This window comes from Bacillus basilensis (genome assembly GCF_050630465.1).
In the GTDB taxonomy this organism is placed as follows: domain Bacteria; phylum Bacillota; class Bacilli; order Bacillales; family Bacillaceae_G; genus Bacillus_A; species Bacillus_A basilensis.
Genome location: NZ_JBNTQO010000014.1, coordinates 1 through 56,611, shown reverse-complemented (window position 1 = coordinate 56,611; position 56,611 = coordinate 1). Strand labels below are relative to the sequence as shown.

Below are 56,611 nucleotides of genomic sequence, written 5' to 3'. Positions count from 1 at the left end.
AAATTAATTTTAACAGGTGCACTTGTTGCAACTACAGCATTTACTTCAATTGGAACAGCGCAGGCAAGCGTAGGTTTTAAAGATGTTCCAAACAATCATTGGTCTTATAAAGCAATTATGGATTTAGCAAATAAAAACGTTGTTGCCGGATACGGAAATGGGATTTTTGGATTTGGTGATGATGTAACGCGTGAACAAGTTGCAGCTCTTATGTTCCGTCATTTAAAACCGGTAGTAAAAGAACAGTATAACAATCCGTATAAAGATGTTACGGATCGTTCAACTATGTTTAAAAAAGAGATTCTTGCTTTAACAGAGATGGGTGTGTTCGTTGGAGATAACACAGGGAAATTTAGACCGAAAGATTCGTTAACTCGCGAAGAAATGGCACAAATTTTGACAAGGGGATTCCAATTGCAAATAAGAGGGGATCATAATTTCCCGGATGTAGATAGAAATGGTTGGGCGAATCCTGCGATTACTGCAATTAAATCAAATTATATTACGGCTGGAACTGGTGATGGTAAATTCGCACCTAAAATGCATGTAAGTCGTGAGCAATACGTTCAGTTCTTATATAATGCAACGTTACCATTTGAAGAAAGACCAGGAGCAAAACAACCACAACCAGAAGTGAAGCCAGAAGTAAAACCAGATCCGAAACGTTTTGCTAATTGTAAAGAAGCAAACGATGCGGGATATTATGACATTACAAGAGATAGTCCATATTATGGTAAGCATTTAGACCGTGATGGCGATGGAATTGCTTGTGAGAAAAAGAAAAAAGGTAAATAAGAAAAAGCACTCAGTTTGAGTGCTTTTTCTTATGGAAACATGCTATTTTTTTAGGCGCTTTTCATAAAATGAAAGTAAGGAAATGAAAGTAGGTGACAAAATGCCGTCAATTGTGGAAGGGGTTATTATTGAAAACTGTAACGGAACGATTAATTTAGGAGATAAATATAACGTCCAGCCGATTGAAAAAACGAAAGCTTATAATGGATCGGGATCATCGAATACAGGGATTAAAGTACAAACATTTAGCGGGATTAGTACAGCAGATGTAGGGGATAGTGATGTGAATGATCAGGGAATACAATTTACTTTATAGAGAAATATGTAAAATTGCATAAAATGATGAACTTGCCCTGTGCTACAATCTAGCTGTGAGCTGTTAATGATTCTTCTGTATTATAGTTGTTAGATTTGAAATATAACATCCTATCGAAAATCATACGTATAAAAAAGACACTTCAAAAGAAGTGTCTTTTTTCATCTTAGTGATACCCTTTAGCGGAATCTTTATGAATTTTATTTTTAAAGATACTGTAGCTCCAAAGTTGATATCCAATAACAATTGGCACCATAACCATTGCAACGAAGAACATAATTTTTAAGTTTAATTGACTACCAGCTGCGTTGTATAACGTTGTACTATAAGCATCATTAATACGAGATGGTAACATTCTTGGGAACATGCCTGCAAAGCCAGTTGTCATAAACATTGCGATTGTTAAGCAAACGAATGTAAATGCAAGGCCGATTTTATGTTTATACACCATAATAAGTGCGAGTACACTCATTAACATGGCAAGTACCGGAAGAATGAATAGTACCGGATATTCTGTGAAATTGTGGAATAAGTTTGTACGATTAGCAGTAGCTACATAGAAAATAGCTAAAATGATAGCAGCTGCCATTGAAAATGGTCTTGCGATTTTATAAGCTCGATCAGATACTTCACCAGTCGTTTTAATCATAACCCAAAGGGCACCAGATACGACGAATATAGCAGTGAAGAACAGACCTCCTAAAATACCGTAATGATTTAGTAAGCTAAGTAAATTTCCTTCATAGCCATTTTTTCCGATTTGTAGTCCATAATAAAGGTTAGCGAAGGTAACTCCGAATAAGAAAGCAATTAGGAAACTACCAATTGTAAATGCCCATTTACAAGTTTTTTGCCAAATTGGTGAATCGTCTTTATGCATGAATTCCAGTCCAGCAGCACGAGCAAACAGTGCAAGTAATACTAAAAATAGTGGTGTATATAGGTAGCTAAACATATTTGCATATGTGACTGGGAAGGCAGCAAATGTTGCGCCACCAGCTGTAATTAACCACACTTCATTACCACCCCAGAACGGGCCGATTGCTTCTTGTAATTGATTTCGTTCCTGTCGGTCTTTCGCAACGAAAGGGAAAATCATTCCGTTACCAAGCGCATACCCATCAAGAATAAAGTAAACTGTCCAAATCACGCCCCATAAACCAAACCAGATGATTGCAAGCATATCATGAGACATGAGCTGCACCTCCTTCAGTAGCAGGTTCTTCTAATGCTGCTGGTCCTTTTTTTGCGAACTTCAGCATTAAATATACGTCTGCGATTAAAAGTAAAGTGTAGAACAAGATTAAACTAATTAATGAGAACCAAATTTGTGGAACAGATATAGGTGATACAGATTCTGCGGTACGCATTAGTTTATAAACTGTCCATGGTTGACGACCTACTTCGGCAACAATCCAACCAGCGTTAATTGCGATATATGGTAGTAAAACAGACCATATTGTAATTTTTAAGTAACGTTTTGAGTTTTCTAGTTTTCCTTTTCGGTTTAAATAGAAGCCATACCAAGTTAATGCCATAAAGAACATACCAAGTGCAACCATTAAGCGGAAGCTATAGTACACGAGGTTAACATTTGGACGATCTTCTTTCGGAATATCTTTTAAACCAACAATTTCGCCATCAAATGAATTTGTATAGAAGAAGCTTCCTAACTTTGGAATCGTTAGGAATTCAAAGTTCTTTTCGTTTTTTACATCAGGAATTTGAACAATCGAGAAACCTTGTCCTTTTCCAGTTTCCCAAACAGCTTCCATCGCAGCACCTTTAGCTGGTTGATATTTAGCTGCTGATACACCAGATTGATGTCCCATAAACGGTGTAATTGTTGCGGCGAATAAGCCTAACAGTAAGCCAAACTTAAATGATTTTTTGAAGAATTCAACTTCATTCTTACGTAATAAGTGATAGGCACTAATTGCCATAACGAAGAAAGCACCAACAATATAGCAACCAATTACAGTATGGAAGAACATATTCCAAGCGTATGGATTTGTAACGAGTGCCCAGAAGTCATTTAATTCAGCGCGGCCGTTACGTACGACGTAGCCAACAGGGTTTTGCATAAAGCCGTTTGCTGTAATAATCCAAAGGGCGGAAATATTTGTTCCAAGTGCAACCATCCACATACAGAAGGCACGGAACTTTGGTGAAATTTTGTCTTTACCGAATAACCATATTCCCATGAAAGTAGATTCTAAGAAGAAGGCAACGAGTGCTTCGATTGCGAGAGGTGATCCGAAAATATCTCCCATATATTTGGAGTACTCAGACCAGTTTGTTCCAAATTGGAATTCCATCGTAATCCCGGTTATAATCCCCATTACGAAATTAATTGTAAATAATTTACCCCAGAAATTTGCCATTTTGCGGTATGTTGGATTCAATGTGCGGGCGTATTGAGTTTCCATACATGCTACTAAAATAACAAGTCCGATTGTCAAAGGTACAAATAAAAAATGATAAAAAATAGTAATTGCAAATTGAAAACGACTCAGTAACAGAACGTCGGACATAATGAATATTCACTCCTTTTTTACATTATCTACAATCAGTTTATAGTGAAAATACGTTTTAAATAGGGGGGACTTGTTACAAAGGTGTGTGTATATTTTGAAAGAATTATGTCGGTTATCTGAAAATATCCTATTTTTACTATAAACCAATATCCTTTTTGAGTTTTTTAAATTTTGGTACACTATATAAGTAATGTAAATGAGAGAAAAGAGGGTTCTTTACTATGAAGTCATTAGAAGAGATTTTACAATACAATGAAAAATTCGTTGAAGAAAAAAAATACGAAGAATATGAAACGGGAAAATTTCCGAATAAAAAAATGGTAATTATCTCTTGTATGGATACACGTCTTGTTGAATTATTACCAAAAGCGATGAATATGCGTAACGGTGATGTGAAAATTATTAAAGTAGCAGGCGCTGTTATTTCACATCCGTTTGGCAGTATTATGCGTAGTATTTTAGTGGCTGTATATGAACTTGGTGCTGATGAAGTATGTGTGGTTGGTCACCACGATTGCGGTATGGCAAAAATTCAAGCAAGTAGTACGATTGAGAAGATGAAAGAGCGCGGTGTAACAGATGAGAAATTAGATACACTTCGTTATTCTGGAATCGATTTAGAAAGATTCCTACAAGGGTTCTCTAGTGTAGAAGAAAGTGTAGAACATAGCGTATCAATACTTCGCAACCATCCATTACTTCCAGAAGAAGTACCTGTTCACGGTCTTGTTATAGATCCTGATACAGGAAAATTAGATTTAGTTGTGAATGGTTACGATAATTAAGACTTTATATTGTCATCCTTTTTATCTGGGACAGGATCAAATCCTCCCGGATGGAAAGGGTGACATTTTAATATACGCTTACATGTAAGCAAAAACCCTTTAAGGGCACCATGTTTTTGAAACGCTTCTAATCCATAATGAGAGCAAGTTGGGTAAAAGCGGCACGTTGGTGGTGTCATTGGAGAAATGAACTTTTGATAAAAGTGTATAATCCCAATAAAAATCTGTTTCATAACGGTCTCCTTTTCAGCATATTCTTAAAGTATTATAGCACGACTGTACATAATACTTTACTAATGTGCATTTCCGTTATATCATATTGGATATAACGGAATTAAATTAAAAGCGGGAGAGATGTTGTATGCCATCAGTAGAAAGCTTTGAATTAGATCATACGATTGTAAAGGCACCTTATGTAAGACATTGCGGAGTTCACAATGTAGGTAGTGACGGTATTGTAAATAAATTTGATATTCGTTTTTGCCAACCGAATAAACAAGCAATGAAACCAGATGTTATTCATACGTTAGAGCATTTATTAGCATTTAATTTACGTAAATATATTGATCGTTATCCGCATTTTGATATTATCGATATTTCACCGATGGGCTGCCAAACAGGATACTATCTTGTAGTAAGCGGAACACCGACAGTTCGAGAAATCATTGATTTATTAGAACTAACATTAAAAGATGCGGTTCAAATTACAGAAATTCCAGCTGCAAATGAAACGCAATGTGGTCAAGCGAAGCTTCATGACTTAGAAGGAGCACAACGCTTAATGAACTTCTGGTTAAGCCAAGATAAAGATGAACTTGAGAAAGTATTTGGATAAAAAGGAAAACTGCCTGTGAAAGGGCAGTTTTTTTGTAGCACCATAATAAATGAAATGATATCGACGATTTTTCAAATATATCGAACGCAACTTGAAATATATCAACGATTTTTTTAATATATCGACGTTTCGACACTGGATATCGATTTACCGACAAAAATTGACAAGGGTATGAAGCGAATAAAAAGAAAAGGCCGTCTAAAATATGTATTGGACGGCCTCTTTTTTAGGAAAATATACTAGACACCCCAACATATAAAACAAAGGCAGAACCGAGAAAATAAACAAATGCTTTTGCTTTTTCCTGTTTCTTTATTTCATCAATTCCAAAAAGGATAAACATAATACTCAAAAGAATGAATACGAATGACAAAAGTATAGAGATATTTGCAAAGAGGCTAAATATAGCGAGGATGAGGGCAATCGTTGCTAGTATAATTCGAATGTTTTTAAACATATAACCTCCTTTAAATAGACTATTTATCGGAATAGTTCTGAGAAGCTAAGAAATAAAGCACCAGCACCAGCTATGAAAGCAAATATACCACTAGATTTTCTGTCTTGTTTTATTTCTCCTAGTCCTATAGTGAAAGCCATTAATCCTAAGAAAATGAACATATAAGGCGTCATTTCTCTATTACCAGTAAAATATCCGTAGATTACTATGCATAATGCAATGAGTGCAAAAGTAATCTGTAATCCTTTTAGCATATATATCCCCCCTGTTATTTTATATAGCTAATGATGAGGAAAATCTAAATAAATCCGATTCTTGAATCTTTTTTCTTTATTTGTTCAAGGGCAATGAGGAATAGTGAAGCTCCTAATAGAAATTGTGAAAGTGGTAGAAAGGTATTTTGAACTGTCGTTAAAGTAATACTAGATATGAGGATGGCATTGAGTACGATTAAAATAAGTAGTATACGAAGCGTATTATGAATTCTTCTTGCTGTTTTTTGTATACGGGTTATCTTCTGGTTTATCAATAGAATGTTTATAAGCATACCCCTTATTAATCGTCATGACGGAGAGTACTAATATGACTAGGACGATGATAATACCGATAATTAATATTTTGAACATGGAATCCCTCCTTTTCTTTATTTTACATAATTTTGTAATTGATGAAAACAATAGAAATAAAAAGGATGAAAGAAGGGCGTTACATGGAACAGAAAAAAACATATTATATATCAATAGGAAACGGTCAAATTTCACAAGTGAAGACGGCGGATACGTATAATTTTGAGATTTCCGCAAGTGATGAGGAAATTACGGAGTTAAGAGAGTATTTCGATCAAGCGTATGTAGAGGATTTAGGTTCATTTGTACGCTCCCACGTTCCATTTGTTGAGTATCATCACGATTCTAATAATGACCGATATGATGAACAACTACAAAAAGCATATAAAATGATTTACGATTTGGGAAATCATGAGACGAAAGAATTAGTCGCGCAAATGGGAATAATCAATGGATTATAATTGGATAATATTATGCAGAAAAGCGAGAATATGCTACAATTTGTGGTAGGAAAAACTTGTAACCATCAATAGGGGAGTAATGGCATGTACAAATTTAAAGATTATTACCACAACACTGTACAATTATCGTTTGAACGTTATCCATTTTCTCCTGAGCCAAAGCATGTTTGGGTTGTATGCCGGTACGGGGATCAATGGTTATTAACACATCATTTACGTCGCGGTCTTGAATTTCCAGGTGGTAAAGTAGAACTAGGGGAAACACCGGAAGAAGCGGCAGTTCGAGAAGTTCATGAAGAAACTGGCGGCATAGTTTCTGATTTAACTTACTTAGGACAATATAAAGTATCTGGAAAAGACAAAATAATCATTAAAAACATTTATTTTGCAACAATTAGTGCGGTAGAACAACATACGCATTACGAAGAAACGAAAGGATCTGTTTTATTAACAGACATTCCTGATAACATTAAAACAGATAGAAAATTTAGCTTTATAATGCGCGACGATGTATTGGCGCGTACGATGAAACATATAGAAGAAATCGGCTGTTTTACGAAGTAAAGTGGCCGATTTCTTTTTTTTTGTGTGAAATGTAAATATATCTTTACATTATTTTGGGTATATTATACAATTTTGTAAAGATATATTTACATTTTAGGAGGGGAAGATGGATAACAGAAAAGAAACAACTGTTACTGTTTCGATGGTTAAATTAAATATCTATGCATTTCTTATAATATTCGCTTTGGCGTTTGGAATTGGTTATTTGCATATATTTCTTTCAGGTGGGGTTCAATTTGAATTTACATTGCCCGTTATGTTTCTTTTGATTATTGGAATGATTGTTTTCGTTTGTATTCATGAGGCAATACATTTAATTGGATTTCGTTATATCGGAGGTGTTCCGTGGAGTGAACTAACATGGGGCGTCAATTGGAAATTAGGTGTAGCATACGCTCATTCTAAAAAAGAAATTACAGTAAAGCAAATGAAGAAAGTGTTAATGTTACCGTTTTTACCGACTGGAATTTTGCCAATTGTATTGGGATTAGTTATGAATCTGGAGCCACTCTCATTTTTAGGAATTTTACTAACAGCGAGTTGTATCGGTGACATTGCCTTATATCAAAAAGTTTCAAAGTTTCCAGATGATGCGCTAGTTAAGGATCATCCGAGTAAGCCGCAGTTTACAGTATATGAGTAAGTAAGGAAGAGGAGGCGTTTTTAAACGACGGCTTCTTTTTTGTTTGTCAGTTTTTGTAGGTAAGTCGATATATTGTGAAAATCGCCGATATAATTTGAGTTACAGTCGATATATTTCAAAAATCGCTGATATATTTCAAGTTGTGTTCGATATATTCGAAAAATCGCTGATATAATTTTTTAGAAGAAGACTGCTCGAATCATGGGAAACCTCCTTACAGTTTATATAATTAATTATCGCATATTCGTTAAAAAGAGATTATTATATTTTTGTAGAATGGAATAATGGAGGATTGTATGAAGAGACTGTATGGCAAGTTAGTGGGAGGGATTGTTGCAATCGGCTTACTAGCAGGATGCGATAGTTCTATGAAGAGTGTGAAAGAAAAAGAAGTGTGTAAAACAGAAGAAGAATGCGTGGAAATAGGAGATAATACACTTCAAAAAGTATATGAAAAAATAGATGGATTATCTGAGCTTGAGGCAGTAGAAGATTATGATATAGAAGAGCATGAAAGTGCAGATATGAAAGAGGCAGAGCAGAAAAAAGACGATGATGATGATGAAAGTTATTTCTTTTTAGCTTCTTATTATATCGATGGTGATGAAATTGTAGATCCTTATTTTGAAAAGATAGAACGGAAACGTTTAAATAAAGTATTCGCTGAAGATAAAGAAGCGAAAGAAGAGGTGCTGCAACAACGTCAAGATAGAGGTTATCATGAAGACTTATGGGATATGTATCGTACACTCATTCCAGCTAAATATCGCGGTAATATAACAGAATTTGATTTAATAACGGATGGTTATGACGGTGTTGTTGCCCATGTTATGCCGAGTATGGAGAATCCGAAAGACTGGACTCTTAGCCTAGATACGCTTGATTCTGCGGTAAATATCGATGAAGTGATGAAAACATTAATTCATGAGACGGCTCACGTGTTGACGCTCGGGTATAAGCAAATACCAGTAGATGAAAACTATGTAAAGGCTTTTGAAGAAGATAAAGATATTTCAACGTACCGAAATAAATGTGGAAATCTTTTCTTACAAGAGGGATGTGCGAAGGAAAAATCTTATATTAATCAATTTTATAACGCTTTCTGGAAGCCTATTGAGCAGGAGTGGACAGAAAAGAAAGTAGAAGAAAGTGAAGAAACTCAAATTGAATTTTTTAAAGAAAAGCAAGATGAGTTTGTCTCACAGTATGGAACGACAAATGTAGCAGAAGATATTGCTGATACGTTTACAGCGTTTATTTTGCAAGATTCCAAAAAGGTGAAAGAAGGATCGGAGTTAAAGTATAAAAAAATTGCGTTCTTTTATCAGTTCCCTGAGCTTGTAAGAATGAGAGCGGAAGTGTTGTCGGGATTATATGATGTTTCGAAAACGATAGAGCAATAAAGTGGACATTAATGCGAGTTGTATATTTTAGCCAAGAAAACGTAAAGAATTTTAGTTCTTTGCGTTTTTCATGTTGATAAAATTGAAAATTCTGTCTTTTTTATTAAAAAGAAGAAGGAACTATCACTATAAAATAGAATTAGTATAAAAATGTCACAATTTAGACACAATTATAATGCGCGTGTTGTAGGGGCTATAAGTTTACTCTCGAGGAGGTAATGAAACGTATGAAAACGATTCTTGCTGTTGCTGGTCTCATTTGGGTAATGTCTCACGGTTTTCCGATTTTTGAAGGGGAGCAAATTCGTAGTGCATTGGATAAAAAGTTTAATGATTATCATGTGATAGATCGAAAAGATAATGTCGTTACAGTACGTGTGAAAGACTGTTTCCATACAGTTACGGTTGCGGATGGAAACGTTAAAAATGAAACAAAGATGTGTGATAAAAAGTAAAAGAAAGAAGCTGACTATAGTTTATCGTCCTAAGTCAGCTTTTTTTTCGTTTCCCAATTAGAAGTTTTTCAAACGCCTCAACAAACACATACATAAGTGTGGCGAGGACGCAGGTGAGTAGTACGCTCAGTAAGACGAGCGTGAAATTAAATACTTGGAATCCGTAGCTAATTAAGTAGCCAAGACCTTGTTTAGAGACGAGTAGTTCGCCGAATATAACGCCGACCCATGATAAACCAACGTTTACTTTTAACGTTGAAATAATGGCTGGGAAGGATGCAGGGAGAACTACTTGCTTATAACATTGCCATTTATTTGCGCCGAATGTGTCCATCACTTTTATATAGTTAGAATCGACTTCTTGAAATGCACTGTAAATAACGAGAATGGTAATGATGATGGAAATGATTACTCCCATTGCAATCGACGAAGAAATATTTGGACCGAAGATTACAATGATAATAGGACCAAGTGCCACTTTTGGCATGGCGTTTAGGACGACGAGATATGGATCAAGTACGCGGGCGAGAAGTGGTATCCACCAAAGGAAAGTAGCGATAATGGCTCCGAGCACTGTTCCAAGAATGAAGCCTACTCCCGTTTCAAGTAATGTCGTCCATATGTGGACCCAAAGCGAACCGTCAAGCCATTTACTAAGGAAGAGATCCCAAATGCTTGAAGGAGAGCTAAAGAGTAAAGGGTCAATCCACTCTTTTTTGCTAGCTATTTCCCACAGTGCAAAGAAAAGAATGAGCAGTAAAAGTTGTAAAGACCTGGCTAGCCATGCGCGTCTGCGTTCTTTCTTCCGAAACTGTTCATGTAGTTGCTTTATATTATCCAAGGCGTTCCAGCTCCTTCCATATATCTTGGAAGAGGGATGGGAAGTCATGGTGATGGCGTGATTCTAACGGTGATAAGGAACGGATGCTTTCTGGGACGATAAATGTTTTTGCTATTTTTCCAGGATTCGCTTGTAGTAAATAAATACGATCACTCATCGCAATTGCTTCTTCAATATCATGTGTCACGAGTAGTGAAGTTTTCTTATATTTGCGTAGTAAGCTGAAAACGAGATCTTCTAGTTTCAATTTCGTTTGATAATCGAGCGCTGAGAATGGCTCATCTAGCAATAAAATTTTCGGATCGGTCGCTAACGTTCGAACGAGGGCGGCACGTTGACGCATACCGCCGGATAGTTCACGAGGGTATTGCTCTTCTACGTCATGTAGGCCGACTTGTTTTAAAAGTTGTAAAGTATGTTCTTTCGTCTGTTGATCGTAAATTTTTCGGATATGAAGTCCAAGCATAATATTTTCTTCAATTGTCTTCCAAGGAAACAAGTAGTCTTGCTGCAACATATACCCCATAGATGGAGTTTTCGTTGTAATGGGCTCACCATCTAAAAAGACGATACCTTCAATTGGATCAAGCAGCCCGGCAATAATGGAGAGGAGTGTCGTTTTGCCGCAACCACTTGGACCGAGTATAGAAATGAATTCGCCTTCCTCCACTTGTAAACTCATATCTTCGAGAATCAGTTTGGCATTCTCTTTTGCGAAAAAGCAGTGAGAAACGTTACGTATTTGTAAAAAACTCATACAATTCGCCTCTATTTCTTAATAACGCTTTCGGCAATTTTTGTATTGACGAGCGCTTCATGTGGGACTTCTTTTTGTAATTCGCCAGCTTCCTTCATAATCGTTTGGAGCTGTTTCCATTCTTCCGCATCTAATAGCGGATTTGTCGCATAAGAATGTTGCTTTTTATACCGCTCAATTACTTTTACTGTAATGTCTTTTGAAGTGTCTTTAAATAACGGAGAAATTGCATCAGCAATCTCTTCTGGACTATGAGTATCAACCCATTGTTGCGCTTTGTAGAGAGCACGTGTGAATTTTTCAGCAGCAACTTTATCCTTTTTTAAGAAACTTTCTTTTGCCATGAACGATGTATAAGGAACAGTACCAGATTCATTTCCGAACGAAGCGACGATATAACCTTTACCTTCTTTTTCGAAGATACTTGCAGTCGGTTCAAAGAGCTGTACAAATTCTCCCGTACCAGATGCGTAGGCATTTGCAATATTAGCAAACTCGATGTTTTGAATTAAGTTTGTATCTTTGTGAGGATCAATGCCATTTTTCTTTAAAACGTATTCTCCAACCATTTGCGGCATGCCGCCTTTACGCTGTCCTAAAAATGTAACACCTTTTACATCATTCCAATTAAAAGAGTCTAATTTTTTACGTGAAACTAAAAATGTTCCATCTGTTTGTGTAAGCTGTGCGAAGTTAATGACAGGGTCTTTTGCGCCTTGTTGATGAACGTAAATAGACGTTTCTGAACCAACGAGAGCAATATCAATGCCGCCAGATAACAGGGCGGTCATCGTTTTATCTCCGCCAGCTGTTGTTTGGAGGTCAATATTTAATCCCTCATCTTTAAAAAATCCTTTTTCAATCCCGACATATAACGGGGCGTAGAAGAGAGAATGGGTAACTTCGCCGACGCGAATGTTTTGAGTTTGTTCTTTCGTACCTTCTTTTTTACTACTGCAAGCAGCGAATGTGAAAACAGCTAGTAACATGATGCAAAAAACAGATATTAATTTTTTCACTATATAACACCTCCTAGAAGTCACTCTACAAGCATGATATGTAGGTAAGTGCCCATATGTGAGTGTAGATAGCAGGAATTTTTTTGGTGATAAAGAAGTACAAATATAAGGGGTGATAAAATGGAGTACGAATATGATGATAGCGTACATTTACATCTTGATTATTTCGGAACAGAATGTGATATGGAATCGATTGCTTATAAGCGGAGGAATGAAGACGTGTGGGATGTGTATTTTAATTTTGGAGCATATGGCCTTCAGAAAGATGAGATTGAGACGGGTAGATTTATGGATGAATATGCTGGTCATTACGTTTTTTCTGTACATGCTCGTGATCTTAGCTGGGAATTTGGAAGTGCTCAATTTGAAGAGTGGGTTTTGAGAAATCATATAGTAGAAAAATCGCTGCAAAAATAGGGAGGAATTTCGTGATTGATTTTCTCATTCTATTGTTCATGTTTGTAGTTGGATTTTTCATTATGCAATTTCTTACTTACCAATTTGCAAAGAAAAATATTCATAAATACAAGGGGATAAAATGGGTTCATATGTGGTTAGATATGACGATGAAAAAAGGTCCGAGATTAGATCTTTTTGATTTTGTAGTTATCGTACTTGTATGTATTATATGGAAAGTATGGATGTATCCTCTTGTATAATAAATATGCCTATTTCTGTTAAAATGAAGGAGAACCTGTCAGTGTTGATAGGTTCTTTTTTTATGATAAAAATTTTGTGAAGCATAGTTCATTTATTATGCTACTAGAATATAGAAGAGATGAAGAAGTTGTATTTTTTAAGGGGAAATTAAGGATATACGTGTATAATACAAACACATAGGGAGACTAACTGCATACAAATATGTTATTTTGTATAGGACAATATGTTTTTTGATGCGAGACGAAGGGGTAAAGGAAAGAGGGAATAAATTGCTTTTTAATGTTTTAACACAACAACGAAGAAGAGATGAGTTTTATCTTAGTTTTTCTCCTCAGGAGCCGAGGAAGAACCTACTAATTTCTATCATTCTTAGTGGAATGTGGGCGATTTGTTTAGAAACGCTGTTTTTTGTTATGTTAAGGTCTTTCGAATTCGAGAAAACTAAAGAATTTTTTAATGGGAAAATCCAGCTAAGTATACTCATTATTGTTTTGTGGAGTGTACTACTATACATCATTCATTTAAATAAAGGTATCAGTCATAAGCTTAGGCCAGCTATTCGAGTTTATGTCGTATTATTTTTAATTGCTCATACAATGAATTGGATGTATATCCTGATACAGGAAGATATGAATCTTATAGTAGTAAATACATGGGTGTATTTACAATATGGACAGTATATATTAAGCCTATTATTTATTTATATGGTATACGTTTTTGCATATAATTTGATCGGAAAAGTTTTCTTAAGTACAACGATAACTAGCTTAGTTTTGATTATTTTTGTGATGGTGAACCATTTTAAGCTCATTTTTAGAGGGGAGCCATTCTACCCGTCTGATTTTACACAGATTGGCCATATGAATTCCGTTATACCGATGGTTATGGATTATTTCAGTTTTTGGAATATGTTTCTGATGATTGTTAGTATTGTTTTACTTATATTTATAGTTATGTATATAAGAAAATACATTCCAGTTATAAAATCACATATTATTATAAGGATAATTTTAATATGTGGCTCTGCGTTTATGTTGTATGCATATAGTAACTACCCTACTACCTTTATGAATAATATATTTACAAAAGCTGGGGTAGACATCCGCGCATGGAATCAAGCTTCAAATTATAAGGGGAATGGTTTTGTTATAGGGTTTTTAAGTAATTTAGATACGACAGTCATAAAAGAGCCAGAGGAATATTCAAAGGAAAATATGCAGCAACTTGCAAAGGATATAGAAAAGCAATATGGCGGTAAAGTAAAAGCGCAAAAAAAGGCAGAGAAGCCGAACATTATATATATTATGAGTGAAGCATTTTGGGATCCGACAAAATTAACGAATCTTTCATTTAGCGAAGATCCAGTGCCGAATTTACATCGTTATACAGAGAATTTCCCAGGGGGACAAACGATAGCTCCTACATTTGGAGGGAATACAGCGAATACAGAATTTGAAGCATTAACGAGTTACTCGATGAGCCTCTTAATGCCAGGTTCTATACCGTATCAACAAGCTATTCCAAGTCAGAAAGAAGTTCCTTCTATTGCAAGTGAATTGAAAAAGCAAGGGTATTATGCAAGTGCAATTCATGCCTTTAATCGATCGTTTTATAAACGGGAAGATGTATATAAAACATTAGGATTCGATAATTTTAATGCAGAAGACACGATGAAAAATACAGAAGTGGTTGGAGATAATATTGGTGATTTATCTATGAGTAAAGAAATAATAGATGAATTAAAAAAGAGAAAACAACCTACATTTATTCATGCGGTGACGATGCAAAATCATTTTCCATATACACCAAATATGTTTGGTGAAAATAAAATAGAAATTAGTGGATTAACAGAAGAGGAATCGAAAGCGGAATTAGAAGCATATACAGAAGGGGTAAGACTGTCTGATGAAGCGCTACAATATTTAATTGAGCAGCTTGATGAGTTAGACAGGCCTACTTTATTAGTCTTCTTTGGAGATCATTTACCTATGTTAGGAACTAATAAATCTATTTATAAAGAAGCAGGATATATAGAAAATGAAGAGACGGTAAGAGAAAGATTAATTATGTCAGAAACACCATTGTTAATGTATGCGAATTTCGATTTACCAAATGACAATTTAGGTTTAGTAAGTCCAATTTATTTTTCTAGTCTTGTTTTTGATTATGCAGGATTAAATCAATCACCATTTTATCAATTTCTATCGGAAATGCATAAAGAAATACCGGTTCTGAGAGATGAGTTAAAGGTTAATAAAGATGGGGAAGAGATAACAGATTTAACAAAAGAACAAAAAGAAATGTTAGAGCAATATAAAATGCTCCAATATGATTTACTTGCTGGAAAGCAGTATAGTAAAGATATACTTTTTAAATAGAAAAACAAAAAGAACTTGTATAACGATACAAGTTCTTTTTTTATAGTATTTAACGGGGTAACCAGACAAGCTGGGTTTAGGGAGTATTACCTGTACATTTAGTATAAATGAAAATATAATCGTTTTATTGATTGATTTGTGAGAAATGTGTGAATTTTAATCTTTTCAAAAACTGCGTTCATATCAACACGATTTGGCATAGGTTTTTATGAACGTAAAAATTTTATAAGTTCTTCATTTAATTCATCCGCTTGATCGATTGGAGAACCGTGACCACTATTTGTAAGAGGCTGTAACTGAGAGTTTTTAATCCGCTTTTGTGTGAGTTCAGCGCTTTTGTAAGGGATAAGTTGATCGTGAATACCGTGGAATATTTTTGTTGGGACGTTAATTTTACTTAAATCTTTCGTTACGTCTTCATTTGCGGCTGCTTGTAATATTTTGATGAGAGCGTAGGAAGCAGACTGCATACCGAGATAAGAAAACCATTCTAACGTAGCAGATCCTAAGTTTCTATTAAAAAATGATAAAGATACGTCATTTAAAAATTTAGGCATATTGGCATACATTTGATTAATAAGGGTATCTGCTTGTTCTTTTGGGACACCATAGGGAGATTCTTGATTTTTAACGAAAGAGGGGGAAACAGCATCGACTAATACAAGTTTAGAAATACGATGACCACTATAGCGAGACATGTACCGAATAGAAAGAGCACCACCTACTGAGAAACCAACTAATGTAGCATTTTCTACTTGAAGTGCTTCTAGAACAATGGCGATATCGTCTGCTAAACGATCGTATGTGTAACCCGTCCACGGTTTATCAGATTGCCCGTTTCCGCGTATATCCATAGCGATGCAGCGGAAACCATGCTGTGGCAACACATTGAGCTGATATTGGTACATTTGATGATTTAAAGGCCAGCCATGGACGAAGAACACGGTTTTACTACCGGGGCCGGGATTCACGTCTTGCACAAAAATATGCACATCTTTTTCGACGGTAACAAACATAAATTATCCCCCTATCCTACACATAAGCTCTATCCCAAAAACGTTGTTTCGTCATAGCCTTAATAAATTCATTCGCCAGGAGCGTAGGGTTTTGTTCTATTAAGACACCAGGTGTTCTTTCATTTTTAAGTGTGAAAGATTTCAGTGATTTATCCATTTATCAATGGCCCGTAAAAGCCTGATTGGTAAGGGCTGATTAAAGTTTCACTTTATTTTTTATCTTATACCCCCTACATAATATACGTATTATTGTTTATAGTTTTTATGAATGCATATAGTCTGAAAATATCGTGACATTGGGATGATTTTCCTTAAATGTTCGATTTATCTTTGTTTGTTTATGAAAATCATTTATTATAATAAATGGTATTCTTCGAGATATTACTTTGAAGGGGTGTTGAAGTGAAAGAAAGTTTTCTATCATATAAAGAAGAAGAAAAGAATGCAAAAATCCTTTTGTGGGTGCTATATGGCATTGTAGTTTCATACCAAATTTTCTACGCAATCGTATTAGAGAATAAATCGCTAACGGATAAGGGACATAGCATACTATGGCAAGTTATTTGCGGAACAGCAATACTCGGTGTGAATGTATACTTAATAAAAAAAGAGAAAGCGAACCTTGTTAAATATGCATGTGTATTTGCATACATAGGAATAGAAATCGTTAATATACTTTCGTATATGCTTTATAATAAGGCGGCATTTGATGGGGGAAATATAATAGAAATTATTCTCATCTTCTTTGTACCTATATTTTTAAATAAAAAATATTTTGTGTTTGTACTTTCAACTATTGTAGGGAAATATATGATTTATTTATTTGTATTAAAGGAAGTAAAAGGATTTATGTTTCTCATTATGTATACACTCGTATTAATAGCGGCATACATCATTTTAAATCGATTTATACAATACCTTTCAGCGGTAAAGGAAAGTATTAAGATTGCTAGTGAATCACAAAAATTAGCAGTAATCGGAAAAATGGCAGCGACAGTGGGACATGAAATTAAAAATCCACTTGCTTCATTAAAAGGGTTTACGCAATTACAACGAGAGAAGCATGGAGAGGACCCTATTTACAAACAGATGATTTTTGAAATAGAAAATATGAATAATATGATAAGTGAATTGATGGAGGTTGCTACATGTAAACCCTCTATTTATAAGAAACATAATATAGGTGAAATTGCATTACAAGCAGTAACAATTCTTCGAGAAAAAATGAATGAATCCAATGTTCAGCTTATTTCTAATATCGAAGAAAAGATATTAGAAGTTGAATGTGATGAGCGGAAAATAAGAGGAGTCTTTCTATATGTCATAAAAAATGCTCTGGAGGCAATGGAGCAAGGTGGCACATTAGAGTTACGGTTAGAAAATAAAGGACAAGATTATGTAATGCTAAGTGTAATCGATAATGGTTACGGTATTAAGAAGGAAAATTTGGCTCGTGTTACAGAATCCTTTTATACAACGAAACAAGATAAAATTGGCCTGGGACTTACGGTAGCACATCGGCTTGTTACTGAGCAGCATCTTGGTGAATTACATATTTCAAGTGAAAGAGATATTGGAACTAGAATAGATATCATGCTCCCGAAACAACGTGGAAATAGTGAAATCCAAGTGGGAGAAAAGCTAGGAGTTACCATATGAATAAAGACGATATATTTAAAAATGAAGAAATGAAGGCACTGAAAATATTTTTAAGTTTATTTTTTATTATATTTTTTGTATACGATCTTGCCTACGAATTTATTGTACCTTTAATAGGAGGTGAGCAAGAAGGAGTAGGACAATTTGAAGATGGTTTAGGTTTATGGCTGTATTTTCTGATGGTGATCTTATTTTGTATTGGAGTATATTTCATGAAATTGAAGAATCCATTTGCAGTGAAGTATATTATACTAATTGGATATAACCTATTAGATTTTATCCATAATTTTATGATTTACTACGGTAGTGATGCTGAGTTTGATGGTGGGAATATAGTAGAAGGATTTTTTATTTTATTTGCCCCACTCTTTGTGAATAAAAGATATTTTTGGTTAGTTCCGAGCATACTTGTTGGAAAATACGCTCTTATAGGAATCATTATTCACTCTTCACTCGTTTTAATCCCGATGGCATTATATAGCGTATTTACTGTCATATGTTGGATTATGTTTTTGCGGTTTCAATCTTACGTTCGTACGCTTGAGATGATGGATAAAGAAATACAACAAACAGAAAAGTTAGCAACTGTTGGAAAAATGGCAACAGTTATTGGCTACAAAATTAGAAGACCTCTAGCGAATTTGAAGAAATTTGTGAATAAGCAAGCAAATAAATATCCAGAGGATAAAATATATAGTGATATTATGAAGCAAGAAGTGGAACGAATTCATACAATCGCTACAGAACTTAGTGGATTTGAGAAATCTAAATCACTAGAATCAGAAATTCATAGTATAGAAGAAATTATCGCTTATGTTATTCGAGTTATGGGGAAGCCTGCTTTAAAGCAAGGAGTTCACATACAAGGTATTTATAGTAAAGACATACCATCGATTACATGCGATGAAAAACGATTAAAACAAGTGTTTTTTAATTTAATTAAAAATGCGATTGAGGCAATGTCAGTTGGCGGAACGATTACGATTAAAGTGACTGTAGAAGATGCAATCATTATTCAAGTTAAGGATGAGGGTTGCGGTATTCCAAAAGACAAAATTCCGAAGCTAAATGAAGCCTTTTACACAACGAAAGAAACGGGAACAGGTTTAGGTTTAGTAGTTACAGAAAAAATTATTAAAGACCACAACGGTAAAATGAGTTTTGAAAGTGAAGTTGGGGTTGGGACGACGGTGAAGGTTATGTTGCCGATACAATAAAAAAGTATTTTTAAAAGGGAAATCACTTACTTGAGAGTGATTTCCCTTTTTATGAATAAAAATTCAAAAGTGTTTACACCATTCGTACAGTATATATAATTTTAAAACTAAAATATGGATATTTTTACAATGATAGTATAAAATGAGCTTGTCTGTTAGTTGTTTTAATTTATTTGTATTTCTATTTATTGGGGCATTTTTTGAAAATGAAATGGATATATATTTGTTATTAAAAATATAGAATACATAGCGTTTATAGTAAAAATAGGATTAATATATGGAAGAGATTTTTTAGATGCTTTTGGAGTACTTCTGTGGATGTTTCGACTATTGGTTCGTCTTCAATTAATTATTTTTGTTGTTCATAGCAAAATAAGAAGCGGTTAGGAAACAAATAAAGCTTAGAATCCAACCAATAGAAGGAGAATAGGGAAGTATAGGTTGTAATACCATCCCGCTAGAAATAAAAAAACTACCGAGTAGACCTAAGAAGATGGGTATCGCAGTAATTTGAGCACAAGTGATACAACTTCCTTTATTACATATATTGTATATTGGTCATAATTTTCTGTATATATTTTTTGAGAAAAAAGGTGGTACAATATATGAATGATACGAGAGAGGATGAACATTAACATATGTACGTTACTGTAACAGAAGCAGCATATAAAAAGATTATGGATACGATTCCAAATGAAGCGAAATATATAAAGTTATTTTACGATAACGAAGGTTGCGGTTGTGTAATGAGCGGAATTATCGATTTAGTAGCTGTAGCAGAAAAAGATGAGCGCGATGTGGATATTGAATCAAGCCAGTTTAGCTTTATCGCAGATCGCACAAAGCTTGTATTTATGGATGATAAGTTAACAGTTGATTGGCATGAAGGTGGAGGAACTTTTCAGCTGAAGAGCCCAAGCCAATTTTATAATCCAAATATGAAGTTACACGTTCGAGTGTAGTAAAGAAAAGGTGATTCCAAAATGTATTTTGGAATCACCTTTTTTTATTGTATAAGTCGCTATTATTGTCGTTTTTTGTTAATAAGTCGATATATTTAAAAAATCGCCGATATAATTTGAGTTGCGCTGATATTTTCAGAAAATCGCCGATATAATTTCCTGTACCAAAAAGTTGCATACAATACAAAGATTTTTTTCACATAATGAAATGTACATGTGATTGAATTTTCTGTATAATCTTATTTGCGGAGGGGATACGCATGAGAAGATGGGGAATTGAGTTATTAATTTTAGCAGTTGTTATTATTTGGGGGATTAATTTTACGATTGCGAAATATGGACTTTTAGAATTTACAGCAATTGAGTTTACTGCACTTCGTATGATATCGGCGGCACCGCTTATGTTACTCCTTACCTTTTTTATTGAAAAGTCGGTTTATATGGAGAGAAAAGATATACCTAGATTAATCATCGTTAGCGTTGTAGGTATTGTACTGTATCAAACGTTATTTATGGAAACTGTCAAATATACATCCGCTACAAATGCCTCTTTACTTATTTCTATTTCACCTATTTTTACAACTGTATTTGCTATTTTCTTGAAACAAGAAAAGTTTTCTTCTCGAAAGTTCATCGGTTCTATCATTGCCTTTAGTGGTGCAGCATTAGTTTTAGTAGCAGGGCATTCACTTGCTAGTTCTTTTTATGGAAATGGAATTGGGCTAATTACATCAATATGCTGGGGGCTTTATCCTGTTTTAGCTGGTCCATTAATTAAAAAATATTCAGCACTACGTGTCACCGCATGGTCAGCACTAGTTGGCGCGATGCCGCTTTTACTTTTAAGTGGACCATACATATTTATAATGCCATTTCACATTACACATGGAATGACACTATTTGCTTTACTATATTCTATTTTCTTTGTAACAGTATTCGGTTTAGTTATGTGGTATGTTGGGATTCAAAAAATTGGGGCGTCACATACGATGGTATATATGTATATAACGCCGCTTGTAGCTGTTTTATTTGCAGCTGTATGGGCAGATGAATATGTATCGTTTCAACAAATAATTGGTGGGATTATTATTTTCTTCGGTTTATGGTTTGTGAAATCGGAGAAAGTAAAAGTGCACTCTACTGTGGGGAACCTATATCAAAATAGGAAAACAGATCACCTATGATCTGCTTTCCTATTTTTTTATTTTTGGTAAGAAGACGAGAAATAAGATAGCAGTAATAAGTGGAATTAAGTTTAAAAATGGAATACGGAAGAGTGTGATAAGAATAATACCTGGAAGAAGAACACCGAGGACAGCATAGAAAATACTATGATTTTTCGTGTACCAATACAATGAAAGTCCAATAAGTGCAGGGATAATAAGGTGAATGAGAGCCATTAAAAAATAAATCATTAGACGCCCCCTTTATTTGTGTGCTTATTACATCATATCCGTATGTTCATAGATTGATATCATTTTTTTCATAAATGGACGAAAAATGTTTGGAAAAACGTCACAAATTATAAGAATATGATGTTTGAAATCTTGTATAATATTATTTCCTAAAAACATTTAAACAACGTAAACATATCGTTTATGTTGTTTTTAATTTGATTGAAATGGATGTAAGTAGTATAAACTTGAAAGAAATTTTTTGTTGGATAGATAAAAATTACTGAAGAGGAGAACAGCATGATTAGTATGTCATTAAGGTCATTTAAAATTCAATCGTATTATATACTAGGTATTTTGTTAATAGGATGGATGTTAACACCGTTTTCAGCACATTTTTTAGGCGCTGGAATTGGACTTATTGTAAGTATGTATTGCGTTTGGCTTTTAGGGAGACGAATTGAGAAGCTTGGAGATAGTATCGTAAAGAAAACGAAAGCACCGACGCTCGGTATGTTTAATCGTTTTGCCGCTGCTATTTTAGGTGCTATTATTATGTACGAAATTGAGCACCACATGGTGATGTGGGCATTTGCAGTAGGGATTATGGGCGGCTATTTCTTAATTGTTGTTAATTTAGGATATTATAGCATGAAAGATGAGAAAGAATTAACGAAGAGCTAAAAAGATAAAAAGCTTCTTTTTAGATGGAATAGATGATCCAGCCACGGATAGAAACGGCCAGAGCTTTTTTTAGCCCCATGCGATGTGAAACCAGATAGATGTAGTGAGTAGGGATATAATTTATATATTCGAAGCCGTAATTTGTCTCTGTTGAAATGGGCTTACTCTGGGATAAGTGATTCAGTGATGGATAGTACGGCAGGAAGCGTAACTTTGCATAAAATACAGGTTTCCGCTTCCAATAAGTTAACATGAAATCACGTATTAGTATGACTCTTAGATTTTTTAAAAAAGTTGGATATAATACAAAAAGCTATCCCGGTAATTAGAATAATATATTTTATTGTTTCACTTGTATGCTCAAATAAATTAACGTTAAGCATCACAAGTCCCCAAAACATTTGGATCGCTCCATAACTGAATAAAATTTTTCCTGTACGAGAAAAAATTTTCATAGGTTTCACCCCTTCCTATATATGTAAATTGTATCATGGAAAACTAAAATTAAATAAATATAAAGTGAAATTTCTGTAAATTAACCAAACTAAGCCACAGATGAAGAGATTAACGTTTCATTTTATATAAGATATAGAAAGAAGCTTACGCAAAAACGTAAGCTTCTTTTTTATGTAAGTGTGTGTAACCGTTAAGCCGCATTGGGTTTTGTCGGTGAGTACGCGGAACTTTACGGTTACACGACACTTATTCATATGAGTAAAAGGGTTATTCCAACAGAAAGTTTATTCTTAAGCGATTGGGCCGCCTAAGTTAATAATATCTTCAGATACGCTGTCGAACTTTTTGAAGTTCTCTTTGAATTCATTTGCAAGCTCGATTGCTTTTGCTTTGTAAGCAGCTTTATCAGCCCAAGTTTGTTCAGGCATTAACACTTCGTCAGGTACACCTGGTACGTGAAGTGGAACTTCAAGACCGAAGATGTTATGTTTAGCTGTTTCAGTTTTCGCAAGTTCGCCGCTTAATGCCGCTTGAATCATTGCACGAGTGTAACCTAAGTTCATACGTTTTCCAACGCCGTATTCGCCACCAGTCCAGCCAGTGTTTACTAAGAATACTTTCGCATCGTGTTTCTCGATTTTTTCACCAAGCATTTCAGCATAGCGAGATGCATCAAGTGGTAAGAATGGTGAACCGAAGCAAGTTGAGAATGTTGCTTGCGGAGATGTAACACCGCGCTCTGTTCCTGCTAGTTTACTAGTGTAACCACTTAAGAAATGATACATAGCTTGTTCTTTTGATAACTTACTGATTGGAGGCAATACGCCAGATGCATCAGCAGTTAAGAAAATGATTGTATTTGGGTGTCCAGCAACACTTGGCAGTACGATATTATCGATCGCATGCATAGGGTATGCAGCACGAGTATTTTCTGTTAAAGTAGTATCGTTATAGTCTGCGATACGCGTTTGGTTATTAATGATAACGTTTTCTAAAACAGATCCAAATTTGATTGCATCGAAAATTTGTGGTTCTTTCTCGTGAGAAAGGTTTACACATTTTGCGTAGCAACCGCCTTCAATATTGAATACACCGTTATCAGACCAACCATGCTCATCATCACCGATTAATTTGCGGTTTGGATCAGCAGATAATGTTGTTTTACCTGTTCCAGATAAACCGAAGAATAGTGCTACGTCACCTTCTTCACCTACGTTTGCAGAGCAATGCATAGAAAGAATATCTTGTTCAGGTAGTAAGAAGTTCATAATAGAGAAGATTGATTTTTTCATTTCTCCAGCGTATTCTGTACCACCAATTAGTACGATACGTTTTTCGAATGAAACCATAATGAATGCTTCAGAGTTTGTACCGTCAACAGCTGGATCAGCTTTGAAATTCGGCGCAGAAACAATTGTGAACTCTGATTCATGAGTTGTTAATTCTTCTTCAGTTGGACGAATGAATAATTGATGTACAAATAAATTGTGCCATGCATATTCGTTAATAACTTGAATTGGTAGGCGGTAATTGCGGTCAGCGCCTGCAAATCCATTGAAGACGAATAACTCTTCTTTTTCTTTTAAGTATTCTAAAACTTTAGTATATAATTTATTAAAATGTTCTTCAGAAATCGGTTGATTCACAGCTCCCCAAGCAATTTTGTCAGCAACCGATGCTTCTTTCACAATAAATTTATCTTTAGGAGAACGTCCTGTATATTTTCCTGTTGAAGCAGAAACGGCACCAGTCGAAGTTAATTTCCCTTCATTTCGCATTAATACTTTTTCCACTAATTGCGGAACACTTAGTTGAATCTGTGCATTGCTTCCGTTCAATAATTCGTGTAAACCAATTTGGACATTCACAGTACTCATATTTATATACCATCCTTTTCATTTAATGAAATATTTCTCGTAATCCCCAACAAGAGTATAACACAATTATATAAATAATGTATACTATTTATTTCTTTTTGTTTGTGTGAATACATTATTTCCTTATTAATATTTCATTTTAGGCGCATTGAGAAAAACTTTCAGGAAAATGTGAATATTAATTGACAAATGAATATCATTTCTTTAGTATAGGTTGGGACGGATACTCTCTTATCCCGAGCTGGCGGAGGGACAGGCCCGATGAAGCCCAGCAACCTCACTTGTAGTGGTAAATACAGGTGAATAGGTGCTAAAACCTGTGCGAGGCTACAGGTCTCGAACGATAAGAGCGAAGGGCAAAAAGCAGTATGCAAGTAGCAAATTAAACCTTTCCTCTATGTAAAGTAGGAAAGGTTTTTCTGTATGCTTGTGGGAGAATAAATGTATGTCGCAGTTTGTGGCAAATTAAGGATGAGTTCCGTACAATATATACAATTACTGTAGGGAGGTTTACCACATGACAAAAAAACGTCATCTGTTCACATCTGAGTCTGTAACTGAAGGACATCCAGATAAAATTTGTGACCAAATTTCTGATTCAATTTTAGATGCGATCTTATCAAAAGACGCAAATGCACGTGTAGCTTGTGAAACAACTGTAACAACTGGTTTAGTATTGGTAGCGGGGGAAATTACGACTTCTACTTACGTAGATATTCCAAAAATCGTTCGTGAAACAATTCAAGGCATTGGTTACACACGCGCAAAATACGGATTCGATGCAGAAACTTGTGCAGTTTTAACATCTATCGATGAGCAATCTGCTGACATCGCTATGGGTGTTGACCAAGCGCTAGAAGCACGCGAAGGTCAAATGACTGACGCTGAGATTGAGGCAATTGGTGCAGGAGACCAAGGTTTAATGTTTGGTTTCGCATGTAATGAGACACAAGAATTAATGCCACTTCCAATCTCGCTTGCTCACAAATTAGCTCGCCGTTTAACTGAAGTACGTAAAGATGATACATTATCATACTTACGTCCGGATGGAAAAACGCAAGTTACAGTTGAGTATGATGAAAATGGTAAACCTGTACGTGTAGATACAATTGTAATTTCTACACAGCATCATCCAGATGTTACATGGGAAGAAATCGATCGCGATTTAAAAGAGCATGTAATTAAGACTGTAGTTCCAGCAGAATTAATGGATGGAGAAACGAAATTCTTCATTAACCCAACTGGTCGCTTCGTAATTGGTGGACCACAAGGTGATGCTGGTTTAACAGGACGTAAAATCATCGTTGATACTTACGGTGGATACGCTCGCCACGGTGGTGGTGCATTCTCTGGTAAAGATGCAACAAAAGTTGACCGCTCTGCAGCATATGCGGCTCGTTATGTTGCGAAAAACATCGTAGCAGCTGGTCTTGCTGATAAAGCAGAAGTACAACTTGCATACGCAATCGGTGTAGCACAACCAGTATCAATTTCAGTTGATACATTCGGCACTGGTAAAGTATCTGAAGACGTACTAGTAGAACTAGTTCGTAACAACTTCGATCTTCGCCCAGCTGGTATTATTAAAATGCTAGACTTACGTCGCCCAATTTACAAACAAACAGCAGCTTACGGCCACTTCGGACGTACTGATGTAGATCTATCATGGGAACGTACAGACAAAGCTGCAGCTTTAAAAGAGCAAGCTGGTCTATAATATATGAAAAAAAGCTTTGCGCAGTGAGCGCAAAGCTTTTTTATTTCGTTTTACTTATAATTTGAATGCATGAACTGCAATACACTTCGCCTTCTAGTTCAATATACTTTTTTATATTCGTCATGCCATTTGCCAGAAATGGCATATGAATCCAAGCTTTTTCATATGTTTTTATTTCTTTTTGGCATGATTTACAAACAGTTGGCTTTTTTTGAAACATGTGAAATTAACCTTTCATTTGACGTGCTTTTCCTGCGCAAAATGCACTGCTCAGTAAAAATAGCGTTGCGAATATAATGCTTACTAATGTAGCGTATGGGATTGCGCCTTTTAGAGAAAAACCGACAGTGATGGAAGCAACAAATAAGAGGATGAATGTTGTTGTTAATTTTTTATATAGTTCCATAATATGTAGACCTCCGATTTATTTGGTAGTGCAATTTTAAAAACTGAATTCTACTATGTAGAAAATATAAGAAAAGTTAAAGGTTAGCTAATGATGTGAAGTCTAGGGGGATAAGAAAGAATGTTTTTTATTTTCCTTTTTGTGGATTAGTATACTTATATTGTATCATGATGCATCATCGGCTTCATACATAATTGTGTAAAGATATGTATGATAAAATGAAGAAAAGTCTTTAAGAAAGGAAGAGGAAAAATGAGTGTCAATGAACATAAAAAACAAGCTCCAAAAGAAGTGCGATGTAAGATCGTGACGATTTCTGATACACGTACGGAAGAGACAGATAAGAGTGGACAATTATTACATGAATTGTTAAAAGAAGCAGGACATACAGTGACTTCTTATGAAATTGTAAAAGATGATAAAGAGAGTATTCAGCAAGCAGTGTTAGCTGGTTATCATAGGGAAGACGTAGATGTTGTATTAACAAATGGTGGTACTGGTATTACGAAACGTGATGTCACAATTGAAGCCGTATCAGCGCTATTAGATAAAGAAATTGTCGGATTTGGTGAGTTGTTCCGCATGATTAGTTATTTAGAAGATATCGGAAGTAGTGCAATGTTAAGTAGAGCGATCGGCGGCACAATTGGGCGAAAAGTTGTCTTTTCAATGCCAGGGTCTAGCGGAGCAGTTCGCCTTGCGATGAATAAGCTAATTTTACCAGAATTAGGTCATATTACATTTGAGCTGTATCGCCAATGAGTAAATGGGCTGGAATTGTATTAGCGGGCGGTATGTCGAGTAGATTCGGTGAGCCGAAAGCGTTAGCGAGCTGGCAAGGGAGTACGTTTATTGAGCATATTTTGAAAGTGATGACAAGGACGCTCCAAGAGGTTGTAGTCATTAGTCATTCTGATATAAAAGAGCGAGTAGAGCAAATCGTACAAGTTCCTGTTATAGAAGATATTCCGCACTATAAAGGAAACGGACCACTTGCTGGGATTGTATCAGGTATGGAATACATAGAAGCAGATTGGTACGCTATTATGCCTTGCGATGCGCCAAATGTTTCGCATGAGTGGTTTACCATTTTATTAGAGCAAACGAGTGATGAATATGATGCAGTCGTACCTATTATTAATGGAAGAAAACAACCATTACTTGCAGCATATCATAACCGTGTGAAAGAAAAGATTTATGCTTTGCTTCAAGAAGAAAAAAGAAGTATGGGCCAACTTTTATCACAATGTAATGTGAAATATGTTGCTGGAGAAGATGTACAAGCGAATGCGGATTGGTTTATGAATGTGAATACGAAAGAAGAATATGTGCAGGCTCAAAAAGACCTTTCAAATGAATGAAAGGTTTTTTTGATATACAGAAATTGGGGAACAATTACTGTATAAAGGTATGTGAGTAAGTTGATTTTAAGGGGAATTCTTAAAATCACTATACAGTTAAAATACTGTATAACCATATATTAATTTATATGGGTTTTTATTACAAGTCTGTTTGTTTTTGTTGTAATGAATATAGAAATAATATGATATTTCACCTTGTGTATCATTTATTTAAGTAAAGTTTACAACTGTGTAATAAACTCCCTTCGTTTTTTTTGAAGGGAGTTTTTCTATTTAAGCAAGCAACTCTGATGCGTTATGCTGAAGGACTTCTTCATATTGGTTAAGTAAGCCACGAAAGATCTCATCCCAGCTTTTTGATTTCGCATAAGATGAAGCTACTATTCCCATCTGCTCAAGTTTTTCTTCATTTTGCAATAAAAGATAAATGGATGATAGAAATGCGTCCTCATTTTTGGGTGGACAAAGAACTCCCGTTTTTCCATCTGTAATAATATTCTTAACCCCGCCACTATTTGCACCAATGACAGGTGTACCGCATGCAAGCGATTCAAGTACAACGTTCCCAAATGTTTCAGTAGCAGATGGAAATACCATTAGATCGGAAGAAGCATAGGCTTCAGCTAAATCTTCACCTTGTAAATATCCAGTAAAGGTTACATTTGTTTTTGGGACAGCTTCACGCAAATTTGTTGCTAGAGGACCGTCTCCTGCTATAAGCCAATGAATATCGTTTCGAGTATGCGCTGATTTAACGATAAGATTTTGCAACGTATCAATATCTTTTTCAGGGGCAATCCGTCCAACATAGGAAAGGACGTACTTCGCTGTAATATTATATTTTTTTCGGAATAGGTCTGTATTGTAAGATGGATGAAAGAGTGTGCAATCTATACCCCGTCCCCAAATAGAGAGAGCCTGAAAGCCTTTATTTTTTAATTGATGTAATGTTTCAGGAGAGGGTACAAAATTTTTTTGCATATGACTATGAAACCACTTTAAATAGTTCCAAAGCATATTAGAGAGAAATTCGATTTTGTAATAGCGTAAATAAGCATCGAAATCAGTATGATAAGAACCGACAACTGGGATGTTTAATTTTTTTGCATAATACAATCCACAAAGTCCCATGTTGAAAGGCGTGGCAATGTGAATAATGTCAGGTTTAAAGGAAAGAAGTTCTCGTTTAATGCGCGGAGTAGGAAAAGAAAAACGACATTCTGGATATAATATTGTTAACGGGATACTTCTCATCTTGTTCACATTAGCCACGAAATTATCTTCAGCCGTATGCTGAGGGGCGAAAACAGAATAGGCGATTTTTTCTTTCTGAAAGTAACGTGTTAATCGTTCTAATGTTTTCGCAACCCCGTTCACTTGTGGCGTAAAAGTATCGGTAAATATGGCGACTCTCATCATATCACTCCTTTATGTGAAAAGTGGGATGAATTGATAAAAAGAGATGATGCCAGAGCAAGTGCCGAGGCACATACCGACGAATACATCAGACGGATAGTGAAGCCCTAAATAAATACGAGAAATACCAACGCATAATGCTAACGGTAATAGAAAAACAAATAAGCTTGGATTATAGCAAATAAATGGAATAAAGACAGAGAAAACAGCTGTTGTATGACCAGACGGGAAAGAGTGGTCTTTTAATGGATGGACTGGATATTTTGCATCCTGAATTGTTAAATAAGGACGTTTTCGCGGATACCACCTTTTTAATATTTGCACAGGGATATGGCTAATTGCTAACGAAATAGCAGTTGCAATTGCAGCTTGGTGCAAAGTTCCACTTGCGAAAATTAAAAAGAACAGTGTGAGTGCGATGGAGAAAGTCGCGCCACCGATATGAGTAATATTGCTGAAAAAGATATTTAACGTTTTTTGATCAAAATATCGGTTAATTCCTTTGAAAATGTAACATTCTATTTTATACAGTCCGCTGGCCTTCATGAAAATTCTCCTCCCTCGTTTACATATATATGGAGATATTAGCTTTTATTTTAATAAGATTTTGTTGAGGGAGTAATAATGTTTTGTAAAGAAAAAGTTAGTTTTTTTATAAAAAAGCTGCCAATCTTATGGCAGCGGAATTTTATTTCTGTAATGATTTATAGTACTGACCTTTTTCAACATATTGTGTGCGGATACGCTCCATGTCTTTACGGTCTTCTTCTGTTAATTCACGAACGACTTTCGCTGGACGACCGAAAGCTAACGTGTTTGGCGGGATTTTCTTTCCTTGTGAAACGAGGCTTCCAGCACCGATAAAGGCTCCTTCGCCAATTTCAGCACCATCTAATATAATAGATCCCATTCCAATTAAAGCATCTTTCTTAATATGGCAACTATGTAAAATCACTTGATGCCCAATTGTTACATCGTCTTCTAAAATAAGAGGATATTGTGGGCTTTGGTGAAGTGTACATTGGTCTTGTACATTTACACGATCTCCAATGATTGTTGGTGATACATCGCCGCGTATGACTGTATTAAACCAAATACTTGATTCTTCGCCAACGGAAACATCGCCTGTAATGGTAACATAGTCAGCGATAAAAGCACTACTCGCAATTTTCGGATTTTTTTCTTTGTAAGGATATATCATGTAAAGCCTTCCTTTCCTAGAGACTAGTTTCAGTGTATCAAATTATGAGAAAGAGTGAAATGGAGGAGAAGCCGTATGTGGAATTATGAAGCAGAGGAAGCGAAAGCTGTAATCGTTATTGTACACGGCGCAATGGAATATCACGGACGTTATGAAGCCGTTGCGGAAATGTGGAATCATATCGGCTACCACGTCGTGATGGGGGACCTTCCGTCACATGGAACGACTTCAAGAAATAGAGGACATATTGATTCGTTTGATGAATACATAGAGGAAGTTAAACTATGGGTGAAAGAGGCAAGAAAGTACAGATTACCTATTTTTCTATTTGGTCATAGTATGGGTGGTCTTATCGTCATTCGTATGATGCAAGAAACGAAGAGAGAAGATGTAGACGGCATTATTTTAAGTTCGCCATGTTTAGGCGTATTAGCTGCACCTTCTGCACCGCTTCAAGCTGCCTCAAAAATATTAAATATTATTGCTCCAAAATTGCAATTTGCAACAAATCTTACAGTGGAAATGTCAACACGTAACCATGAAGTGAGAGATGCGATGGAGAATGATTCATTGTTCTTGCGCAAAGTATCAGTACGTTGGTATAGTGAATTAATTAAGTCTATTGAAATTGCTCATAAAAAAATAGGTGATTTTCCAGACGTTCCACTCTTGCTAATGCAAGCATGTGAGGATAAACTTGTAGATAAAACACGTGTCCGCATGTGGTTTGATAATGTTAAAATAAGTGATAAGGCTTTTAAAGAATGGCCGAATTGTTATCATGAGTTATTAAATGAGTATGAGCGTGATGAAATTTTGAATTATATTCAGTCATTTACTGAAATACGCATCAATAACATAATAGAAACAAATAAGTAAATTATTTGTACATTGAATAGAGGAGATGAAGGAAGAAGTGAACGTACCGAGTAATCCCATAACGCTCATGGCGAAAGTATACCGTGATGTGTTTCCGGTTGTACACCATGAGCTAGCGATGTGGAAAGAGCGTGCCTACCATATTCCGAATGATGAGCTTCATAGTCAGGCAATCGCAAGTATTGAGCATAAAACGTTTCATTGCGAAGGCGGTGGCATTTTAGCGCTATTAGCGAATGAACACCGTGAGGAATGTATTCGTTTTATCGTCGCATATCAAACGATTAGTGACTACTTAGATAATTTATGTGATCGCAGTACATCACTTGATCCAAATGATTTTGCCGCGTTGCATGAATCGATGTTAATGGCATTATCACCTGAAGTAGAAGGTGGCGGTAATTATTATCGTTATCGTGATGATCAAGATGATGGTGGTTATTTAGATGAACTTGTTGAAACGTGCCAAGATGTTTTAAAGAAAACGAAGCACTATGACAAAATTGCTCCTGTTCTTCATGAACTTGCTTGTTATTATTGTGATTTGCAAATTCATAAACACGTGAAGTTAGAAGAAAGAGAACCACGATTACAAAAGTGGTTTGAAGCGCATAAAGAAAACTTACCTGAGATGAGTTGGTTTGAATTTTCAGCATGTGCCGGTTCTACGCTTGGAATTTTCTGTCTTGTAGCATATGCATTTCATGATGAATTACATCATGAAGATATTGCGAAAATTAGACAAGGATATTTCCCTTACGTGCAAGGGCTTCATATCTTACTTGATTATTTCATTGATCAAGAAGAAGACCGCGCCGGCGGGGATTTGAATTTCTGTAGTTATTATGAAAACGAGCAAGCTATATTAGATCGTATGAAACACTTTGTAGAAGAAGCAGAGAAAAGCATTGGTGATTTGCCTCATGCGAAGTTTCATCGTCTTATAAGCCGAGGGTTACTTGGTATTTATTTATCAGATCAAAAAGTATCAGCACAAAAGAATATGCACAAAATGGCACGGCGCATTGTAAAATACGGAGGCCTCACTTCACGATTCTTCTATTGGAACGGGAAGATGTACCGAAAGAAAACGGCGCAGTGATGAAGAAAACCACTCATATAGAGTGGTTTTTTTGTTATAATATGGTAAAGGTGGTGGCGGAAATGAAGTATGTCTTTCAAAAGCTATATGATCACATTGAAGTAACACTCTTAGTCTTATTATCAATTTCATTTGTAACTGGAATGTATATGATGATGAATAGGCCAAGTGGTCCTACTATGATGGATTATGTGCCACAAGTAATAATTGGCGCAATTATTATAGTAGATATTGTCTTTTTAATAAGTAGTAGAAAAAAACAAACGAATAGTAAATAAAAAAGAATTTGTACACGGTAGTACAAACGCTTTTTTATTATGAACGTATTTTTGCAAATGCATATATAAGAAGCTCAATCGCAAAAATAACTAACACAGATAGTCCGAATAAAGGCATGACAGCGCCTAGTATAACCATCATGATAAAGAAAACGAGTATGCTTTTCTTATCTCTTTGCTTAGGAGGTGCTGCTAATTTTCCTTTCGGCTTTCTTGCTAACCACATTTTTATTCCGTAATAAATGAGAAGTAATAAAGATAATGTCGTTAGTAAGCATAATATTTTATTTGGCCATCCGAATAAATGACCTTCGTGAAGCGGGATACCGTAAGTGAACCATTGTGCAAATAAGCCATAATCACGATAGTCCGTTTTGGAAATAAGTTCGCCGCTATATTGATCAAAATAAGCTGTTATTTCTTCATTTGGTGCGACGTGCATACCTGTAATACCAGAACCACTCGATTTCGAAACGGTGAATACACCTTTCGGATCAGTTGGTAGTGAGATAACATACGGTTTCTTTATTTCAATCCCTTTTTGCAATTCATCGACAGAAATTGCTTTCGGTTCATTCGAATTAGATTCAGGAGGAGCTTCTTTTCTAGTTGCCCACGGCAATTCTTTTACCTTCGATTCAGGTGGTGCCATATACAACTTTGGATACCCGAGCGATTCATTCGACGATGCGATTTTATAAATTTGGTTACCCATAAATCCTGACCAAGGCAATCCAGATGCGACTAACAAAACGAGAGGAATTGTAAATATAATACCGATAATAGAATGACGTCGTTTTGCTTTTTCTCGTTTACTGGAGGCCGGTGTGTTTTTGAATTGGCGTATACTCATATACAATCCGGTTACAATTAAAAAGATTGTCCAGCATGCCGCAAGTTCTACAATATAGTTAACGACAGTGCCACCAACTAAAAGAGAACTATGTAATTCCCTCGTTATATTGGCAAACGTTTCACTTGCGTTTTGATCCCCAACAATTTGATTATTACTATCTAAATACACATATTTTTGTTGTCCAGTATACTCATTTGCAATGGTAAGTCTCGTATTATAATCTTCATGAAACTCACTAATTTTTGCCACACTATAATGCGGATATTGTTTCTCTATTAAGGAAATAGAATCAGACATCGAAATAGATTCTGTTTGGGCGCTCTTCCCAAAATATAAATCTTTATAGATGAAATCTTCAACTTCCTCCCGAAATAAATACCCAATTCCGCTCAGTGACAACGTAATAAGAAGCGGCGTAATAAAAAGCCCAGCATAAAAATGCCAACGCCAAAAAATGTAATGAAGCGAACGGTTTACTTTCATACTTTCAGTTCCCCTAACCTTCCCTATATGAATAACTACTTATTTAATATAGCGAGATTAAGTGTGATTACTTTGAAAGAATTGTGAAGAAAGTTAAAAGTTTTGGGGATTTTTATCAAACAAAAAACACATTTCAAAAGGGATGTTTTCTATGTTTATGAAGATCTCTTTGTATTTGATAGATACATCTTAACAACCGCCTCAGCAAGACATTGAGAGGAATCAACAAAATCCTCACTCGCGATCACATTCAAATCGGTACATGCGATAATTGCAGTATCTACTTCAACTTCCAACTGTAAAACGAGCTCATTCCACAATTCGCGAGCTTTTTCAATTTCTCCGCCTTTAATACAAGAAATAATTTGATTAATCATTTCTTGCCATTTTTCATGATGAATGTACTCTATATTACGTTTTACAATCCCATCTTGGTAAATTCCAGCTTGAACAGTTGCTTCCGTTGCGAGAAGAGCGACTCTTTTGGCAGTTTCAGGAATTGCTTTTAACGTCTCATCAACTATATTCAAAATAGGAATAGAAAGAGATCGCTGTAATTCTTCAAAATAAAGATGCGCTGTATTGCACGGCATAGCGATAAATTCTACACCAGTACTTTCAAGCTTTTGCGCCCCTTCAATAATCGCTTTTTTCATTGCTTCGTGATCAATAGGGTGATCCATGTAAAACGGTGTTGGGCACGAGTAAATCATCATATGAGGAAAATCCATATCATGCTTTGCTCCGTATATTGTTTGGCATTCTGCTACAACTGTATCGACGAACGGTCCGGTTGATTTTGGCCCCATTCCTGCTAGTATTCCGATCATTGTTTCGTCTCCTTTAATATGTAATTAAAAACGTTTTTTGCGAACGATAAAAAGAAATAAAGTAAATAATAAAAATGAATATACGATAGCCCAAGCTGTCAGCCATAGCGTGTGAGTCAGTATATTATATTTGTACTGTCCAAGCATTAGAAAGCTTTCGACAGGTGGTAAAAACCATAGTAACTCTTTTTTAAACTGGATAGATGCGATCGTTATAAGCAATATAAATGTAAGGCTAAGCCAAGCAGTGCCTGCTTTTTGAATTATATTTCTTGTAAATAATGTTGCGATTGAAATCCCTAGTATAGAGAAAGATATGTGAGAGAGAAATCCGATTAGAAATAAAGAAACTGTCATTTTTTCATTAAACATTTGCAAAATAATGGGATAGATTACGGATATAAAAGATAACACAGTACAAATGAGAAGAGCTGTAATATATTTACCAACGTATAATGCGGAAATGTTATTTGTGTGTGAAATAGTGATTTGCTCTTGTACAGGGTCTTCGGTATGAAAAATTGTGACCGTAATCCAGGCAGATAATAAATAAAGTGCGAGTGCTGTTTCTAAATATGTCGGTACAATAGGAGTCGGTTTATATGTATATACAAAAAGCAAGCTTATAAAGTACATCGCAATAGGAGGGATGTACTTATATGATTTTGTATAGTCGAGAAAATGGTAACGAATAAGCGCGAACATAATAAACCTTCTTTCGATTTAAAAGTTAGGTTGTAGCAGTGTGATAGATGCTTTTTTATGTAATAAAAACTGAAGTATGTCATTTGTATATTCTTTTTCGATTTGTAATTGAATAAGATTTTGATTTGAATTGTGTGCAACGTGTATAAATCCTAATTGTTTCTGTAGTTCTATCGCTGAAAATGTTTCGTGAACGATTGCCTCAATATAGACTTGTTCTGCTCCTTTTTGTACAGAGATATTTTCTGCAATTGTATGATTTGCTAACGTCACAATTCTATCGGCGAAGTTTTCTAGTAGCTGTTTTTCGTGACATGTGAAGAGTATAGATATACCTTGTTGTTTGAATGAGAGTAAAATATGTTCTAATTCTTGCTGAGAGTTAGGATGGAGCCCAGAAAGAGGTTCATCTAAAATTAATAAATGGACGTCTGTAAGTAATGCTTGCATAATGCCTGTTTTTTGTTTCATACCTTTTGAAAAGTTTCGTACAACGGAATGCCTTGCATGAAGTAAATGAAAAGATTCAAGGAGCATCGGAATTTTATTTCTTACATATGCTGTTGATAAACCGTGAATGCAGCCGAGATGATATAAATAATCTTCTAATGTAAAACGAATCCCTTCAGGAAAATGTTCAGGTACATAACCGATTTGTATATGTTCTTTCCTTTGAATCGTCCCTGCCGTAGGTGAAATAAAGCCTGCAATTATTTTGAGTAGCGTACTTTTTCCAGTCCCGTTCCCGCCAACAATAGCGAGTGCTTCTCCTTCTGGAATGGATAAATCAATGTTGTCTAGTATAAGTGATTTGCCATACTTCTTTTGAATTCCCCTTAGTTCTACTAGCAAAGTTCTATCCTTCTTTCTTTAAATATTGTATATATCCATTATATAGGAGAATAACGAAAAGACGTGCAGTGAGTGCACGTCTTTTTTGTTATCTTTTGTCGATAAGTCGATATGTTGTGTCGAATCGTCGATATATCGAAAAAATCGTTGATATATTTTAAGTTACGATAGATATAATTGAAAAATTGTCGATATTTTATCGTTTCTCAATCGCTACAATAAATGGCGGGTTGTTTTGTTGGTTAATGAAGCCGTATCGCAGTACGTGTGCTTGTTTTTGGTCTAGTTCTTCGGCAAATTTAAGTACAGCGTCGCGTTCTACTTGTCCTTCTGGATGTCCGTGGTAAATGACAAGGACGATGATACCTTCAGGTGCCATTACGTCTAGTAATTGCTCGATTGCCGAGATTGTTGAGTTCGGTTTTGTGACGATATGCTTGTCTCCGCCTGGAAGGTAACCTAAGTTGAAGATCGCGCCTGTCACTTTTCCTTTTGCATCTTCTGGTAATACGGATAGAAGTGTATCGTGACTATCGTGAACTAAAACAGTACGTTCGAATAGGTCTTTTTCTTTTAGACGAGTCGTCGAGCTTTCAATTGCCTCTTTTTGAATATCAAATCCAAATACTTTTCCGTTATCTCCAACGATTTCAGCTAGGAAGCAAGTGTCATGACCGTTTCCTAAAGTTGCATCTACAGCATAATCGCCTTCTTTTACTGCCGTTTGCAGCAGCGTGCGAGCAAACGGTAATACACGTTCTAATTTCATTTTTGTTTCTCCTCATTTGCATATTTTCCTTGCCAGCTTCCGCGGCGTACAAATTCTGCATCGATGGAATTTAATACTTCCCATTTATTTAAGCTCCACATTGGGCCGATCATTAAATCAGGTGGACCGTCACCTGTGATGCGGTGCACAATTACGTCTTCTGGAATAATTTCAAGTTGGTCAACAACGAGACTTACATAATCTTCAAGAGAAAGGAATTCTAATTGTCCTTTTTCATATTGCTTCACCATTGGTGTTCCTTTTAATAAATGAAGTAAATGAATTTTAATTCCTTGTACGTCAAGCTTCGCTACTTCACGAGCTGTTTCCATCATCATGTCGTAATCTTCAAGAGGAAGACCGTTAATAATATGAGAGCAAACTCTAATGCCATGTTTACGTAATTTATTTACGCCTTCAACGTAAGAAGGATAATCGTGAGCACGATTAATAAGATTTGCAGTTCGTTCATGAACAGTTTGTAGTCCGAGCTCAACCCAAAGGTACGTGCGTTTATTTAAGTCCGCTAAATATTCAACGACATCGTCTGGTAAACAATCTGGACGAGTCGCAATAGAAAGACCGACAACGTCTTTTTCTGCTAGAAGCGGTTCGAATTTTTCTTTTAACACTTCAAGTGGTGCATGTGTATTTGTGTACGCCTGGAAATAAGCGATACATTTTCCGTCTTTCCACTTTGAGCGCATTTTTTCTTTCATTTCATGATATTGCGTGATAACATCATCGCGGCGATCGCCAGCGAAGTCACCAGATCCAGCAGCACTGCAAAATGTACAACCGCCATAAGCAACTGTACCGTCACGGTTTGGGCAATCAAAGCCAGCATCTAATGAAACTTTAAAGATTTTTTCTCCAAATTCATTTCGTAAATGGTAATTCCATGTATGATAACGTTTATTGTCGTTCGTATATGGAAAAGGGTTTTGAACCTTCATTACTTTCCCTCCTAAGCCGAGTCAAAATGAAACAAAATCCATTATAACATACTCATAAGGTTCATATGGAAGGGACACACTAAAGGGGAATTGAAGCAAGGAGGGACAATTATGGCAGAGCGTCAATCACTTGAATCTTATATTACACAAGCGGAACAAGCGGTGGAATATGCGAAAGAACAATTAGATCTTGGTATGAGACAAGAGCATTACAATACGATGGAGTATTCAGATGCGCAGTTACAATTAGAACAAGCGTATAACGATTTACAAACGATGCAACAACATGCGAATGATGAGCAACGTGAGCAATTAAATAGAGCACGTATGGCAATTCGCCAACTGCAACATCAAATGATTATTACACCGCACTAATAAGGAGTGAATGTAATGGCGAAACGTTCAGATCAAAATAACCCAGAGCAAAAAACGCAAAATGGACATAACGCTGAGTTTTCAAATGAACTTGATCCGATTGTTCAAGTAAAACAGCGTAACAGTAAAAAAGGACAACCTCAAAAATCGAAGCAATCAGAGTAAACCAGGTCGCATTATGACCTGGTTTTATTTTGCACTGCAAATGGATGAGTAGTGCGAGATGAACAGTTAACATATCAATTAAAGTTTTATTTTACTATATGACAATAATGTAAGATTACTGTAAGGTTTACCGATAGTTATAAGCCTACTTCTCCAGTAGAGTAAGGGAGGATTAAATTTTGGACAAGGAGTTGCTTTATGGGGAACAATATTACAAACAAACGAATTGATGAGTTAGATTACATTCGTGGTTTCGCACTACTGGGGATTATTTTAGTAAATATTCTTGCACTACTTAATATTAAAATTCCAGATCCTAATACAGTGGATGCAAGTTATCAAAGGTTTCTATACTTATTTGTAGAAGGTCGTTTCTTCTCAATCTTCTCATTCTTATTTGGAGTAGGATTCTATATCTTTATAACGAGAGCAATTGCCAAAGGAAAGAATGGATATGTTCTATTTCTACGCCGGGTAGTTGCACTATTTATTTTCGGTTTGATTCATTACATGTTTCAGCCTGGAGAGGCATTAACGTTATATGCAATTTGCGGGTTAATCGTTTTACCATTTTATAAAGCGAAAAAACAAGTGAACTTAGTTATTGGCCTTATTTTAACAATTGCTTTTAGTGTAATGGGGATTAAAGAACTATTACCACTCGGCTTAATTTTATTAGGTCTTGCTGCAGGGCAATATCGTGTATTTGAAAATCTCACGCAAAACATAAAGAAAGTCGCTATTTTTACAGGTATTATGTTTGTCTTAAGTGTCGTAGCTGTATGGTATCAATACGGGCACGTGCCTGCTGAGCCATTTGTAAATATGATACTTATGAATGAGGACGGAACAATGGATGCTGCAGGCCAATTTTTAAAAATTGGTGTCACAGTTGGACCAGTCATTTCAGCTTTCTATGTGGGGGCATTAATTTTATTACTTCAATTAAAACCAGTTCAAACATTGTTAGCACCACTCAAATACTACGGTCGTATGGCTTTAACGAATTATATCGGACAAACTGCAATGATTTTAATTGCAGGCAGTGTATTTAACTTCGCAGAAAACTTAACGTATATGCAGACTTTATATGTTTGTATTGCAATTTATGCAATTCAAATTGTGTTTAGTGTAATTTGGATGAAAATCTTTAAGATGGGTCCACTAGAATGGATTTGGCGTGTTATTACGTACTGGACGGTAACGCCTTTAAAGAAATAAAGAGTGAAGTAGGCTGTTCCTTTTGTGGAACAGCCTATTTTTATTTTTAGCTTTTGTCGGTAAGTCGATGTAATTTCATTTACCGACGTACCATTTCAAAAAGTGAACGAATTTGTATTTAAAGGAAAAGGCTAAGCTTACAAGCACACCTTTTTTATCTTACAAAAGTGTAAGGTAATTGTAATGTTAACAAATAGCAGTTCAGCTCCAAAAAGCGCAGAATAGGTAATGGAAAAACAAGTGTAGGAGGATATATATGACGAAACCAGTTGTAGACGTGAAAAACGTTCAAAAAGTGTACGGTAAAAAAGGTGAGAATCAATCACACGCATTAAAAGGTGTATCATTCTCAATTCAAGAGGGTGAGTTTGTTGGGATTATGGGACCATCTGGTTCTGGTAAAACAACATTACTAAATGTAATTTCAACGCTTGATAAAGCAACGGGCGGAGTTGTTGAAATTGCAGGAACGGATATTACGAAAATGAAGCAAGGTGAGCTTTCTGATTTCCGCTCGCAAAAATTAGGATTCATCTTCCAAGATTTTAACTTATTAGAGAACTTATCTATTTACGAAAACATTGCATTGCCACTTTCACTTCAAGGTGTTTCATCACGTAACATTGGACCGAAAGTAGAAAAAGTAGCAGATATGTTAGGAATTTCAGCTATTCTTCAAAAGTACCCATCTGAAGTGTCTGGTGGACAGAAACAGCGTTCAGCAGCAGCGCGCGCTTTAGTACATGAGCCAGCAATTATTTTAGGGGACGAGCCAACAGGAGCGCTTGATTCTAAAAATGCAGCGAGTTTACTTGATGCGATGACAAACTTAAATAAAGATCAAGGCGTATCTATTATGATGGTTACACATGATCCGTATAGTGCAAGTTACTGTCAGCGTATTTTATTCATTCAAGATGGTGAGCTATATAAAGAAATTCATCGTGGTGGTACACGTGAAGAGTTTTATAAAGAAATTTTAGATGTGCTTGCAGACTTAGGCACACAAAAAGCGTAAGAAAGGAGGTCTAGGGCATGTTATTTAAACTTTCCATGTCAGGACTAAAAAGTAAGCTGAAAGATTATATCGTCTTACTTGTTGGTCTTGTCATGTCCATTTCAATTTTTTATATGTTTCAAACGTTAGCGTTAAACGAAGCCTTCCTTAAGGAAAATTCTACTATTGGTCAAATTGGATTTGTATTCCAAGCAGGTTCATTTTTACTCGCTATTATAACGTTCTTCTATATTTTGTATGCGAACTCTTTCTTACTATCTCTTCGTCAAAAAGAGTTTGGTATGTATATGATGTTAGGAGCAAAAAAGCATAAAGTTACATTACTTATGTTTATCGAAACAATCGTATTAGGCGCTGCGTCTCTTGCAATTGGTATTATAGTTGGTGTAGGACTTGCAGAAGGTATTGGACAGTTATTAATGAAACAATTAGAATTTGCTGGTAAAGGCTATAAAGCATTTTATTTACCATCAATGACTGTTACGTGCATCTTCTTCTTTGCACTATTTGTATTATCAGCAATTATGAACAGTATTAAATTATCACGTATTTCTGTACTGCAACTTGTACATGCAGACGCACAAACAGAACGTGTTGCAGTAAAAGGAAAAATGACAGGTGTAGTTGCATTCCTTGCAGTTATTTTATTAGGTATTGGCTATGCATCAATGATTTACATGGAAAAACTAAGGGAAATGGGAATCCTTATTGCATTAATTACAACGACAGCTGGTACTTACATGCTATTTGGATCACTTCTTCCGGTTATTATTAAAAAGTTAAAAGGTAATAAAAAGCGTAGTGAAAAAGGGCTTAACGCTTTTACATTTGCACAATTAAATTTCCGTATTAATAGTTTAACGAAAGTACTTGCAACAGTAGCGATGTTAGTTGCTCTTGGAGCTGGTGCAATTTCAGGTGGTATGGCGTTTAAAAATAACGTTATAAAAATGGTTGATGGTTTAGTAATTTACGATTCAGTTGTTCATAATCCAACAGCTGAAGAAAAGAAAGTTTTAAATGGTATTACATTTAAAGAGAAAAATGAATATCGTTACAAAGTTGATAATAAATACGTTTACTATGTAAAAGAAGATTTAGAGAAAAATCGTCCTTTAGTAAAAGATATGTCAAATATGAAGTCGATGAAGGATTTAATGAATACAAAGAAAGTTTCAGCGGACCTGCCAGTAGGTGCAGTTTCTCGAGAAATGAATGAAAAAGATGCGAACGCTAAAGAACTTCCAGAAGAATGGGACGAGGCTTTCAGAACAATCCAGCCATTCTACGTACATGAAGATCATGCAATTAAAATTGTAGATCAAAAAATGTACGATACTGTAAACGGTAAAGAAGGAATCGTATTTACTGGAAAAACAGATGATTTTGAAGCACACATAAAAGAATGGAAAAAACTTGACGAGTTGCAACTAGATAAATATAAAAATGTAGCAGCTGAAAGATTAAATAGTAAATATCAAGCTTACGACATGTTCTACGGCGTTGCGAGCGGAACAGTGTTTATGGGATTCTTCCTTGGAATTGCATTCTTAGCAATGATGGCAAGTTGTTTAATGTTTAAAATTCTTTCTGGTGCATCAAAAGATATTACGCGTTATCAAATGCTTCGTAAAATCGGTGTGCGCCGTGAATTATTAACGAAATCCATTTATAAAGAATTATTCTTAGTATTCTTATTCCCAGCAATTGTAGGTATTGCACACGTATTAGTTGGTATGAATATTTTCGGATTTATTTTAATCGATCCGTACTTCCGTATTTGGGTACCAATTGTAATTTTCGTAGTTATTTACACGATTTATTACTTCATTACAGTTCAATTGTATAAAGGAATTGTACTACCTAAGGAAGATTAATAAAAAAACCGAGCGAAACTGCTCGGTTTTTATTATTTTCAGAAAAAATACTTTAATGTTACTGAAATATATAATATAATATAAATAAGTAACATAATATTAAAGTAGAAGCAGCTGGATAATGAAAGGAGGAATCCGATCTGTAGAAAGAGGCTGAACTTGTATCCCCCTATTTTTCCTACCCCACTGTATTTGCACAATTATAAATTTCCAAACGAAAAATTTTCGGACCTAAAAGTATATTAAAAAATAATGGATAATACATGGAAATCCCCTAGCATGATAAGGTAAAATGGACAACATGATGAGAAAATTACCGTTCATAAGATGAGGAGAATACATGTATGGAAGTTGTAGAGGCATTAAAAGATATAAGCCAAATTGAGGCTATGAAAAAGTATTTAAAAGAGCACTCGCAGCGAGATTATCTTTTATTTGTTATTGGAATTAACACAGGATTAAAAATTACTGAGCTACTTAGCATGAAATTTGAAGAGGTATTAAATGAAGATGGAACTGTTAAAGAGTTTTATTCTCTTCCTGTGAAGGATGAAAAGTTTAAACAAGATATTTATTTAAATACAAAAGTAAAAGAAGCACTTTTAGAGTACGTACAATCTATTAATGTGAAAAGAGAAAACTACGTATTTCAATCTAATAAAACGGCAAATTCAATTACGCGTCAACAAGCGTATCGTGTAATTCATAATGCTGCTGAAGCAGTTGGGGTTGTTGGTAAAATCGGAACGAACTCAATGAGAAAAACATTTGGATTTCATGCGTACAAAAGAGGGATAGCGATTGCGCTATTGCAAAAACATTTTCATCATGCGACACCTTCAGAGACATTAAAATATTTGGGAATCTCAAAAGATGAAGAATTTAAAACAGAGATTGATGTAGATTTGTAAAAGCCGTAACTAAAAACTTTAGGAGGCGGAAAATATGAATATTCGAGAGAGTGAATTACCGGGCATTGGATGTAAATTTGAAGTAATTACAAAAGGTAATGAAAAGCTGGTTATCGTTATTCATGATGATGGCCGAAGAGAAATGTATCATTTTGATGCGGATCATGATGAGAGTATTTCAAGCATTTCTCTTCGTGATTCTGAAGCGAGACAAATTGCGGCTATATTAGGCGGAATGGTATATAGACCACAAGCATTAGACACAATTGAGATGGCTTTTGAAGGATTATCAATTGAATGGTTTAAGGTGGAAAATAACGCACCAGTCGTACAAAAAACAATTGGTAGCTTACATGTACGAAAAACGTATAATGTAACGATTATTGCTATTTTAAAAAAGAATATGAAGAAATTCTTTAATCCAGGTCCAGACTCTATTATTGAAGCTGGCGATATGCTCGTGTTATCGGGTGAAAGACATGAAGTGAAAAGAATTATTAATGAATTGCTTTCAGCAGGAGGTGATTCATAATCGATGGATACTTTAATCTTTGAAGTTGGAACTGCGTTAGTATTAGTCGCTTTTGCAGCTATCCTCGCTGCGAAGTTAAAGTTCTCGATTATTCCGTTTCTTATTATACTCGGTATGTTAGTGGGGCCTCATGCCCCAGATTTAGGACTTATCGATTTAAGATTTATTGAAAGCGGAGAAGTTATTTCCTTCCTCGGACGTGTTGGCGTCATATTCCTCCTATTCTATTTAGGCTTAGAATTCTCAATAAAAAAATTAATTAAATCAGGAAAATCAATTGCTTTCGGGGGGACTGTCCATATATCACTTAATTTCATATTAGGTTTGCTTTATGGATATGTGATGGGCTTCCCCTTACTAGAAACGTTAATTATTGCTGGAATCATTACGATTTCATCAAGTGCAATTGTTGCAAAAGTCATTGTTGATTTAAGAAGATCTGGTAATAAAGAGACTGAATTAATATTAGGAATCATTATGTTTGATGATATTTTTTTAGCTGTATATTTATCAGTCGTTTCAGGTTTAGTACTTGGTGGGGCAACATCATTTGTAGGTGCTCTTACATCGGTGCTACTCGCAGTAGGGTATATGCTACTATTCTTTGTGATCGCTAGAAAAGCTACGCCGTTTTTAAATAAAGTATTAGATATTTCGTCTAACGAAATTTTCATTATCGTAATATTTGCTATTTTATTCTTCGTAGCAGGATTTTCAGAAACGATTCACGTTGCTGAGGCGATTGGCGCGTTATTATTAGGACTCGTCTTTTCTGAAACGGAGCATAGTGATCGAATTGAGAAGCTCGTCGTCCCATTCCGTGATTTCTTTGGAGCCATATTCTTTTTCAGCTTCGGTTTAAGTATAGATCCATTTTCGCTTGGAGGAGCAGTGTGGTTGGCATTAGGAGCAGTTTTCATTACTCTAATCGGTAATTTTACTGCTGGAATGATTGCGGGACGTAAAGCCGGGTTATCCCATAAGGCTTCTACGAATATCGGTTTAACACTCGTATCACGCGGAGAATTCTCCATTATTGTTGCGAATATTGGAATTGCAGGCGGCTTACTGGCAACAATCAAACCGTTCTCGGCTTTATATGTTTTAATATTGGCATCGTTAGGACCTTTGTTAACGAAAGAATCTGGTAGGATATACTCCTTACTAGATAAAATATTTAAATGGAGTGCTAAAGAACGTGCAAAGCGAGAAAAAGAAGTTGGATAATATAAATAAGAGAGACTGCATGAACTTCATGCAGTCTCTTCTTTTTTATATATTGTTACTGTTGGCGTTTTTTTTGCCGGTAAGTCGATATATTTTAATAATCGCTGATATATGTTGAGTTGCGCCGATATAATTTGATAATCGCTGATATATGTTGAGTTGCAGTCGATATATTTCCAAAATCGCTGATATATTTTCAAACGGCAATCAATATCATTTCATTTACTAACAAACCATTATCTGAATTTCATCAACTATTAATCAGTTGCCTTCCTATTTAAAAACGACTACAATTTTACTGTTATAGATGAACGAAAAAAATAGAATAGGAGGGGAGACTATGCCAAGGAAAGTATGGCTATTAGTAGCTGGGATGATTATTAATGTCACGGGTGCTTCTTTTTTATGGCCTTTTAATACAATTTATTTGCATGATCACCTAGGGAAATCTTTATCTGTGGCCGGAATGGTATTAATGATCAACTCGCTTACTGGTGTAATCGGAAACTTGCTCGGCGGTGTTTTATTTGATAAATGGGGCGGTTATAAATCAACTTTAGTAGGGATTGTGATTACACTTGTATCGATTTTAGGTCTTGTGTTCTTCCACGGTTGGCCTTTATACGTTGTATGGCTAGCGTTAATCGGTTTTGGTTCTGGAATGGTCTTCCCATCGATGTATGCGATGGTTGGTACGGTTTGGCCAGAGGGCGGAAGACGAGCATTTAATACGATGTATGTTGGACAAAACGTTGGTATTGCGATCGGAACAGCGTGTGGTGGATTAGTCGCATCGTATCGTTTTGATTATATTTTCTTAGCGAACTTTATTTTATACTTTGTTTTCTTCTTAATTGCTTTTATTGGATTCCGTGGTATGGAAGACAAGAAAGAGCCAGGAGCGCAAAAAGAAGGCGAAACGGAAAAAGGCTGGTCACTTACGCCAGGATTCAAAGCACTTCTTATCGTATGTGTAGCATATGCTTTATGCTGGGTTACATACGTACAGTGGCAAGGGGCAATTGCAACACATATGCAAGAATTAAACATTAGCCTTCGTCACTACAGTTTATTGTGGACGATAAACGGAGCGATGATTGTTTGTGCGCAGCCGCTAGTTAGTATGTTAATTCGCTGGATGAAGCGTTCCTTAAAACAACAAATTATGATTGGGATTTTCATTTTTGCGGCGTCATTCATTGTGCTAAGCCAAGCGCAGCAATTTACGATGTTCCTCGTTGCGATGGTAACTTTAACAATTGGTGAGTTATTTGTTTGGCCAGCAGTGCCGACAATTGCAAATATACTTGCACCAAAAGATAAGTTAGGTTTTTATCAAGGCATTGTAAATAGTGCGGCGACTGTAGGGAAAATGTTCGGACCAGTCGTTGGCGGAGCGATTGTTGATTTATACAATATGGAAGTATTGTTTATAGCAATCATGGTAATGCTTGTAGTAGCGCTTATAGCAACGAGCATTTATGATAAACGAGTAAAAGTAGAAGAAACAGTTGAAGAAAAAATTGCAGTTTAGTTTGACGGAACATGTTAACATGTTTTAGAATATATTTAAATAAAACAACCTTTGGGACAAGGGAGATAGCTCGGCTGTCTTAAGACGAATTCGTTCGTTATTAAGAGTAACGATTAACCGAGAAGCCCCGCTTTAAGTAAGCTCTTATGAGATACGAAGTTGAGGGTAGTTCACATTCACTCATATTTGTAATAACAGTGAGAAGGAGTAGTAGTAATAGAAGCTGGTTTAGAGAGTTGACGGTCGGTGCAAGTCAATCCACGTTTCGTTATGAACTCGCCTTTGAGTTGCGGTTGTGAAACTAGTAGTAGCAATTGCCGTTAATCCACGTTACGGATCTAAGCGAATGTATATTTTTTGTACATTAATTTAGGGTGGTACCGCGGGAATCTATAACCTCTCGTCCCTTTCTAGGGATGAGAGGTTTTTTGTATTTTGGGCGGTGAAAATAAATGAAATTTCAAGGAGGGTATCTCATGAGCTTTAATCATCAAGAAGTTGAGAAGAAGTGGCAAGGGTACTGGGAAGAGAATAAAACATTCCGTACGCCAGATGAAACAGAAAAACCAAAATTTTATGCACTAGATATGTTCCCATATCCATCAGGTGCAGGTCTACACGTAGGACATCCAGAAGGTTATACAGCGACAGATATTTTATCTCGTATGAAGCGTATGCAAGGATATAATGTTCTTCATCCAATGGGATGGGATGCATTCGGTCTTCCAGCAGAGCAATATGCACTTGATACTGGAAACAGCCCAGCAGAATTTACAGAGCATAATATTAATACGTTCCGTAACCAAATTAAATCATTAGGTTTCTCTTACGATTGGGACCGTGAAGTAAATACAACAGATCCAAACTACTACAAGTGGACACAATGGATCTTCCTAAAACTATTTGAAAAAGGCTTAGCTTACGTTGATGAAGTACCTGTAAACTGGTGTCCAGCACTTGGTACAGTACTTGCAAACGAAGAAATCATTGATGGTAAGAGTGAGCGCGGTGGGCATCCAGTTGAGCGTCGTCCGATGAGACAGTGGATGTTAAAAATTACAGCTTACGGAGATCGTCTATTAGAAGATCTAGATGAGCTTGATTGGCCAGAAAGCTTAAAAGATATGCAACGTAACTGGATCGGTCGTTCTGAAGGTGCAGAAGTACACTTCAACATCGATGGTACAGATGAGAAATTCACAGTTTTCACAACGCGTCCTGATACACTATTTGGCGCAAGCTACTGTGTACTTGCTCCAGAACATGCACTTGTTGCTGACATTACAACTGCTGAGCAAAAAGAAGCTGTAGAAGCTTACATTAATTCTGTAAAAATGAAGAGTGATTTAGAGCGTACAGAACTTGCGAAAGAAAAAACTGGTGTATTCACTGGTGCTTACGCAATTAACCCAGTAAATGGTGAGAAATTGCCAATCTGGATCGCTGATTACGTTCTTGCAACTTACGGAACAGGTGCTGTAATGGCGGTTCCAGCTCACGATGAGCGTGACTATGAATTCGCATCAACGTTCAACCTTCCAATGAAGGAAGTTGTAAAAGGCGGAGACATTACGAAAGAAGCATACACAGGTGATGGTGCTCACGTAAACTCAGCATTCCTTGATGGATTAAATAAAGAAGAAGCAATCGCAAAAATGATTGAATGGCTTGAAGTAACGAGCGCAGGAAATCAAAAAGTAACATACCGTCTACGTGACTGGTTATTCAGCCGTCAACGTTACTGGGGTGAGCCAATTCCAGTAATCCACTGGGAAGATGGCACAATGACAGCTGTGAAAGAAGAAGAATTACCATTAGTTCTTCCGAAAACAGAAAACATCCGTCCTTCAGGTACTGGTGAATCACCACTTGCTAACATTGACGAGTGGGTAAATGTTGTAGATCCTGAGACTGGTAAAAAAGGTCGTCGTGAAACGAACACAATGCCACAATGGGCTGGTAGCTGCTGGTATTACCTACGTTACATCGATCCAAACAATAGCGAAGCACTTGTAGATCCTGAAAAAGTAAAACAATGGCTTCCAGTTGATATTTATATTGGCGGTGCAGAGCATGCTGTACTTCACTTACTATATGCTCGTTTCTGGCATAAAGTATTATACGATATCGGTGTAGTTCCGACGAAAGAGCCATTCCAACAATTATTCAACCAAGGTATGATTCTAGGTGAAAACAACGAGAAAATGAGTAAATCAAAAGGTAACGTTGTAAACCCAGATGATATCGTAGCAAGCCACGGTGCAGATACACTTCGTCTATACGAAATGTTCATGGGACCATTAGATGCTTCAATCGCTTGGTCTGAAAATGGTCTTGACGGAGCTCGTCGTTTCCTAGACCGCGTATGGCGATTATTTGTTCAAGATAACGGTGAATTAAGCGAGAAAATTACTGATGCACCAAATAAAGAGCTTGAAAAAGCTTACCACCAAACAGTGAAGAAAGTAACAGAAGACTATGCAGAGCTTCGCTTCAACACAGCGATTTCTCAAATGATGGTATTCATCAACGATGCATACAAAGCTGAAACACTTCCGAAAGAATATGTAGAAGGTTTCGTAAAAATGATTGCACCAGTTGCACCTCACATCGGGGAAGAGCTATGGAGCAAGCTTGGTTACAATGAAACAATCACATATGCAAGCTGGCCAACATTTGATGAGTCTAAACTTGTAGAAGATGAAGTTGAAATCGTTGTTCAAATTATGGGCAAAGTTCGCGCAAAACTAACAATGAGTAAAGATGCATCAAAAGACGAAATGGAAAAACTTGCACTTGAAGCAATTCAAGACCAAATTGAAGGGAAAACAGTTCGTAAAGTAATTGTTGTTCCTGGCAAACTTGTTAACGTTGTTGCAAACTAATTCATTCTAAATAAAGGCTCAGAGTATTTATACTCTGAGCTTTTTTGTGTAGAAAATAATCTCTGGATCACCTTCATCTAAATTTTCAATTATGCCACTACGTATAAAACCGTTCGCACTAAAAACTTTTTGCATACTTTCATTTGATTCGTTCGTTGAAGAAAATATTTTTTGAGTAGGAGAATGACTTAACATATATGAGAGTAACGAGCTTGCATAGCCTCGCCTTCTTTTTACTGGCGAAACAATGATTAATGAGAGGAAAGTACAATCAAAGAAACTTGTATCGTATGTTAGAAAACCGGAAATAAAATTATCTTCTTTTACGATGACGCATCGTCCCTCATCAATAGTGTGCTTAATATAATTTCGTCTGCTATCATTTCCGATTACATCAATATCTATATGTACGATTGAATCTAAATCATTGATAGAAGCTTTTGTTACGTTCTTCAATAGAAACACCCCCTAGAAAAAATATTCAGTTAATTAATTTTACCATGAATGAAGAAAAAGGAGCGGAATTCCAATACAGACAAACACCTATTTTTCTATAGGAAATATGATAAAAAAGGTAGGCTAAATTGAGTAGAAGAGGTGAAAGGAATGAAAGGGATGGACAATAATGCACCACACGGATTTTTCGGAGGTGGATCGGATAGTTATGAACAAATGATGTTAATGGGAGGGGCAGGTCAACAAGGATATGGCGGAATTCCGAGCTGGATGGGCGGAGCAGCAGGAGGATTCCCAACATCGGTAGCTGGCATGCAAACTGGAATGCCTACATCAATGGGAGGTTTTTCGACATCAGGGGCTGGAATGCCTACAGTAACAGGAGGCTTTCCAACATCAGTAGCTGGCGTACAGACAGGGATTCCAGTAGGAGCACCAACTACATTCCCATCTTTCGTTGGAGGAGTACAAACAGGATTTCCGGTACCAGGAGTAGGTGTTGTAGCAGGAGGGATAGGTGGGTTTCCGCAAGTTGTTCATGGACATCATGGACATCACCACCATCAAGGCCACCACGGTCATCATGGACATCATGGACATCACCACCATCAAGGTCACCACGATCATCATGGACATTACCACCATCAAGGTCACCATGGTCACCATGGTCATCATGGACATCACCACCATCAAGGTCACCATGATCATCATGGACATCATCAACAACAAGTACATCACCACGGTCATCATCATATACATCCACAGGCTGTTCTTTATCAAACTCATCAAACTCATCAAGGTCACCATGGTCATCAAGGTCATCAAGGCCATCAAGGTCACCAAGGCCACCAAGGTCACCAAGGCCACCAAGGTCACCAAGGCCACCAAGGTCACCAAGGTCACCAAGGCCATCAAGGTCATCAAGGCCACCATGGTCAACAGCACCAACAGCACCAACAGCACCAACAGCACCAACAGCACCAACAATATCAACAACAATCTTCTCCTTGGACAGGTGGAATTGGAGCAGGAGGAGCAGGGGCAGCAGCAGGAGCAGCTAGCATTGGTGGAGCAGCAGGGCACGCTGGACACGTGGGTCATTAATGAATGGCAGAAAAAAGACATAATAAAAAACTGCTAGGAAATCCTAGCAGTTTTTTTCAGCCTCTTGGCGTTGACGTTCGATTTCAGCACGAAGTTGTGGCTCTGGTGCTTGCCAGCCTTCTGGTTTTAGAATTTTGCCGTCGCCTTCGCGGAATCGAGGTTTTCCATCAGGGAATAGTTTTGCCATGTTTGCGTTATTTACAATTTCAAACCCTTTATCAGGACGTACGCCCATTTCGGCAAACGTGCCGAATGCAAAGTAAATAAGGTCAATTAGCGCATCATATTGATCTTCAACAGTCGTTGCTTCTAGAAATTCTTCTAGCTCTTCTTGCATAAAGCTAGCACGAATTTTTGCACGCTCTTCTGTTAGTTTTGTTGGAGTATTTGTCACAGGATGTCCGAACTCTTCATGCATTTTTGCAACAAGTTCGTATCCTTTATCTAAACCTTTTTCGTTTGTCATGTTGTTTCATCCTTTCTCGCTTTGTCCGAATCTCATTGTAACATAGGGTGATTATGAAATGAAAAGGGACTGTCTAAAAGTTTTATCTTTTAGTTAAGATAGCGATAGTAAAAGACTATATCAACTTAACGACAAAACATGACATAACCTGTTAATAAAAGAAAGCCATCCCGGAATACTTTTGGGACGGCCCTGCTCGTTATTTTTCTTCTTTTATAAAAATGGATAAAATAAGGTCGATGCCAAACATACCAACGAGCAACATTGGTATAACGACAAGTAAATAACGTGTGAAGGAAACATTTTTTAAGTATGTATGAGCAAATAAAAAGACGCCGAGAAATAAAATACCATTTAAAATAGGCTTTACTAATTTTTTAGACATAAGCTCCCCCATAAATATCTTCTCTCTCTATCTAAAATAAAAACTCCTCTTTCCGTTGTATCATGCTGGAGAGAGGAGTTCAATCATTTCTCATTCAATCACACCAGAATTTGTAATATTTACGGTGTATTTTATATGAATTGGAACATCTTTATACATTCGTCTCCATTCTTCTAATTTGAATGGGCGATAATGGTGTTTATATTTTGCTCCTAGTCCCAGGGGATCAACGCCTAGAGATTTAAACTGCTTAATTAATTTAGCTGCTTGTATATCTAATTGTTTTTGGACATCCTTTTGAATGTGTTTTGTGTTCTTGTTATTTTCTAAGTTAATTTGTTTTGATAGTTCTTGAATACGTGCATCAAGATGAACGTGAATGAAAAAAGAAGGCTTCCCGTTTTTAATTTTTATATCGTAAGTTGGAACAGAACGAATATTATTAATCATTACGTACGCTGAATCCGTTTTAAATTCATGTGAATCTAATTTATGTTTCTCTAATAGTCCTTTAAATATGAACATATCTTCTTGCGCAATTTTACCGATATATTTATCTTTTTTAAAAAGACCAATTCCGGTGATTTTTATTTTATCACCATGTTTCTTTAAAATTGGAATATAGTAGTCTTGCCCCTCTTGATAATAACGGAATGCTCCTACATGCAGATTATCTCTTGGTAAAGGACCGGTCTCCATATTATGTTCTAGCAATTTTTTTATATAAATTGCAACGTTGTATGAAGTCGAATATTTGCCTTTTAAAAGTTCAGTACCATTCCCCTCTAATAAAGCAGCATATAAAGCGTTCCCTATGTTCACATCTCGAAGTAATGTATCGAATGAAGTAGACATTCCTTTTTTGGCAAGTTTTATCGTATATAGAGCAACACGCATTTGCCCGCTAGCAAATGGTTGAGAAGACTCTAAAGATGTGTTTGCTTTTACTTGTTTTACCGCATTTGCAGTTCCTTCAAAAACTTGAACTTTATTTCCTTTTTTCTGAACCGGACAAACGAATGTTACTTTTACTTTATTATCTTTTGCTGCATCAAAAACGGTTCCTTGAATCAGCTGTACATCGTCGATAATATTTTTTTGTAAACATCCAGTTAGACTGAAGAATGTTATACAAGAAATAAGTATTAATTTGCTTGTGCTTTTGATTTTTTCCATTTTCTTTTCACCCACACAATGATAAATAGGATTGGGATGTATACATAAATGAGCCAAAAACTAACTTTTGATGCATTACTAATAAAATTATTAATATCATGTCTGTTTGTTAAAAGTTGTGAAACAATGAGGGTCATAAGGATAAAGGCGATTAGAACACCCCTTTGTTTTACACGAAATATTTCATGAGTTCCTCTCATTGCCGCCCATAAAGGAAGGATAAAACTTGTAATAATAACGAGTACATAAGCGGAAATTGCGATATATTCGAGCCTTTCTATAAATGGTAATTGAATGACTTGAGTCATGGAAAGCTGTGCCCATATTGTTTTTAATAATTGCTTCTCACTAAAAAATGTAAATGCTAAAAGGGTACTAAATAAATATAGAAGGTTTGAAAATAGTGCCCCGTATTGAGCGTATTTATGAGACTGCATAGGTTTTTTTACAAACGGATAAACCATGAGATAAACCTCAAAACCGGTCATACTGTAGATTGACAGTTGAGCGGATTTTAAAATGTCTGAAAAAGAATGTGTGAATATAGGGAGTATATTATCCCAATGTGAGTATTTCAAAACAAATAGGCTAAGAAATAAATACCCAATTGTACCACCAACAGAGATAACACAAATACCAGTAATGACACGAAAACCAGAAGAAATAATGTAGTAGCTAACTAAGCATAAAAATAGTGTTAACATCCAAGTTGAAGCGGTAGGAAACATCCAAACTTGAATAATTTCAACGTATGTTCGAATGACGGAAATACTGACGATTAAAAAATAAGCCATAAAGATAATACTAATGCCATTTCCTAGCCATTTTCCAAATGTTTGCCGATGTAAATCAATTAAATTCCCATTTGTTTCTTTTAATAAAAAATACATCATCCATATAAGAATATGGATACAGAATCCTGTGATTAAAACTCCCATCCAGCCGTCGTATCCAGCAGCTTTTGCAATAATTCGAGCGAATCCAAGAACGCCAGCACCGAACTGTGCACCGTGAATTAAGAAGAAAACAAAGACAGGAGATATTTGATATTTTTCTTGAACTTTACTCATCGAATGCACCTCATTTCTTAATCATCAAAGTCCGATCTATGTTTTGTTGAAATTCCTTTCGCTGCTTTTTTTACATGTTGTGGCCTTGCTTGTACATCCCTTGTATCAATCATTGTTAAAGGAAAACGAATCCAAGAATCTTTAACAGATTGTTGTCTTGTTGGATAGAACAAAGCGTACGGCTTGCGTAAAGAAGTAAGTCTAAATAGATGAGTAAATAAAAAGATAAATCCAAGAGAAATCCCGAAGAGACCTCCTATTTCCGCGAAGATAAGAAATGGAAAACGTAGTAATCGAACCGCATTACCCATTTTATAAATAGGTGTAATAAAGGAAGCAAGTGCTGATAAGGCAACGATAATTAATAAAATGTTACTCGTTAAACCAGCTTGTACAGATGCTTGTCCGATTACGATACCGCCTACAATACCGAGCGTTTGACCAACTTTCATCGGTAACCTCGCGCCAGCTTCTCTTAATAAATCGATTGCGAGTTCTAAAAAGAGTGCTTCAATTAAAGGCGGGAATGGTACTTGTGCCCTTGATAAAATCAAAGTTTCAAGTAAATCACTCGGAATAAGTTCATAATGATAATTTAAAACTGCAACGTATAACGGTGTAGCGCATATCGAGAATAGAACGGCGATAAGGCGTAAAATCCTTGAAAATGTAGCGTATAGCCAAGAGACGTTGTAGTCTTCTGGTGAAATGAAAAAATCGAAATATGATACAGGTGTTAGTAAAACACTTGGAGAACCATCAACAAAAATAGCGATTTTCCCATCGATTAGTGCTTTTGTAACTCTATCAGTACGTTCTGTATTGATATAGAGAGGGAAAATCGATTTTTCTCCCATCAATTCTTGTATATAAGCACTATCATTAATTTGATCGTATTCAAGAGCGCGTAATGATTCCTCGAGAAAATCTACATTATCTTTTTCAGCAAGATTGTCTAAATACATCATGACAACTTTTGTTTTGGAAAACTCACCGATAATCATTTCTTTTGTTTGTAAATCTAAAACAGGAAGACGTTTTCGAACTAAATTAATATTTGTATCAATATCCTCTACAAAACCTTCTTGAGGACCAATAACAGTCGATTCATTTAAAGGTGGAGTTGGTGCACGATAATTATCAATTGCAATATTTGCGAGCATACATTTTTGATCTTGTTGATTTACTTGAACAATCGCATGCCCCTTTAAAACCATGTCCTCAATTTTTTGTAAATCGTTCGTAATTGTAATGCCGCTCATCGGAATATGTTCTTTCAGCTCTTCTAGTGAAGCCTTAGGTCGTTCCAAAAGAGTAGGCATTAAGTACTTTTGCAATTTTTCACCATCAAGCGAAGGACGATAGTAAGAAATCCAATAAGGCATCGTTTCATCGTCAGATGTATGGTAATTAACAAAATCACTAGATTTTTTCAGCTTCTCTATTAAATTTTGTAGAGAATGAATACGGTCTTTTTCTGGTTTTGTAAAATCATAAATACTATTACCTTTAGAGTTTTGCTGTTGCCCTTGATCCGAGTTATTTTGTTTAGAGTGTTGTTGTTTATCGTGAGCCAAGTTTTCATGTTTAGAGTGTTGCTGTTGATCTTGAGCCGGTTCGTCTTGCTTAGAATGTTGCTGTTGCCCTTGAGAAGATTCGTC

Annotated in this window: 65 protein-coding genes, 1 riboswitch and 1 other annotated feature (1 of these 67 cut by a window edge); of the genes, 34 read left to right on the top strand and 31 right to left on the bottom strand. The window is 35.9% G+C overall.

Annotation, left to right across the window (positions count from 1 at the left end; translation table 11 throughout):
• A protein-coding gene (locus ACQVV1_RS21835; protein ID WP_242252370.1) for an S-layer homology domain-containing protein crosses the window boundary here: on the top strand, positions 1–795 show its 3' portion. Its footprint begins 12 nt before the window's first position; 795 of the gene's 807 nt are visible here — the last part of the coding sequence; the start codon falls outside the window, past its left edge; the stop codon is at positions 793–795.
• Between the two features lie 82 nt (positions 796–877).
• Positions 878–1,111, top strand: a complete 234-nt coding sequence (locus ACQVV1_RS21830; RefSeq protein WP_277930088.1) for a spore germination protein — start codon at positions 878–880, stop codon at positions 1,109–1,111.
• Positions 1,112–1,277: 166 nt separating this feature from the next.
• Here ACQVV1_RS21830 and cydB read toward each other — a convergent pair whose 3' ends face one another.
• Together cydB and cydA are read right to left on the bottom strand one after the other, a co-directional pair.
• Positions 1,278–2,306 carry a cytochrome d ubiquinol oxidase subunit II gene (gene cydB, locus ACQVV1_RS21825; RefSeq protein WP_063223644.1) on the bottom strand — a complete coding sequence of 343 codons (1,029 nt, stop codon included), beginning with the start codon at positions 2,304–2,306 and terminating at the stop codon, positions 1,278–1,280.
• Positions 2,296–3,645 (bottom strand): cytochrome ubiquinol oxidase subunit I, encoded by a 1,350-nt coding sequence (cydA, locus tag ACQVV1_RS21820; protein WP_063223643.1) that lies wholly within the window; start codon positions 3,643–3,645, stop codon positions 2,296–2,298. Before cydA ends, cydB begins: the two co-directional genes overlap by 11 nt.
• 224 nt (positions 3,646–3,869) lie before the next feature.
• Between cydA and ACQVV1_RS21815 the strand changes: the two genes are divergently transcribed.
• Positions 3,870–4,433 carry a beta-class carbonic anhydrase gene (locus ACQVV1_RS21815; RefSeq protein ID WP_000838170.1) on the top strand — a complete coding sequence of 188 codons (564 nt, stop codon included), beginning with the start codon at positions 3,870–3,872 and terminating at the stop codon, positions 4,431–4,433.
• On the opposite strand, the gene yidD is transcribed toward ACQVV1_RS21815, so the two are convergent.
• Positions 4,430–4,666 (bottom strand): membrane protein insertion efficiency factor YidD, encoded by a 237-nt coding sequence (yidD, locus tag ACQVV1_RS21810; protein ID WP_063223642.1) that lies wholly within the window; start codon positions 4,664–4,666, stop codon positions 4,430–4,432. The two genes, ACQVV1_RS21815 and yidD, sit on opposite strands and share 4 nt — an antisense overlap.
• A 128-nt stretch (positions 4,667–4,794) precedes the next feature.
• On the opposite strand from yidD, the gene luxS reads away from it, so the two are divergent.
• Positions 4,795–5,268, top strand: coding sequence for an S-ribosylhomocysteine lyase LuxS (gene luxS, locus ACQVV1_RS21805; RefSeq protein WP_001141371.1), 474 nt, complete (start codon positions 4,795–4,797; stop codon positions 5,266–5,268).
• Between the two features lie 226 nt (positions 5,269–5,494).
• Here luxS and ACQVV1_RS21800 read toward each other — a convergent pair whose 3' ends face one another.
• Genes ACQVV1_RS21800 through ytzI form a run of 4 tightly spaced genes read right to left on the bottom strand, consistent with a single transcriptional unit; the run spans position 5,495 to position 6,351 of the window.
• Complete coding sequence (locus ACQVV1_RS21800) at positions 5,495–5,725, bottom strand: YczI family protein (RefSeq protein ID WP_242252372.1); 231 nt, start codon at positions 5,723–5,725, stop codon at positions 5,495–5,497.
• 23 nt (positions 5,726–5,748) lie between these two features.
• Positions 5,749–5,979: a YczI family protein gene (locus ACQVV1_RS21795; protein WP_060632651.1), complete on the bottom strand. Its 231-nt coding sequence runs from the start codon at positions 5,977–5,979 to the stop codon at positions 5,749–5,751.
• Between the two features lie 44 nt (positions 5,980–6,023).
• Positions 6,024–6,209 (bottom strand): hypothetical protein, encoded by a 186-nt coding sequence (locus tag ACQVV1_RS21790; protein ID WP_431169518.1) that lies wholly within the window; start codon positions 6,207–6,209, stop codon positions 6,024–6,026.
• Entirely contained in the window at positions 6,202–6,351 is a 150-nt protein-coding gene (ytzI, locus tag ACQVV1_RS21785) for a YtzI protein (RefSeq protein WP_071710957.1), read from the bottom strand. The genes ACQVV1_RS21790 and ytzI overlap by 8 nt, the downstream gene beginning before the upstream one ends.
• A gap of 83 nt (positions 6,352–6,434) precedes the next feature.
• Between ytzI and ACQVV1_RS21780 the strand changes: the two genes are divergently transcribed.
• The 5 genes from ACQVV1_RS21780 to ACQVV1_RS21760 all read left to right on the top strand — a co-directional run bounded on the left by ACQVV1_RS21780 (position 6,435) and on the right by ACQVV1_RS21760 (position 9,817).
• Complete coding sequence (locus tag ACQVV1_RS21780; RefSeq protein WP_000435821.1) at positions 6,435–6,752, top strand: hypothetical protein; 318 nt, start codon at positions 6,435–6,437, stop codon at positions 6,750–6,752.
• A gap of 84 nt (positions 6,753–6,836) precedes the next feature.
• Positions 6,837–7,316, top strand: coding sequence for an antimutator 8-oxo-(dGTP/GTP)ase (mutTA, locus tag ACQVV1_RS21775; RefSeq protein ID WP_000276389.1), 480 nt, complete (start codon positions 6,837–6,839; stop codon positions 7,314–7,316).
• Between the two features lie 106 nt (positions 7,317–7,422).
• A complete protein-coding gene (locus tag ACQVV1_RS21770; protein ID WP_060632649.1) occupies positions 7,423–7,959 on the top strand; it encodes a DUF3267 domain-containing protein in 537 nt (178 codons plus the stop codon).
• Positions 7,960–8,255: 296 nt separating this feature from the next.
• Complete coding sequence (locus ACQVV1_RS21765) at positions 8,256–9,362, top strand: recombinase family protein (RefSeq protein WP_431169494.1); 1,107 nt, start codon at positions 8,256–8,258, stop codon at positions 9,360–9,362.
• A gap of 227 nt (positions 9,363–9,589) precedes the next feature.
• Positions 9,590–9,817 (top strand): hypothetical protein, encoded by a 228-nt coding sequence (locus tag ACQVV1_RS21760; RefSeq protein ID WP_000849109.1) that lies wholly within the window; start codon positions 9,590–9,592, stop codon positions 9,815–9,817.
• A gap of 34 nt (positions 9,818–9,851) precedes the next feature.
• Here ACQVV1_RS21760 and ACQVV1_RS21755 read toward each other — a convergent pair whose 3' ends face one another.
• From ACQVV1_RS21755 to ACQVV1_RS21745, 3 genes are read right to left on the bottom strand one after another with little or no spacing between them, the layout of a single operon-like run.
• Positions 9,852–10,658: an ABC transporter permease gene (locus tag ACQVV1_RS21755; protein ID WP_016135516.1), complete on the bottom strand. Its 807-nt coding sequence runs from the start codon at positions 10,656–10,658 to the stop codon at positions 9,852–9,854.
• On the bottom strand, positions 10,651–11,415 hold the full coding sequence (locus ACQVV1_RS21750) for an ABC transporter ATP-binding protein (protein ID WP_242252375.1): 765 nt from the start codon (positions 11,413–11,415) through the stop codon (positions 10,651–10,653). Before ACQVV1_RS21750 ends, ACQVV1_RS21755 begins: the two co-directional genes overlap by 8 nt.
• 11 nt (positions 11,416–11,426) lie before the next feature.
• On the bottom strand, positions 11,427–12,434 hold the full coding sequence (locus tag ACQVV1_RS21745; RefSeq protein ID WP_242252376.1) for an ABC transporter substrate-binding protein: 1,008 nt from the start codon (positions 12,432–12,434) through the stop codon (positions 11,427–11,429).
• Positions 12,435–12,554: 120 nt separating this feature from the next.
• Here ACQVV1_RS21745 and ACQVV1_RS21740 point away from each other — a divergent pair, with 120 nt between their 5' ends.
• The 3 genes from ACQVV1_RS21740 (at position 12,555) to ACQVV1_RS21730 (ending at position 15,472) form a co-directional block, all read left to right on the top strand.
• Positions 12,555–12,851 (top strand): DUF3986 family protein, encoded by a 297-nt coding sequence (locus tag ACQVV1_RS21740; RefSeq protein WP_242252378.1) that lies wholly within the window; start codon positions 12,555–12,557, stop codon positions 12,849–12,851.
• 11 nt (positions 12,852–12,862) lie between these two features.
• Positions 12,863–13,093, top strand: a complete 231-nt coding sequence (locus ACQVV1_RS21735) for a hypothetical protein (protein ID WP_242252379.1) — start codon at positions 12,863–12,865, stop codon at positions 13,091–13,093.
• A gap of 234 nt (positions 13,094–13,327) precedes the next feature.
• Entirely contained in the window at positions 13,328–15,472 is a 2,145-nt protein-coding gene (locus ACQVV1_RS21730) for an LTA synthase family protein (RefSeq protein ID WP_309260290.1), read from the top strand.
• Between the two features lie 206 nt (positions 15,473–15,678).
• Here ACQVV1_RS21730 and ACQVV1_RS21725 read toward each other — a convergent pair whose 3' ends face one another.
• The gene (locus ACQVV1_RS21725; protein ID WP_309259446.1) at positions 15,679–16,488 is read right to left on the bottom strand and encodes an alpha/beta fold hydrolase; all 810 of its coding nucleotides are present in this window, start codon (positions 16,486–16,488) and stop codon (positions 15,679–15,681) included.
• Between the two features lie 402 nt (positions 16,489–16,890).
• Here ACQVV1_RS21725 and ACQVV1_RS21720 point away from each other — a divergent pair, with 402 nt between their 5' ends.
• From ACQVV1_RS21720 to ACQVV1_RS21705, 4 genes are all read left to right on the top strand, one after another.
• Complete coding sequence (locus ACQVV1_RS21720) at positions 16,891–18,147, top strand: ATP-binding protein (protein ID WP_431169492.1); 1,257 nt, start codon at positions 16,891–16,893, stop codon at positions 18,145–18,147.
• Positions 18,144–19,364, top strand: a complete 1,221-nt coding sequence (locus ACQVV1_RS21715) for an ATP-binding protein (protein WP_431169491.1) — start codon at positions 18,144–18,146, stop codon at positions 19,362–19,364. The genes ACQVV1_RS21720 and ACQVV1_RS21715 overlap by 4 nt, the downstream gene beginning before the upstream one ends.
• 638 nt (positions 19,365–20,002) lie before the next feature.
• Positions 20,003–20,326, top strand: a complete 324-nt coding sequence (locus ACQVV1_RS21710; protein ID WP_000289563.1) for an iron-sulfur cluster biosynthesis family protein — start codon at positions 20,003–20,005, stop codon at positions 20,324–20,326.
• Positions 20,327–20,586: 260 nt separating this feature from the next.
• Complete coding sequence (locus ACQVV1_RS21705; protein WP_063223626.1) at positions 20,587–21,510, top strand: DMT family transporter; 924 nt, start codon at positions 20,587–20,589, stop codon at positions 21,508–21,510.
• 9 nt (positions 21,511–21,519) lie between these two features.
• On the opposite strand, the gene ACQVV1_RS21700 is transcribed toward ACQVV1_RS21705, so the two are convergent.
• Complete coding sequence (locus ACQVV1_RS21700; protein ID WP_000639043.1) at positions 21,520–21,741, bottom strand: hypothetical protein; 222 nt, start codon at positions 21,739–21,741, stop codon at positions 21,520–21,522.
• A gap of 279 nt (positions 21,742–22,020) precedes the next feature.
• Here ACQVV1_RS21700 and ACQVV1_RS21695 point away from each other — a divergent pair, with 279 nt between their 5' ends.
• Positions 22,021–22,404: an ATP synthase subunit I gene (locus tag ACQVV1_RS21695; RefSeq protein WP_060632637.1), complete on the top strand. Its 384-nt coding sequence runs from the start codon at positions 22,021–22,023 to the stop codon at positions 22,402–22,404.
• A 257-nt stretch (positions 22,405–22,661) separates the two neighbouring features.
• On the opposite strand, the gene ACQVV1_RS21690 is transcribed toward ACQVV1_RS21695, so the two are convergent.
• Positions 22,662–22,859, bottom strand: a complete 198-nt coding sequence (locus ACQVV1_RS21690; protein WP_242252383.1) for a hypothetical protein — start codon at positions 22,857–22,859, stop codon at positions 22,662–22,664.
• A 291-nt stretch (positions 22,860–23,150) separates the two neighbouring features.
• Positions 23,151–24,737, bottom strand: coding sequence for a phosphoenolpyruvate carboxykinase (ATP) (gene pckA / locus ACQVV1_RS21685; protein ID WP_063223624.1), 1,587 nt, complete (start codon positions 24,735–24,737; stop codon positions 23,151–23,153).
• Positions 24,738–24,965: 228 nt separating this feature from the next.
• Positions 24,966–25,087, top strand: a riboswitch (SAM riboswitch).
• 167 nt (positions 25,088–25,254) lie between these two features.
• Here pckA and metK point away from each other — a divergent pair.
• Positions 25,255–26,454: a methionine adenosyltransferase gene (metK, locus tag ACQVV1_RS21680; RefSeq protein ID WP_199677840.1), complete on the top strand. Its 1,200-nt coding sequence runs from the start codon at positions 25,255–25,257 to the stop codon at positions 26,452–26,454.
• Positions 26,455–26,494: 40 nt separating this feature from the next.
• Here metK and ACQVV1_RS21675 read toward each other — a convergent pair whose 3' ends face one another.
• Both ACQVV1_RS21675 and ACQVV1_RS21670 read right to left on the bottom strand, forming a co-directional pair.
• A complete protein-coding gene (locus tag ACQVV1_RS21675) occupies positions 26,495–26,674 on the bottom strand; it encodes a hypothetical protein (RefSeq protein WP_242252385.1) in 180 nt (59 codons plus the stop codon).
• A gap of 6 nt (positions 26,675–26,680) precedes the next feature.
• Positions 26,681–26,860 carry a hypothetical protein gene (locus tag ACQVV1_RS21670; protein WP_000424805.1) on the bottom strand — a complete coding sequence of 60 codons (180 nt, stop codon included), beginning with the start codon at positions 26,858–26,860 and terminating at the stop codon, positions 26,681–26,683.
• A 252-nt stretch (positions 26,861–27,112) separates the two neighbouring features.
• Here ACQVV1_RS21670 and ACQVV1_RS21665 point away from each other — a divergent pair, with 252 nt between their 5' ends.
• The gene (locus tag ACQVV1_RS21665; protein WP_242252386.1) at positions 27,113–27,622 is read left to right on the top strand and encodes a MogA/MoaB family molybdenum cofactor biosynthesis protein; all 510 of its coding nucleotides are present in this window, start codon (positions 27,113–27,115) and stop codon (positions 27,620–27,622) included.
• Positions 27,619–28,221, top strand: a complete 603-nt coding sequence (locus ACQVV1_RS21660; protein ID WP_242252387.1) for a molybdenum cofactor guanylyltransferase — start codon at positions 27,619–27,621, stop codon at positions 28,219–28,221. The genes ACQVV1_RS21665 and ACQVV1_RS21660 overlap by 4 nt, the downstream gene beginning before the upstream one ends.
• 273 nt (positions 28,222–28,494) lie before the next feature.
• On the opposite strand, the gene ACQVV1_RS21655 is transcribed toward ACQVV1_RS21660, so the two are convergent.
• From ACQVV1_RS21655 to ACQVV1_RS21645, 3 genes are all read right to left on the bottom strand, one after another.
• A complete protein-coding gene (locus ACQVV1_RS21655; RefSeq protein WP_431169490.1) occupies positions 28,495–29,637 on the bottom strand; it encodes a glycosyltransferase family 4 protein in 1,143 nt (380 codons plus the stop codon).
• Between the two features lie 12 nt (positions 29,638–29,649).
• A complete protein-coding gene (locus ACQVV1_RS21650; RefSeq protein WP_431169489.1) occupies positions 29,650–30,183 on the bottom strand; it encodes a phosphatase PAP2 family protein in 534 nt (177 codons plus the stop codon).
• A 142-nt stretch (positions 30,184–30,325) separates the two neighbouring features.
• Entirely contained in the window at positions 30,326–30,838 is a 513-nt protein-coding gene (locus ACQVV1_RS21645) for a gamma carbonic anhydrase (RefSeq protein WP_000640207.1), read from the bottom strand.
• Positions 30,839–30,913: 75 nt separating this feature from the next.
• Here ACQVV1_RS21645 and ACQVV1_RS21640 point away from each other — a divergent pair, with 75 nt between their 5' ends.
• The 3 genes from ACQVV1_RS21640 to ACQVV1_RS21630 all read left to right on the top strand — a co-directional run bounded on the left by ACQVV1_RS21640 (position 30,914) and on the right by ACQVV1_RS21630 (position 33,097).
• Positions 30,914–31,717 (top strand): alpha/beta hydrolase, encoded by an 804-nt coding sequence (locus ACQVV1_RS21640; RefSeq protein ID WP_063223616.1) that lies wholly within the window; start codon positions 30,914–30,916, stop codon positions 31,715–31,717.
• A 37-nt stretch (positions 31,718–31,754) separates the two neighbouring features.
• On the top strand, positions 31,755–32,819 hold the full coding sequence (locus ACQVV1_RS21635) for a tetraprenyl-beta-curcumene synthase family protein (RefSeq protein WP_242252634.1): 1,065 nt from the start codon (positions 31,755–31,757) through the stop codon (positions 32,817–32,819).
• Between the two features lie 62 nt (positions 32,820–32,881).
• Positions 32,882–33,097, top strand: coding sequence for a hypothetical protein (locus ACQVV1_RS21630; RefSeq protein WP_063223614.1), 216 nt, complete (start codon positions 32,882–32,884; stop codon positions 33,095–33,097).
• Positions 33,098–33,134: 37 nt separating this feature from the next.
• Here the strand turns inward: ACQVV1_RS21630 and ACQVV1_RS21625 are convergent, their stop codons facing one another.
• From ACQVV1_RS21625 to mnmL, 6 genes are all read right to left on the bottom strand, one after another.
• A complete protein-coding gene (locus ACQVV1_RS21625) occupies positions 33,135–34,436 on the bottom strand; it encodes a PepSY-associated TM helix domain-containing protein (protein WP_431169488.1) in 1,302 nt (433 codons plus the stop codon).
• Between the two features lie 155 nt (positions 34,437–34,591).
• The gene (locus ACQVV1_RS21620; protein WP_431169487.1) at positions 34,592–35,266 is read right to left on the bottom strand and encodes an aspartate/glutamate racemase family protein; all 675 of its coding nucleotides are present in this window, start codon (positions 35,264–35,266) and stop codon (positions 34,592–34,594) included.
• A gap of 24 nt (positions 35,267–35,290) precedes the next feature.
• Positions 35,291–35,971, bottom strand: coding sequence for an ABC transporter permease (locus ACQVV1_RS21615; RefSeq protein WP_242252394.1), 681 nt, complete (start codon positions 35,969–35,971; stop codon positions 35,291–35,293).
• An 18-nt stretch (positions 35,972–35,989) separates the two neighbouring features.
• Positions 35,990–36,823 carry an ABC transporter ATP-binding protein gene (locus ACQVV1_RS21610; protein WP_431169486.1) on the bottom strand — a complete coding sequence of 278 codons (834 nt, stop codon included), beginning with the start codon at positions 36,821–36,823 and terminating at the stop codon, positions 35,990–35,992.
• Between the two features lie 196 nt (positions 36,824–37,019).
• Entirely contained in the window at positions 37,020–37,592 is a 573-nt protein-coding gene (mnmM, locus tag ACQVV1_RS21605) for a tRNA 5-(aminomethyl)-2-thiouridylate-methyltransferase MnmM (protein WP_242252400.1), read from the bottom strand.
• The gene (mnmL, locus tag ACQVV1_RS21600; RefSeq protein WP_000868033.1) at positions 37,589–38,548 is read right to left on the bottom strand and encodes a tRNA modification radical SAM protein MnmL/YtqA; all 960 of its coding nucleotides are present in this window, start codon (positions 38,546–38,548) and stop codon (positions 37,589–37,591) included. The genes mnmM and mnmL overlap by 4 nt, the downstream gene beginning before the upstream one ends.
• A gap of 111 nt (positions 38,549–38,659) precedes the next feature.
• Here mnmL and ACQVV1_RS21595 point away from each other — a divergent pair, with 111 nt between their 5' ends.
• From ACQVV1_RS21595 to leuS, 10 genes are all read left to right on the top strand, one after another.
• On the top strand, positions 38,660–38,923 hold the full coding sequence (locus ACQVV1_RS21595) for a YtzC family protein (protein WP_000840865.1): 264 nt from the start codon (positions 38,660–38,662) through the stop codon (positions 38,921–38,923).
• A 15-nt stretch (positions 38,924–38,938) separates the two neighbouring features.
• Positions 38,939–39,088, top strand: a complete 150-nt coding sequence (locus tag ACQVV1_RS21590; protein ID WP_001129340.1) for a hypothetical protein — start codon at positions 38,939–38,941, stop codon at positions 39,086–39,088.
• Between the two features lie 198 nt (positions 39,089–39,286).
• Entirely contained in the window at positions 39,287–40,309 is a 1,023-nt protein-coding gene (locus tag ACQVV1_RS21585; protein ID WP_242252402.1) for a DUF418 domain-containing protein, read from the top strand.
• A 256-nt stretch (positions 40,310–40,565) separates the two neighbouring features.
• Positions 40,566–41,327, top strand: a complete 762-nt coding sequence (locus tag ACQVV1_RS21580) for an ABC transporter ATP-binding protein (RefSeq protein WP_071771094.1) — start codon at positions 40,566–40,568, stop codon at positions 41,325–41,327.
• A gap of 17 nt (positions 41,328–41,344) precedes the next feature.
• The gene (locus ACQVV1_RS21575; protein ID WP_098555209.1) at positions 41,345–43,204 is read left to right on the top strand and encodes an FtsX-like permease family protein; all 1,860 of its coding nucleotides are present in this window, start codon (positions 41,345–41,347) and stop codon (positions 43,202–43,204) included.
• A 344-nt stretch (positions 43,205–43,548) separates the two neighbouring features.
• Complete coding sequence (locus tag ACQVV1_RS21570) at positions 43,549–44,115, top strand: tyrosine-type recombinase/integrase (RefSeq protein WP_063223605.1); 567 nt, start codon at positions 43,549–43,551, stop codon at positions 44,113–44,115.
• A gap of 34 nt (positions 44,116–44,149) precedes the next feature.
• Positions 44,150–44,647 carry a cation:proton antiporter regulatory subunit gene (locus tag ACQVV1_RS21565; protein ID WP_242252405.1) on the top strand — a complete coding sequence of 166 codons (498 nt, stop codon included), beginning with the start codon at positions 44,150–44,152 and terminating at the stop codon, positions 44,645–44,647.
• A 3-nt stretch (positions 44,648–44,650) separates the two neighbouring features.
• Positions 44,651–45,874, top strand: coding sequence for a cation:proton antiporter (locus ACQVV1_RS21560; protein WP_242252407.1), 1,224 nt, complete (start codon positions 44,651–44,653; stop codon positions 45,872–45,874).
• A gap of 340 nt (positions 45,875–46,214) precedes the next feature.
• Positions 46,215–47,408, top strand: a complete 1,194-nt coding sequence (locus tag ACQVV1_RS21555; protein ID WP_431169485.1) for an MDR family MFS transporter — start codon at positions 46,215–46,217, stop codon at positions 47,406–47,408.
• Between the two features lie 188 nt (positions 47,409–47,596).
• Positions 47,597–47,819 (top strand) — a binding site (T-box leader).
• A gap of 65 nt (positions 47,820–47,884) precedes the next feature.
• Positions 47,885–50,293: a leucine--tRNA ligase gene (leuS, locus tag ACQVV1_RS21550; protein WP_309259439.1), complete on the top strand. Its 2,409-nt coding sequence runs from the start codon at positions 47,885–47,887 to the stop codon at positions 50,291–50,293.
• A gap of 27 nt (positions 50,294–50,320) precedes the next feature.
• Here leuS and ACQVV1_RS21545 read toward each other — a convergent pair whose 3' ends face one another.
• Positions 50,321–50,749 (bottom strand): GNAT family N-acetyltransferase, encoded by a 429-nt coding sequence (locus ACQVV1_RS21545; protein WP_431169484.1) that lies wholly within the window; start codon positions 50,747–50,749, stop codon positions 50,321–50,323.
• Between the two features lie 150 nt (positions 50,750–50,899).
• Between ACQVV1_RS21545 and ACQVV1_RS21540 the strand changes: the two genes are divergently transcribed.
• Positions 50,900–51,853 carry a hypothetical protein gene (locus ACQVV1_RS21540; RefSeq protein ID WP_431169483.1) on the top strand — a complete coding sequence of 318 codons (954 nt, stop codon included), beginning with the start codon at positions 50,900–50,902 and terminating at the stop codon, positions 51,851–51,853.
• A 43-nt stretch (positions 51,854–51,896) separates the two neighbouring features.
• On the opposite strand, the gene ACQVV1_RS21535 is transcribed toward ACQVV1_RS21540, so the two are convergent.
• The 5 genes from ACQVV1_RS21535 to ACQVV1_RS21515 form a co-directional block, all read right to left on the bottom strand.
• Entirely contained in the window at positions 51,897–52,319 is a 423-nt protein-coding gene (locus tag ACQVV1_RS21535) for a pyrophosphohydrolase domain-containing protein (RefSeq protein WP_000180547.1), read from the bottom strand.
• 199 nt (positions 52,320–52,518) lie between these two features.
• Complete coding sequence (locus ACQVV1_RS21530) at positions 52,519–52,704, bottom strand: hypothetical protein (protein ID WP_048562050.1); 186 nt, start codon at positions 52,702–52,704, stop codon at positions 52,519–52,521.
• A 90-nt stretch (positions 52,705–52,794) separates the two neighbouring features.
• Complete coding sequence (locus tag ACQVV1_RS21525) at positions 52,795–53,880, bottom strand: Ger(x)C family spore germination protein (RefSeq protein WP_431169481.1); 1,086 nt, start codon at positions 53,878–53,880, stop codon at positions 52,795–52,797.
• The gene (locus tag ACQVV1_RS21520; RefSeq protein ID WP_242252418.1) at positions 53,850–54,950 is read right to left on the bottom strand and encodes a spore germination protein; all 1,101 of its coding nucleotides are present in this window, start codon (positions 54,948–54,950) and stop codon (positions 53,850–53,852) included. The genes ACQVV1_RS21525 and ACQVV1_RS21520 overlap by 31 nt, the downstream gene beginning before the upstream one ends.
• A gap of 17 nt (positions 54,951–54,967) precedes the next feature.
• A partial coding sequence (locus tag ACQVV1_RS21515; protein WP_431169480.1) for a spore germination protein occupies positions 54,968–56,611 on the bottom strand: 1,644 nt, incomplete at its 5' end.

Bases quoted from the DNA above. Each gene is read 5' to 3' on its own strand.
- ACQVV1_RS21570 (WP_063223605.1), top strand. From the start codon at position 43,549: ATGGAAGTTGTAGAGGCATTAAAAGATATAAGCCAAATTGAGGCTATG.
- ACQVV1_RS21525 (WP_431169481.1), bottom strand. From the start codon at position 53,880: ATGGAAAAAATCAAAAGCACAAGCAAATTAATACTTATTTCTTGTATA.
- yidD (WP_063223642.1), bottom strand. From the start codon at position 4,666: ATGAAACAGATTTTTATTGGGATTATACACTTTTATCAAAAGTTCATT.
- ACQVV1_RS21595 (WP_000840865.1), top strand. From the start codon at position 38,660: ATGGCAGAGCGTCAATCACTTGAATCTTATATTACACAAGCGGAACAA.
- ACQVV1_RS21530 (WP_048562050.1), bottom strand. From the start codon at position 52,704: ATGTCTAAAAAATTAGTAAAGCCTATTTTAAATGGTATTTTATTTCTC.
- ACQVV1_RS21630 (WP_063223614.1), top strand. From the start codon at position 32,882: ATGAAGTATGTCTTTCAAAAGCTATATGATCACATTGAAGTAACACTC.
- ACQVV1_RS21695 (WP_060632637.1), top strand. From the start codon at position 22,021: ATGATTAGTATGTCATTAAGGTCATTTAAAATTCAATCGTATTATATA.
- mnmM (WP_242252400.1), bottom strand. From the start codon at position 37,592: ATGAAATTAGAACGTGTATTACCGTTTGCTCGCACGCTGCTGCAAACG.
- ACQVV1_RS21710 (WP_000289563.1), top strand. From the start codon at position 20,003: ATGTACGTTACTGTAACAGAAGCAGCATATAAAAAGATTATGGATACG.
- ACQVV1_RS21740 (WP_242252378.1), top strand. From the start codon at position 12,555: ATGGAGTACGAATATGATGATAGCGTACATTTACATCTTGATTATTTC.
- ACQVV1_RS21830 (WP_277930088.1), top strand. From the start codon at position 878: ATGAAAGTAGGTGACAAAATGCCGTCAATTGTGGAAGGGGTTATTATT.
- ACQVV1_RS21590 (WP_001129340.1), top strand. From the start codon at position 38,939: ATGGCGAAACGTTCAGATCAAAATAACCCAGAGCAAAAAACGCAAAAT.
- ACQVV1_RS21645 (WP_000640207.1), bottom strand. From the start codon at position 30,838: ATGATATATCCTTACAAAGAAAAAAATCCGAAAATTGCGAGTAGTGCT.
- ACQVV1_RS21575 (WP_098555209.1), top strand. From the start codon at position 41,345: ATGTTATTTAAACTTTCCATGTCAGGACTAAAAAGTAAGCTGAAAGAT.
- ACQVV1_RS21650 (WP_431169489.1), bottom strand. From the start codon at position 30,183: ATGAAGGCCAGCGGACTGTATAAAATAGAATGTTACATTTTCAAAGGA.
- ACQVV1_RS21580 (WP_071771094.1), top strand. From the start codon at position 40,566: ATGACGAAACCAGTTGTAGACGTGAAAAACGTTCAAAAAGTGTACGGT.
- ACQVV1_RS21760 (WP_000849109.1), top strand. From the start codon at position 9,590: ATGAAAACGATTCTTGCTGTTGCTGGTCTCATTTGGGTAATGTCTCAC.
- ACQVV1_RS21520 (WP_242252418.1), bottom strand. From the start codon at position 54,950: ATGAGTAAAGTTCAAGAAAAATATCAAATATCTCCTGTCTTTGTTTTC.
- ACQVV1_RS21560 (WP_242252407.1), top strand. From the start codon at position 44,651: ATGGATACTTTAATCTTTGAAGTTGGAACTGCGTTAGTATTAGTCGCT.
- mnmL (WP_000868033.1), bottom strand. From the start codon at position 38,548: ATGAAGGTTCAAAACCCTTTTCCATATACGAACGACAATAAACGTTAT.
- ACQVV1_RS21690 (WP_242252383.1), bottom strand. From the start codon at position 22,859: ATGAAAATTTTTTCTCGTACAGGAAAAATTTTATTCAGTTATGGAGCG.
- ACQVV1_RS21640 (WP_063223616.1), top strand. From the start codon at position 30,914: ATGTGGAATTATGAAGCAGAGGAAGCGAAAGCTGTAATCGTTATTGTA.
- ACQVV1_RS21765 (WP_431169494.1), top strand. From the start codon at position 8,256: ATGAAGAGACTGTATGGCAAGTTAGTGGGAGGGATTGTTGCAATCGGC.
- cydA (WP_063223643.1), bottom strand. From the start codon at position 3,645: ATGTCCGACGTTCTGTTACTGAGTCGTTTTCAATTTGCAATTACTATT.
- luxS (WP_001141371.1), top strand. From the start codon at position 4,795: ATGCCATCAGTAGAAAGCTTTGAATTAGATCATACGATTGTAAAGGCA.
- ACQVV1_RS21620 (WP_431169487.1), bottom strand. From the start codon at position 35,266: ATGATCGGAATACTAGCAGGAATGGGGCCAAAATCAACCGGACCGTTC.
- ACQVV1_RS21725 (WP_309259446.1), bottom strand. From the start codon at position 16,488: ATGTTTGTTACCGTCGAAAAAGATGTGCATATTTTTGTGCAAGACGTG.
- ACQVV1_RS21815 (WP_000838170.1), top strand. From the start codon at position 3,870: ATGAAGTCATTAGAAGAGATTTTACAATACAATGAAAAATTCGTTGAA.
- ACQVV1_RS21565 (WP_242252405.1), top strand. From the start codon at position 44,150: ATGAATATTCGAGAGAGTGAATTACCGGGCATTGGATGTAAATTTGAA.
- ACQVV1_RS21660 (WP_242252387.1), top strand. From the start codon at position 27,619: ATGAGTAAATGGGCTGGAATTGTATTAGCGGGCGGTATGTCGAGTAGA.
- ACQVV1_RS21555 (WP_431169485.1), top strand. From the start codon at position 46,215: ATGCCAAGGAAAGTATGGCTATTAGTAGCTGGGATGATTATTAATGTC.
- pckA (WP_063223624.1), bottom strand. From the start codon at position 24,737: ATGAGTACTGTGAATGTCCAAATTGGTTTACACGAATTATTGAACGGA.
- ACQVV1_RS21705 (WP_063223626.1), top strand. From the start codon at position 20,587: ATGAGAAGATGGGGAATTGAGTTATTAATTTTAGCAGTTGTTATTATT.
- ACQVV1_RS21700 (WP_000639043.1), bottom strand. From the start codon at position 21,741: ATGATTTATTTTTTAATGGCTCTCATTCACCTTATTATCCCTGCACTT.
- metK (WP_199677840.1), top strand. From the start codon at position 25,255: ATGACAAAAAAACGTCATCTGTTCACATCTGAGTCTGTAACTGAAGGA.
- ACQVV1_RS21540 (WP_431169483.1), top strand. From the start codon at position 50,900: ATGAAAGGGATGGACAATAATGCACCACACGGATTTTTCGGAGGTGGA.
- ACQVV1_RS21795 (WP_060632651.1), bottom strand. From the start codon at position 5,979: ATGCTAAAAGGATTACAGATTACTTTTGCACTCATTGCATTATGCATA.
- ACQVV1_RS21615 (WP_242252394.1), bottom strand. From the start codon at position 35,971: ATGTTCGCGCTTATTCGTTACCATTTTCTCGACTATACAAAATCATAT.
- ACQVV1_RS21535 (WP_000180547.1), bottom strand. From the start codon at position 52,319: ATGACAAACGAAAAAGGTTTAGATAAAGGATACGAACTTGTTGCAAAA.
- ACQVV1_RS21670 (WP_000424805.1), bottom strand. From the start codon at position 26,860: ATGGAACTATATAAAAAATTAACAACAACATTCATCCTCTTATTTGTT.
- ACQVV1_RS21675 (WP_242252385.1), bottom strand. From the start codon at position 26,674: ATGTTTCAAAAAAAGCCAACTGTTTGTAAATCATGCCAAAAAGAAATA.
- ACQVV1_RS21625 (WP_431169488.1), bottom strand. From the start codon at position 34,436: ATGAAAGTAAACCGTTCGCTTCATTACATTTTTTGGCGTTGGCATTTT.
- ACQVV1_RS21750 (WP_242252375.1), bottom strand. From the start codon at position 11,415: ATGAGTTTTTTACAAATACGTAACGTTTCTCACTGCTTTTTCGCAAAA.
- ACQVV1_RS21770 (WP_060632649.1), top strand. From the start codon at position 7,423: ATGGATAACAGAAAAGAAACAACTGTTACTGTTTCGATGGTTAAATTA.
- ACQVV1_RS21715 (WP_431169491.1), top strand. From the start codon at position 18,144: ATGAATAAAGACGATATATTTAAAAATGAAGAAATGAAGGCACTGAAA.
- ACQVV1_RS21780 (WP_000435821.1), top strand. From the start codon at position 6,435: ATGGAACAGAAAAAAACATATTATATATCAATAGGAAACGGTCAAATT.
- leuS (WP_309259439.1), top strand. From the start codon at position 47,885: ATGAGCTTTAATCATCAAGAAGTTGAGAAGAAGTGGCAAGGGTACTGG.
- ytzI (WP_071710957.1), bottom strand. From the start codon at position 6,351: ATGTTCAAAATATTAATTATCGGTATTATCATCGTCCTAGTCATATTA.
- ACQVV1_RS21800 (WP_242252372.1), bottom strand. From the start codon at position 5,725: ATGTTTAAAAACATTCGAATTATACTAGCAACGATTGCCCTCATCCTC.
- mutTA (WP_000276389.1), top strand. From the start codon at position 6,837: ATGTACAAATTTAAAGATTATTACCACAACACTGTACAATTATCGTTT.
- ACQVV1_RS21665 (WP_242252386.1), top strand. From the start codon at position 27,113: ATGAGTGTCAATGAACATAAAAAACAAGCTCCAAAAGAAGTGCGATGT.
- ACQVV1_RS21655 (WP_431169490.1), bottom strand. From the start codon at position 29,637: ATGAGAGTCGCCATATTTACCGATACTTTTACGCCACAAGTGAACGGG.
- ACQVV1_RS21585 (WP_242252402.1), top strand. From the start codon at position 39,287: ATGGGGAACAATATTACAAACAAACGAATTGATGAGTTAGATTACATT.
- cydB (WP_063223644.1), bottom strand. From the start codon at position 2,306: ATGTCTCATGATATGCTTGCAATCATCTGGTTTGGTTTATGGGGCGTG.
- ACQVV1_RS21730 (WP_309260290.1), top strand. From the start codon at position 13,328: ATGCGAGACGAAGGGGTAAAGGAAAGAGGGAATAAATTGCTTTTTAAT.